General features: G+C 44.1%; 57 protein-coding genes and 5 tRNA genes (1 of these 62 running past the window's edge). 41 read left to right on the top strand and 21 right to left on the bottom strand.

Annotated elements, in window-relative coordinates; translation table 11 throughout:
• A protein-coding gene (locus NX845_RS09565) for a chemotaxis protein CheV (RefSeq protein ID WP_004736173.1) crosses the window boundary here: on the bottom strand, positions 1-857 show its 5' portion. 70 nt of this gene lie to the left of the window's left edge; 857 of the gene's 927 nt are visible here — the first part of the coding sequence; it begins with the start codon at positions 855-857; the stop codon falls past the left edge of the window.
• 77 nt (positions 858-934) lie between these two features.
• On the opposite strand from NX845_RS09565, the gene flgA reads away from it, so the two are divergent.
• The 3 genes from flgA to NX845_RS09550 all read left to right on the top strand — a co-directional run bounded on the left by flgA (position 935) and on the right by NX845_RS09550 (position 2,670).
• The gene (gene flgA / locus NX845_RS09560) at positions 935-1,681 is read left to right on the top strand and encodes a flagellar basal body P-ring formation chaperone FlgA (protein ID WP_017085300.1); all 747 of its coding nucleotides are present in this window, start codon (positions 935-937) and stop codon (positions 1,679-1,681) included.
• Between the two features lie 179 nt (positions 1,682-1,860).
• Positions 1,861-2,178, top strand: coding sequence for a flagellar biosynthesis anti-sigma factor FlgM (gene flgM / locus NX845_RS09555; protein ID WP_004736171.1), 318 nt, complete (start codon positions 1,861-1,863; stop codon positions 2,176-2,178).
• Positions 2,179-2,244: 66 nt separating this feature from the next.
• The gene (locus tag NX845_RS09550) at positions 2,245-2,670 is read left to right on the top strand and encodes a flagella synthesis protein FlgN (RefSeq protein WP_004736170.1); all 426 of its coding nucleotides are present in this window, start codon (positions 2,245-2,247) and stop codon (positions 2,668-2,670) included.
• Between the two features lie 281 nt (positions 2,671-2,951).
• Here the strand turns inward: NX845_RS09550 and flgP are convergent, their stop codons facing one another.
• Both flgP and NX845_RS09540 read right to left on the bottom strand, forming a co-directional pair.
• Positions 2,952-3,383 (bottom strand): flagellar assembly lipoprotein FlgP, encoded by a 432-nt coding sequence (gene flgP / locus NX845_RS09545; protein WP_017095996.1) that lies wholly within the window; start codon positions 3,381-3,383, stop codon positions 2,952-2,954.
• A gap of 9 nt (positions 3,384-3,392) precedes the next feature.
• Positions 3,393-4,028, bottom strand: coding sequence for a FlgO family outer membrane protein (locus NX845_RS09540; RefSeq protein ID WP_004736167.1), 636 nt, complete (start codon positions 4,026-4,028; stop codon positions 3,393-3,395).
• Between the two features lie 192 nt (positions 4,029-4,220).
• Here NX845_RS09540 and NX845_RS09535 point away from each other — a divergent pair, with 192 nt between their 5' ends.
• Both NX845_RS09535 and NX845_RS09530 read left to right on the top strand, forming a co-directional pair.
• Positions 4,221-5,354 (top strand): flagellar assembly protein FlgT, encoded by a 1,134-nt coding sequence (locus NX845_RS09535; protein WP_065682140.1) that lies wholly within the window; start codon positions 4,221-4,223, stop codon positions 5,352-5,354.
• A 139-nt stretch (positions 5,355-5,493) separates the two neighbouring features.
• Entirely contained in the window at positions 5,494-6,000 is a 507-nt protein-coding gene (locus tag NX845_RS09530) for a hypothetical protein (RefSeq protein ID WP_017095994.1), read from the top strand.
• A 141-nt stretch (positions 6,001-6,141) separates the two neighbouring features.
• Here NX845_RS09530 and NX845_RS09525 read toward each other — a convergent pair whose 3' ends face one another.
• From NX845_RS09525 to NX845_RS09515, 3 genes are read right to left on the bottom strand one after another with little or no spacing between them, the layout of a single operon-like run.
• Positions 6,142-7,383 carry an NAD(P)/FAD-dependent oxidoreductase gene (locus tag NX845_RS09525; RefSeq protein ID WP_260256782.1) on the bottom strand — a complete coding sequence of 414 codons (1,242 nt, stop codon included), beginning with the start codon at positions 7,381-7,383 and terminating at the stop codon, positions 6,142-6,144.
• 23 nt (positions 7,384-7,406) lie between these two features.
• Complete coding sequence (locus tag NX845_RS09520; protein WP_017095992.1) at positions 7,407-8,480, bottom strand: methyltransferase; 1,074 nt, start codon at positions 8,478-8,480, stop codon at positions 7,407-7,409.
• A gap of 28 nt (positions 8,481-8,508) precedes the next feature.
• A complete protein-coding gene (locus NX845_RS09515) occupies positions 8,509-8,898 on the bottom strand; it encodes a hypothetical protein (protein WP_017084503.1) in 390 nt (129 codons plus the stop codon).
• A gap of 72 nt (positions 8,899-8,970) precedes the next feature.
• On the opposite strand from NX845_RS09515, the gene NX845_RS09510 reads away from it, so the two are divergent.
• The 17 genes from NX845_RS09510 to NX845_RS09430 all read left to right on the top strand — a co-directional run bounded on the left by NX845_RS09510 (position 8,971) and on the right by NX845_RS09430 (position 24,723).
• The gene (locus tag NX845_RS09510; RefSeq protein ID WP_017095991.1) at positions 8,971-9,720 is read left to right on the top strand and encodes a beta-ketoacyl synthase chain length factor; all 750 of its coding nucleotides are present in this window, start codon (positions 8,971-8,973) and stop codon (positions 9,718-9,720) included.
• Positions 9,717-10,487 carry a 1-acyl-sn-glycerol-3-phosphate acyltransferase gene (locus NX845_RS09505; RefSeq protein ID WP_017095990.1) on the top strand — a complete coding sequence of 257 codons (771 nt, stop codon included), beginning with the start codon at positions 9,717-9,719 and terminating at the stop codon, positions 10,485-10,487. The genes NX845_RS09510 and NX845_RS09505 overlap by 4 nt, the downstream gene beginning before the upstream one ends.
• Positions 10,488-10,592: 105 nt before the next feature.
• Positions 10,593-10,853, top strand: coding sequence for a phosphopantetheine-binding protein (locus NX845_RS09500; RefSeq protein WP_004736154.1), 261 nt, complete (start codon positions 10,593-10,595; stop codon positions 10,851-10,853).
• Positions 10,854-10,863: 10 nt separating this feature from the next.
• Positions 10,864-11,121 carry an acyl carrier protein gene (locus NX845_RS09495; RefSeq protein ID WP_004736153.1) on the top strand — a complete coding sequence of 86 codons (258 nt, stop codon included), beginning with the start codon at positions 10,864-10,866 and terminating at the stop codon, positions 11,119-11,121.
• Positions 11,121-11,678 (top strand): septation protein IspZ, encoded by a 558-nt coding sequence (locus tag NX845_RS09490; RefSeq protein WP_017076838.1) that lies wholly within the window; start codon positions 11,121-11,123, stop codon positions 11,676-11,678. Before NX845_RS09495 ends, NX845_RS09490 begins: the two co-directional genes overlap by 1 nt.
• A 6-nt stretch (positions 11,679-11,684) precedes the next feature.
• On the top strand, positions 11,685-13,073 hold the full coding sequence (locus NX845_RS09485; RefSeq protein ID WP_260256781.1) for an AMP-binding protein: 1,389 nt from the start codon (positions 11,685-11,687) through the stop codon (positions 13,071-13,073).
• An 89-nt stretch (positions 13,074-13,162) separates the two neighbouring features.
• Complete coding sequence (locus NX845_RS09480) at positions 13,163-13,525, top strand: hypothetical protein (protein WP_004736149.1); 363 nt, start codon at positions 13,163-13,165, stop codon at positions 13,523-13,525.
• On the top strand, positions 13,518-15,341 hold the full coding sequence (locus NX845_RS09475; RefSeq protein WP_108162441.1) for a glycosyltransferase: 1,824 nt from the start codon (positions 13,518-13,520) through the stop codon (positions 15,339-15,341). The genes NX845_RS09480 and NX845_RS09475 overlap by 8 nt, the downstream gene beginning before the upstream one ends.
• Positions 15,319-16,866 carry a histidine ammonia-lyase gene (gene hutH / locus NX845_RS09470; protein WP_017088088.1) on the top strand — a complete coding sequence of 516 codons (1,548 nt, stop codon included), beginning with the start codon at positions 15,319-15,321 and terminating at the stop codon, positions 16,864-16,866. The genes NX845_RS09475 and hutH overlap by 23 nt, the downstream gene beginning before the upstream one ends.
• A 73-nt stretch (positions 16,867-16,939) precedes the next feature.
• Entirely contained in the window at positions 16,940-17,470 is a 531-nt protein-coding gene (locus tag NX845_RS09465) for a thioesterase family protein (RefSeq protein WP_017093402.1), read from the top strand.
• Positions 17,457-18,155 carry an outer membrane lipoprotein carrier protein LolA gene (locus NX845_RS09460; RefSeq protein WP_260256780.1) on the top strand — a complete coding sequence of 233 codons (699 nt, stop codon included), beginning with the start codon at positions 17,457-17,459 and terminating at the stop codon, positions 18,153-18,155. Before NX845_RS09465 ends, NX845_RS09460 begins: the two co-directional genes overlap by 14 nt.
• Positions 18,127-20,499: an MMPL family transporter gene (locus NX845_RS09455; RefSeq protein WP_260256779.1), complete on the top strand. Its 2,373-nt coding sequence runs from the start codon at positions 18,127-18,129 to the stop codon at positions 20,497-20,499. Before NX845_RS09460 ends, NX845_RS09455 begins: the two co-directional genes overlap by 29 nt.
• Positions 20,496-21,119, top strand: coding sequence for a DUF3261 domain-containing protein (locus NX845_RS09450; RefSeq protein WP_065682150.1), 624 nt, complete (start codon positions 20,496-20,498; stop codon positions 21,117-21,119). Before NX845_RS09455 ends, NX845_RS09450 begins: the two co-directional genes overlap by 4 nt.
• 5 nt (positions 21,120-21,124) lie before the next feature.
• Positions 21,125-22,324, top strand: coding sequence for a beta-ketoacyl-[acyl-carrier-protein] synthase family protein (locus NX845_RS09445; protein WP_065682151.1), 1,200 nt, complete (start codon positions 21,125-21,127; stop codon positions 22,322-22,324).
• Entirely contained in the window at positions 22,317-22,781 is a 465-nt protein-coding gene (locus NX845_RS09440) for a hotdog family protein (RefSeq protein WP_102557472.1), read from the top strand. Before NX845_RS09445 ends, NX845_RS09440 begins: the two co-directional genes overlap by 8 nt.
• Entirely contained in the window at positions 22,778-23,503 is a 726-nt protein-coding gene (locus NX845_RS09435) for a 3-ketoacyl-ACP reductase FabG2 (RefSeq protein ID WP_004736137.1), read from the top strand. The genes NX845_RS09440 and NX845_RS09435 overlap by 4 nt, the downstream gene beginning before the upstream one ends.
• Complete coding sequence (locus NX845_RS09430) at positions 23,500-24,723, top strand: beta-ketoacyl-ACP synthase (RefSeq protein ID WP_019350481.1); 1,224 nt, start codon at positions 23,500-23,502, stop codon at positions 24,721-24,723. The genes NX845_RS09435 and NX845_RS09430 overlap by 4 nt, the downstream gene beginning before the upstream one ends.
• Positions 24,724-24,810: 87 nt before the next feature.
• Here the strand turns inward: NX845_RS09430 and gltX are convergent, their stop codons facing one another.
• Positions 24,811-26,238 carry a glutamate--tRNA ligase gene (gene gltX, locus NX845_RS09425; RefSeq protein WP_065682154.1) on the bottom strand — a complete coding sequence of 476 codons (1,428 nt, stop codon included), beginning with the start codon at positions 26,236-26,238 and terminating at the stop codon, positions 24,811-24,813.
• Positions 26,239-26,539: 301 nt separating this feature from the next.
• On the opposite strand from gltX, the gene NX845_RS09420 reads away from it, so the two are divergent.
• Complete coding sequence (locus tag NX845_RS09420; RefSeq protein ID WP_260256778.1) at positions 26,540-29,377, top strand: heavy metal translocating P-type ATPase; 2,838 nt, start codon at positions 26,540-26,542, stop codon at positions 29,375-29,377.
• The gene (locus NX845_RS09415; RefSeq protein WP_004736129.1) at positions 29,367-29,807 is read left to right on the top strand and encodes a DUF411 domain-containing protein; all 441 of its coding nucleotides are present in this window, start codon (positions 29,367-29,369) and stop codon (positions 29,805-29,807) included. Before NX845_RS09420 ends, NX845_RS09415 begins: the two co-directional genes overlap by 11 nt.
• A 273-nt stretch (positions 29,808-30,080) precedes the next feature.
• On the opposite strand, the gene NX845_RS09410 is transcribed toward NX845_RS09415, so the two are convergent.
• Both NX845_RS09410 and NX845_RS09405 read right to left on the bottom strand, forming a co-directional pair.
• Entirely contained in the window at positions 30,081-30,773 is a 693-nt protein-coding gene (locus NX845_RS09410) for an oligogalacturonate-specific porin KdgM family protein (protein WP_004736127.1), read from the bottom strand.
• Positions 30,774-31,309: 536 nt separating this feature from the next.
• Positions 31,310-33,961, bottom strand: a complete 2,652-nt coding sequence (locus tag NX845_RS09405; RefSeq protein ID WP_260256777.1) for a beta-N-acetylhexosaminidase — start codon at positions 33,959-33,961, stop codon at positions 31,310-31,312.
• A gap of 405 nt (positions 33,962-34,366) precedes the next feature.
• Between NX845_RS09405 and NX845_RS09400 the strand changes: the two genes are divergently transcribed.
• The gene (locus NX845_RS09400; RefSeq protein ID WP_260256776.1) at positions 34,367-35,254 is read left to right on the top strand and encodes a TraB/GumN family protein; all 888 of its coding nucleotides are present in this window, start codon (positions 34,367-34,369) and stop codon (positions 35,252-35,254) included.
• A gap of 122 nt (positions 35,255-35,376) precedes the next feature.
• Entirely contained in the window at positions 35,377-35,799 is a 423-nt protein-coding gene (locus tag NX845_RS09395) for a hypothetical protein (protein ID WP_076645986.1), read from the top strand.
• Positions 35,800-35,884: 85 nt separating this feature from the next.
• Here NX845_RS09395 and NX845_RS09390 read toward each other — a convergent pair whose 3' ends face one another.
• From NX845_RS09390 to NX845_RS09380, 3 genes are read right to left on the bottom strand one after another with little or no spacing between them, the layout of a single operon-like run.
• Complete coding sequence (locus NX845_RS09390) at positions 35,885-36,721, bottom strand: CsgG/HfaB family protein (RefSeq protein WP_065682160.1); 837 nt, start codon at positions 36,719-36,721, stop codon at positions 35,885-35,887.
• 16 nt (positions 36,722-36,737) lie between these two features.
• On the bottom strand, positions 36,738-37,148 hold the full coding sequence (locus tag NX845_RS09385) for a curli assembly protein CsgF (RefSeq protein ID WP_065682161.1): 411 nt from the start codon (positions 37,146-37,148) through the stop codon (positions 36,738-36,740).
• A 10-nt stretch (positions 37,149-37,158) separates the two neighbouring features.
• Complete coding sequence (locus tag NX845_RS09380; RefSeq protein ID WP_260256775.1) at positions 37,159-37,635, bottom strand: curli production assembly/transport protein CsgE; 477 nt, start codon at positions 37,633-37,635, stop codon at positions 37,159-37,161.
• Positions 37,636-37,949: 314 nt separating this feature from the next.
• Between NX845_RS09380 and NX845_RS09375 the strand changes: the two genes are divergently transcribed.
• The 3 genes from NX845_RS09375 (at position 37,950) to NX845_RS09365 (ending at position 40,654) form a co-directional block, all read left to right on the top strand.
• Positions 37,950-38,561 (top strand): curlin subunit CsgB, encoded by a 612-nt coding sequence (locus tag NX845_RS09375; protein WP_102494493.1) that lies wholly within the window; start codon positions 37,950-37,952, stop codon positions 38,559-38,561.
• Between the two features lie 82 nt (positions 38,562-38,643).
• Positions 38,644-39,495 (top strand): curlin, encoded by an 852-nt coding sequence (locus tag NX845_RS09370; RefSeq protein ID WP_102512250.1) that lies wholly within the window; start codon positions 38,644-38,646, stop codon positions 39,493-39,495.
• A 493-nt stretch (positions 39,496-39,988) separates the two neighbouring features.
• Positions 39,989-40,654: a LuxR C-terminal-related transcriptional regulator gene (locus NX845_RS09365; protein ID WP_102512252.1), complete on the top strand. Its 666-nt coding sequence runs from the start codon at positions 39,989-39,991 to the stop codon at positions 40,652-40,654.
• Between the two features lie 469 nt (positions 40,655-41,123).
• On the opposite strand, the gene NX845_RS09360 is transcribed toward NX845_RS09365, so the two are convergent.
• Positions 41,124-41,200, bottom strand: a tRNA-Pro gene (locus NX845_RS09360).
• A gap of 255 nt (positions 41,201-41,455) precedes the next feature.
• Here NX845_RS09360 and NX845_RS09355 point away from each other — a divergent pair.
• The 3 genes from NX845_RS09355 (at position 41,456) to rluF (ending at position 43,616) form a co-directional block, all read left to right on the top strand.
• Positions 41,456-41,596 carry a DUF3149 domain-containing protein gene (locus NX845_RS09355; RefSeq protein WP_004736246.1) on the top strand — a complete coding sequence of 47 codons (141 nt, stop codon included), beginning with the start codon at positions 41,456-41,458 and terminating at the stop codon, positions 41,594-41,596.
• A gap of 167 nt (positions 41,597-41,763) precedes the next feature.
• Positions 41,764-42,345 (top strand): DNA endonuclease SmrA, encoded by a 582-nt coding sequence (smrA, locus tag NX845_RS09350; protein ID WP_017076135.1) that lies wholly within the window; start codon positions 41,764-41,766, stop codon positions 42,343-42,345.
• Positions 42,346-42,521: 176 nt separating this feature from the next.
• Positions 42,522-43,616 carry a 23S rRNA pseudouridine(2604) synthase RluF gene (gene rluF, locus NX845_RS09345; protein WP_004736244.1) on the top strand — a complete coding sequence of 365 codons (1,095 nt, stop codon included), beginning with the start codon at positions 42,522-42,524 and terminating at the stop codon, positions 43,614-43,616.
• 127 nt (positions 43,617-43,743) lie between these two features.
• Here rluF and ybaK read toward each other — a convergent pair whose 3' ends face one another.
• The 8 genes from ybaK to hemA all read right to left on the bottom strand — a co-directional run bounded on the left by ybaK (position 43,744) and on the right by hemA (position 52,155).
• On the bottom strand, positions 43,744-44,217 hold the full coding sequence (gene ybaK / locus NX845_RS09340) for a Cys-tRNA(Pro) deacylase (RefSeq protein WP_017089051.1): 474 nt from the start codon (positions 44,215-44,217) through the stop codon (positions 43,744-43,746).
• Positions 44,218-44,335: 118 nt separating this feature from the next.
• The gene (gene ushA / locus NX845_RS09335) at positions 44,336-45,997 is read right to left on the bottom strand and encodes a bifunctional UDP-sugar hydrolase/5'-nucleotidase UshA (protein ID WP_260256774.1); all 1,662 of its coding nucleotides are present in this window, start codon (positions 45,995-45,997) and stop codon (positions 44,336-44,338) included.
• 614 nt (positions 45,998-46,611) lie between these two features.
• Positions 46,612-47,466, bottom strand: a complete 855-nt coding sequence (gene kdsA, locus NX845_RS09330) for a 3-deoxy-8-phosphooctulonate synthase (RefSeq protein WP_175400146.1) — start codon at positions 47,464-47,466, stop codon at positions 46,612-46,614.
• Between the two features lie 22 nt (positions 47,467-47,488).
• Complete coding sequence (locus NX845_RS09325) at positions 47,489-48,298, bottom strand: SirB1 family protein (RefSeq protein ID WP_260256773.1); 810 nt, start codon at positions 48,296-48,298, stop codon at positions 47,489-47,491.
• A gap of 27 nt (positions 48,299-48,325) precedes the next feature.
• Positions 48,326-48,709, bottom strand: coding sequence for a SirB2 family protein (locus tag NX845_RS09320; protein ID WP_004736238.1), 384 nt, complete (start codon positions 48,707-48,709; stop codon positions 48,326-48,328).
• Positions 48,710-48,900: 191 nt separating this feature from the next.
• Entirely contained in the window at positions 48,901-49,773 is an 873-nt protein-coding gene (gene prmC / locus NX845_RS09315; RefSeq protein WP_065682165.1) for a peptide chain release factor N(5)-glutamine methyltransferase, read from the bottom strand.
• Positions 49,774-49,778: 5 nt separating this feature from the next.
• Positions 49,779-50,867: a peptide chain release factor 1 gene (prfA, locus tag NX845_RS09310; protein WP_004736236.1), complete on the bottom strand. Its 1,089-nt coding sequence runs from the start codon at positions 50,865-50,867 to the stop codon at positions 49,779-49,781.
• 28 nt (positions 50,868-50,895) lie between these two features.
• Positions 50,896-52,155 (bottom strand): glutamyl-tRNA reductase, encoded by a 1,260-nt coding sequence (gene hemA, locus NX845_RS09305; RefSeq protein ID WP_004736235.1) that lies wholly within the window; start codon positions 52,153-52,155, stop codon positions 50,896-50,898.
• A gap of 160 nt (positions 52,156-52,315) precedes the next feature.
• On the opposite strand from hemA, the gene lolB reads away from it, so the two are divergent.
• From lolB to NX845_RS09260, 9 genes are all read left to right on the top strand, one after another.
• Positions 52,316-52,984 (top strand): lipoprotein insertase outer membrane protein LolB, encoded by a 669-nt coding sequence (lolB, locus tag NX845_RS09300; protein ID WP_065682166.1) that lies wholly within the window; start codon positions 52,316-52,318, stop codon positions 52,982-52,984.
• Entirely contained in the window at positions 52,981-53,856 is an 876-nt protein-coding gene (gene ispE / locus NX845_RS09295; protein ID WP_017071199.1) for a 4-(cytidine 5'-diphospho)-2-C-methyl-D-erythritol kinase, read from the top strand. The genes lolB and ispE overlap by 4 nt, the downstream gene beginning before the upstream one ends.
• Positions 53,857-53,883: 27 nt before the next feature.
• Positions 53,884-54,828 (top strand): ribose-phosphate pyrophosphokinase, encoded by a 945-nt coding sequence (locus NX845_RS09290; protein ID WP_012603389.1) that lies wholly within the window; start codon positions 53,884-53,886, stop codon positions 54,826-54,828.
• 224 nt (positions 54,829-55,052) lie between these two features.
• Complete coding sequence (pth, locus tag NX845_RS09285; RefSeq protein WP_010439162.1) at positions 55,053-55,643, top strand: aminoacyl-tRNA hydrolase; 591 nt, start codon at positions 55,053-55,055, stop codon at positions 55,641-55,643.
• A gap of 10 nt (positions 55,644-55,653) precedes the next feature.
• Positions 55,654-56,745, top strand: coding sequence for a redox-regulated ATPase YchF (gene ychF, locus NX845_RS09280; protein WP_054542532.1), 1,092 nt, complete (start codon positions 55,654-55,656; stop codon positions 56,743-56,745).
• A gap of 280 nt (positions 56,746-57,025) precedes the next feature.
• Positions 57,026-57,102, top strand: a tRNA-Met gene (locus NX845_RS09275).
• Positions 57,103-57,179: 77 nt separating this feature from the next.
• Positions 57,180-57,264, top strand: a tRNA-Leu gene (locus NX845_RS09270).
• Positions 57,265-57,293: 29 nt separating this feature from the next.
• A tRNA-Gln gene (locus NX845_RS09265) sits at positions 57,294-57,368 on the top strand.
• Positions 57,369-57,445: 77 nt separating this feature from the next.
• Positions 57,446-57,522, top strand: a tRNA-Met gene (locus NX845_RS09260).
• Positions 57,523-57,671 lie beyond the last annotated feature (149 nt).

The raw sequence follows: 57,671 nt of genomic DNA, 5'->3' as shown, positions 1-57,671 counted from the left end.
GCTCCTACACGCTCAACCATGGCTTGGTTAAATACACCACTCAATGATGAGTGTAAAATTACGTATAGATCTTTAAGTTCCGCGTGACGACGAATCTCAGCAGTCAGCGTATAGCCATCCATTTCTGGCATTTCGATGTCTGAAATCACCAATGAAATCTGATCGTAAATACTGCCTTCTGATGACATCTCCACCAGCTTCTCATAGGCTTCTTTACCATCTTTCACTGAAATAACTTCAAAACCAATCGACTCAATCGCACGCTGAACCTGCTTACGAGCAACAGTTGAATCATCAGCAATCAAGATACGACGAACCAATTCTTTACCTTGTTCTACTTCTGCGATTTCTTCAGCAATTTTGCTGTCCATTGTTTCATCAACAGGTGAAATCTCCGCTAGAATTTTTTCTACATCAAGAATTTCTACCAGCTCATTATCAATGTTGGTGACTGCAGTCAGGTAATGGGCTTTGCCTGCACCATCTGGCGGCGGAAGAATCGACTCCCAGTGCATGTTAATAATGCGTTCTACTGAACTGACCAAGAAACCTTGAATGGTTCGGTTAAACTCAGAAATAACCACAAAACACTTTTCAACATCCGTTGTAGGACGGCCACCAATCGCTAAGCTCAAATCGATTACAGAGATCGTTTGGCCACGAATGTGTGCTACACCTTTAACCAGTGGGTTCAAGTTTGGCATTTTTGTCAGTTTAGGGCACTGAAGTACTTCTTTTACTTTAAAAACATTAATGCCGTAACGCTGACGCCCCATTAGGCGAAAGGTTAGTAATTCTAATCGGTTTTGACCGACGAGTTGCGTACGCTGATTCACCGAATCAAGAATACCCGTCATGAGCTCATCTCCATATCAAACTTTTTTGTATAAAAAGTGTTAGTCTACTGCAGGCTACGAACCACTAGAGAAACGGAATGATATATCATAAAACAAATCTGCCGCTTTTTTCCATAGCAATGTGTAGAGCTACTTTTAAAACTGTCGCTAAGTTTATCGGCATTTTATCAATATTGTTTAGTTTTTTTGTACAAGCTGCGACTCCAGAGCAAATTGAAATGATTCAGTCTGCGGCTGAGCAACACATCCTAGAGACAGTTGAGCAGCCACAAGGCGGCGAACTCTTTGTTAACTCAGCAAATGTGGACTCTAGAATCAAAGCAACAGATTGCCCTATTCCTCTAGATACCAGCGCCTCAACCACCAGCAATACCCGTAGTAGCATTACGGTTTTAGTGCAATGTGTTCCTGATGAGTGGCGAGTTTACGTGCCGGTACGCCTTTCAATGTCAGTACCACTAGTTACAACAACACGCTCACTAGCAAGAGGCGAAATCGTTGGTCAATACGATGTCACCACCGCTATGATTTCGCTTAACAAGTTTCGTCGCCAAGGTTTCACCGCTCCCCAACAAGTGATCGGCGCTAAGGTAAAAAAGAACCTGAGGCCAGGTGATGTTGTCGAAAGAGGCGATATCTGTGTCGTATGCCGAAACGAGAAGGTTATCATACAGGCAGTAAAAGGTGGCATGACCATTACCACCAAAGGGACTGCGCTTACGGATGGCTCAATGGGTGATCAAGTAAGAGTGAAAAATGATAAATCACAGCGTATAATTGAAGGTATTGTTACCAGCATGTCTGAAGTCACGGTTTACTTTTAACTCTTTACTTCTAAATTGACGGTATCGTTAGTTATTTTGCTCTCAACTTTAACGCCAAAATATAACGGCTGCGGTGTTTTGTCCCTTTTCGACTATTGAGCTAAAAATTGTTAAAGTATTCGAACCCTTGGTCGATATTGATTGTACAGGTTCCCATTTTTGAAGAAAAAGGCTTAACTATGGCAGGCATTGATAATATTCGTTCAGGGCAAACCCTAACGACCACTAACCGACCAACTGTACGCTCTGATTCTAGCTCTGAGGCATCACGTTCTGATGTGTCAACTAAATCACCAGCAAGCAAAGACGCGGTTTCACTAAGCCAACAAGGCAAAGCGATTGGTCAGCTCCATCAAGACATGGCTGCACAACCAAGCTTTGACTCTGTAAAAGTTGCTGCAATCAAAGAAGCGATTGCGAACGGTTCATACACTGTCGATCCAGAGAAACTGGCTGACAACATGATCAAGTTCGAAGATGAATTAAAAGGCCTTTAAGAAAACACTAACTTTTTATTGAAGTTATTGTCTTAAAGTACACGAGGTTATGAATAGGTTTACGTTATGGCGGCACTAGCAGATTTAGTTAATTTTCAACTTCAAAATGCCAAAGCCTTATCTGAATTATTGAGTTCAGAGAAAACCGCTATTACGAGCCGACAATCAAACGATATTGAGCGAATCGCCAAAGAAAAAGTGGTCCTTGTTGAACAGCTAAGATCAACCGATCAACGAATTGCTACCCATACCAATATCTCAGAATTGACCGAGAACCCTGAACTTGCTCAGTTAGTCGCGACCATCAAGTCCATAGTGCACGACTGCCACCAAGCGAACCTAGTCAATGGCGAAGCCTTGAATCGAGCGCACCTCAGTTTCAAAAAACTCAGTAATATGATGCAGCAAAGCCATGGTAAAATTGGTATGACTTACAATGCCGGTGGCCAAACGCATACGATTTCTACGCTGGGAACCAATGTAAAAGCCTAATTGGGCTAATCTTCTTCGCACAACACCCTTCTTGCTTGTATCTGTATCTGTATCTGTATCTGTATCTGTATCTGTATCTCAGCCTACCCTTCTCGCTACACCGTCAAAGTATCTCTAAATCTGTAAATGCCCCTAATAAACGATAAACACAAAAAAGCGGCAAGTATTTTCATACTTGCCGCTTTTACATTCACTGTCGTTATTTATTGCCGCCCTGCCATCTGGAAAGCGAGAGCAACTTATACAACTCGTCGGTCATATGACTTAAATGGTCATAAAGACTAGAACAGCGTTTGTTGCCTCTTCTCTGGTACAGCTTGAACTTCGCCGTAATCGCGCAACTGTTCCATCTTACGAATATCGAGCTGAAGTTCGGTCACGTAACTATCGCCAACAGGATAACTGCGCACCACTTCAGCACCACGAATCACGCCATCGACAGCACCTGTCGTTCGCTCAGTACCTAATCGCTGATCTGACAGTTCAGCTCGGCCACTCACTCGCATACCATACACTTGCTCGGCAAGCTCACGATAGGCATCAATTTTAGATGCTCTCATGGCACGGATACGTTTCTCTTCGTCATTGCGGCCTGATTGCTCACTGATACTTGCGTAACCAACGGCAACTAAGAAGTCGTCTGGCCTCATACTTTGCAATGGCTGGCAGCCAACAAGCAGTAAGGCAGCAATAACAAATATTAACTTCTTCATCTCGAACTCCTAAGGGCGAAGAATAACGGTGTAAGGCTGAGTCATCGTTGGATCAGAACGAATAATGACACCATCTTGAGTTCGAATACTGTTCAGAGTATCTAGATCTCGACCAATACGATCCGCTGGCAAAAAGCCTTGCGCGGAAGCAACCACTATGCGAGTTTGCATGCCTACCACACGAGCATTAACTAGAACACCGCCCTCTTGGCGAAGCATAGTGCCTGTTAGTACGTACTGTACATCTTGCTCTTGAGCTAAGTCTTTCCAATCGCGGCTTAACGCGAAGTCACCTTGGTGAGTCACTTGAATAGAACCGGTTGTTTTAAAATCAACCACCTTAAATCCACGACGCTGAAACTGATGAATGAAACCTTCTGATACCGAGTTTCCTAACCAGTTTGTTGTGTCCATGTGTTGCAGGTCAACAAACGAAGTAATCGCTATCGGGGTTCTTGCTGAGATACTCGTATTCGAAATGATCAGATCTTCGGTCATACTTTCCACGAAAAAATCCATGGTATGACGAGGGCTATCCATCAACATAAACTGACTGCCTGAATACTCAGACTTGCCGTTATAGATTGGCGAATAAGCACATGAGGTCAATAACATGACACTCATTACTACGAGCCATTTTTTCATTCTCTTATCTCCAGATAGTTTTAGTGCTCCCTGTTCCAATATGTTCTCACCATTATTCTTTTCAATGGATTACAATGTTGGAACAGTCTTTGCTTTTCATTAATGGTTCAGATTAAGAAAAACGCACTTAAGTCAGCTTCAAGCTTATAGTTATTTGTTAAGCAATATTTATACCCAACTGGTAACGAATAGATGAAAAAAATAATTTCTTACTTATTTTCAATAAGTTCACTGATAACCATAAGCTTCAGTGCTCATGCCTCTTGGTATGAAGTTACCGGTACCGCAGCCATCGTATCGTCAGAGGAAACGGCAAGGGTCCATGCGCTGGAAGACGCGGTATATAAAGCAATCCAGTTCTCAGGTGCTGATATTGGTAGTATCTCCAACCTCACGCCCTATCTAGACGCAAACAAGAAAGAGTTTCAATTTACCAATCATGAAGTGCGCTACATCTTGGTAGAAAAAGAGAAAAAACGCAGTGGCAATATAATGGTCACTGCAAGGATCGACATCTATCCTTCGGCAAATGCTTGCCATGAGAGCCAATACAAGAAGACATTTTTGGTCGGCAACATTGATGTGACTTCCCCACAACAAGCTGTAATGGGTAGAATCTATAATATTGGTGATGATTTTAGCCATGTCGTTGACCGACAACTGGCCCAAGAATCTCGTAGCTTTGTTTCTGTTGGTACAACCAATTACGATATCGACAAACGTCGACCGGAAGTGATCAAAATGATCGCACAAGACACGGGAGCACAGTACATTATCGGCGGTGATATCACCGATTTAACTGCGACCATTGAGTCCAAGCTTCTAAAAGACGACATTATAAACCGTCAGTTTGCCTTAGAAATGCAAGTCTTCGATGGCAAAACAGGTCATCAGGTTTATAACCGTAGCTATCGTGAAGTGGCAAAATGGCCTTTTGCTAAGACCAGTGAGGTTGATACGCGCAGTGCTCGTTTCTGGGCATCAACCTACGGCAGTATGATGCTTCGCGTCAGCCGCAATATTATGTTGGACTTAGAATCAGAAGTATCATGTAAAATCACGCTTCCAGAGGTGGCTGCAGTATTTGGTAACACTGTGACCATTGATTTAGGTCGAATGCATGGCGTTCAACAAGGTGACAAACTGCAACTGTGGCACACCGGTTCGTTTATCGACCAACGAGGCTTGCCACGTAATAAGGTCTCTCAAAGCGATATCACGCTGACGGTTTCTCGCGTGTATGAAAATGAAGCCGAGCTCACGATTGATCAACCTAGCCTTGCTGGAAGCATTCAAATTAGTGATGTAATGCAGAAAATCATGTAGTTAGCGACAAGCTCACTTCATAGTTTCTAATAAAGCCTTAGCACTTTTGTTAAGGCTTTATTTTTTTCATGATGATTAGTTTCGGTTTTAACGTATTTGTCGTAACCTTATTAATAACATAATCATCATTTAGCAAACTATGAGCCAGAATAATCTAATTGGTGCGACCGGTTATCGATTTATATCGAAAGGCCAAACCGCTTTTAAAATCCACATCCATACTCCCGAAGATACGGTGTTACATCGTTCTGTCGGTTTTGTTCGTATGGGTGAAGACAAAGCACTAAAGAAAACCATCAAGTTAAGAGATGAGCTTGGCAGACAGCTCTGGGGAAAGTTTTGGCCAAAAGTTCTTAGAGAGCCCTATCTGATGACGCGTTTACCGCACAGTTTAGAACCTAAAATAGTATTCAAACCAAACCCGACTCAGACAGATCCCAAACATCGAGATGAGTGCTACATCGCTAAGTGGCGCGTATTCTCTGAAAGTGGTGAATACAAATACAGGACCAAAGTATGTTCTATACGCAAACACGGTCGACTTGCGGCCTACAGCCAAACCAAACGAGCACTCCTTGAGGCCCACAAAGACGTGATTGAGCTGCTTATCTTTATGGGACGACTGAACAGCATCGACCTGAAGTAGTACCAACTTCAGTAAAGCGAGTAAGCTAAGAATCAGCTTCCCATATTTAGCAGATACAGAAACAGCCGCATTGCGGCTGTTTTGATTTATAGGCTTTATCATTATGGTGCTTTAGCATGTTGCTACACCTTAATCGACCACCTAGCTTCGGCATATCTCCGACAGTGTCGTCAGTCGGCGTTTTGATTCTTTCACATAGGGGTTACTTTGATCCCATGCGTAACCAGCCAAAATAGAACACACCATTTGCTTAATCTTCGGGTTGGGATCTTGATAGAAAATCACATCCTGCAAGGTACCTGAGTACCACCCTTCAACATACGTTCTAAAGGTGTTTACGCCAACCATCAGCGGATCCGCATAATCACGGTCCCAATCAACCTTCTCACCATTGAGCTGCTTTTCCACGCACTCAACCGCAAACTGAGCCGACTTCATGGCAATTGTCACGCCTGATGAAAACACAGGGTCAAGAAACTCACCGGCATTACCCAGCAGCGCATACTTATCTGTTGCAAGGTGCTTTACGTTGGCAGAATAGCCACCGATTTCACCCGCAGGGTTCGGATACTCTGCATTTGCCAATATTTCAGCCAAACCCGGCTCTTCTGTTGCCAGTTGCTTAATCGCGGCAATCTTATCTTGTGGGTATGATTCAAAGAACTTAGGCTCCCCGACAATACCAAACGAAGAAACACCGTTGCTAAATGGAATCAACCAGTACCAAACATCAGGGTTGGTTGGATGCACCGAGATCAGGATTTTGTTACGGTCATATTCTAGATTGGTATCAATTTCTGCAATATGATCGTTAATGTGCGTAAAAATAGCTTTGCGTGGAGGAAGCGATGATGGCTCTTCTAAATCGAGCATCTTCGGTAACACGCGACCAAAACCACTGCCATCCAGCACGTATTGAGCTTCTAGCTGATAGCGTTCTCCATCAAGCACTTGTACGTCTAAAATGGTGCTGTCTTCAGTGAAGTTAATACCCATCAACTCATGTTGATAATCGATGGTCACACCTTGCGCTTCAGCCGTGTCTGCTAACACCTTATCAAAGGCACCTCGCTGAACCTGAAACGTGGTTCCCGGCCCAGCAGAGAACTTATCTTCAAAATTAAACGCGGTGTACACGCCATTTTTACGAAAAGCGGCACCATCTTTGAATTGGAAGTTAGCGTCAGCCACCGCTTCGCTCATGCCAGCTTGTTCAATCACTTCCATGCAAGCCGGTAACAAGCTTTCACCAATGGAAAAGCGCGGGAAAAGGCTCTTTTCAATCACTCGAACATCGATGCCTTTTTTATGAAGCAAAGACGCGGCAATAGACCCTGATGGCCCAGCTCCGATGATCACTACTTGAGTTGACAGTTTTTTCATTATTTAAGCCATGTTTGTTATTTTTATTGCGCGCCAGCTTTCAATTCAAGAAGCGTGTGACCAAGACCAATATCGTCGGTACGAGTTACCACTTCAAAACCCGCTTCTTCAACAATCTCTAAGAAATCTTCACTGCGGTAAAAACGGCTGTTGCCATTTGCCAAGCAAGTGAAGTAAAGAGAGGTCGCGTTTAAGCTATAAGAAGCTGCATCGTATTTCTGTGCATCCCAAAACAGTTCAAGGATATAGACAGTCGCGTCTTCTGACATATGAGAGCGAACACGCTTTAATATGCTCAGAATTTCCATTGGCGAGAAGCAATCAAGGAACTGGCTCATCCACCACACATCCGCGCCTGTCGGCAACGCTTGTTGTTTGTCGAGCATGTTGGCTGGGAATGGCGTCACTCGGTCTCGATGGCCATGTTGTGTCGCATTTGCCATTGCCATTTCTAGTTGCTGTGGCAAATCAACAATCGTAACCTCAACGTCGGAGTCATGGTTGCAGCACTGCATTGCCCACTTACCGGTGTTACCACCGATATCCACCAGCGATTTAGGTTTCTTGCTGAAGACTTTCTCAAGCAAAACAGGGAACGAACGGTCCGAATAGAAGTGATCGAACTTAAACCAACTCTCTTTGGCTTTTTCTGGCAATTGAGACAAGCCTTGGTAAATGGTTTCCCAATCACCCAGCTCCTTCAGGCCGGCAGGTGTGCCTTCTTCAATCGCTTCGGTTAGATGCATCATCGCTGCGTAACAAACATCGGCTGTGAAATCCATGTTTGCGTTAGTCATACCATCGTGCAGAAGGTAAAAACCAAGGTTGGCCATTTTATAGTTAGGTTTGTCCCAAGTAACAATATGAGCACTTAACGCCATATCAAGCAGAACTTTTACGCCGTACTCAGATACGCCCGTTATTTCCGAAAGAGTCTCTGCAGGTAAACCATCATTACCCGCGTCATCTAACGCTTTCAAGATACCTAAATCACGAAGTGTACGGGCAGTATGAAAAACAATGGGAGCGAAAGACAATTTCTGCGCTTCTGTTTTTGCTTCTAATGCGTTGAATGGATCTAATTTATATTCCGACACGAAAAACCTAACTTTAAATAATAGAGGATTACTCAGCTGCCATTTGTGCAAGCTTACGTTTAATATCAACGTTTAAGTTATTAACCCAACGGTTGTAATTACGGTGTATTTCACCATCGTCGTACTTCAAATTCTCTGATTCAACGTAAAGAATAGAGTAAAACTTGTCACTATAAGGAATTTCAATCACAGCATGGTGTGAACGAACATACAGTTCTGCACGGATCAAGCCAGGCTTTATTTCTGAAACCAACCAGCCTCGGTTTTCAGCAGACTCATAAATAGCTGATTTCACCTGTTTACTTTGAAGATTAAGTGCAACTGGAGTATCCTCAACATTCATTACAGGTTGGACACGTCCACACCCTGCAAGAACGAATATGAATAACATTGAAACGGCTATTTTTAGTAATTTCATTTAAATTCCTTACCTGTGTTTATTTATAAGCACGCATAGTATTTAGTTAGACCCAAAGCAAATCAATACTCTATGTCAAATCAATCCCAATTAATGTCGTTTAATATTGAGAAATGGTCTGCAAATTCTGCGGGGCTCAATTCCGTTGCCGAATGGCAAACATGGAGCACAAATTTAGATTGGCCACAAGATGGCTCAACTGAATTTAAAGCCATCCCGCCGATGATGCGTCGCCGAATGAGCCTGCAAAGTAAGCTTGCCGTCCAAACCGCATTGACTCTATTAAAAGACACCTCGGTTGATTTTCTGGTTTTTGCCAGCCGACATGGTGAGCTGCACCGAACTGCCACATTGATTCAAGCAATCTTAGAAGGTGATGACGCCTCACCAATGGCGTTCTCGCAGTCGGTGCACAATACCGCTGCTGGTCTCACAACGATTGCCGCAAAAGCGCCGATTCCACTGACCTCTATCGCTGCTGGGCAAGATACCTTTCATAACGCCCTGATTGAAGCTTACCTTTATCTTCACCAATACCCATCGCATAGTGTCTTAGTCATCGACTTTGACCAACCGCTGCCTGAGCTTTATCAAGAATACGAAACTCAGCACTATGCCGATTATGCTCTGGGTTTAGTGCTCACGACTGGCAGTGAATACTCTATTACTAGAACAGTAGAAGCCAACCAAGTATCTTCCGGGTTACCACAAGGGCTACAAACGCTCCAACATATCTTATTGGGTACAAATAAGTGGACTGTTGCTGGCAAGCACCAAACTTGGTCGTGGATAAATAACGCCAAGACAGGAACACAGCAATGAGCAAGTTAGACCAATATTGGCGAGTGTTTGCGACAGGATTCTGCTTTACCACCTTTGGGCTGGGAGGCTTAGTTCTCAGCTTTTTGATCTTGCCTTCGATCGCACTCACCACATCAAACACCATTCAAAGAGAGCTCAAAGTTCAGCGACTGATTCGCTTCTCATTCAATGCTTTTTGCCAAATCATGAAGTTCACAGGAGCAATTGATTACAGAATTGATGGCGCCGAACTGCTACGTAAAGATCGCAACTGCATCATCGTTGCCAACCATCCGAGCTTAATCGACTATGTGCTGATCGCCTCTCAACTTCCTCAATGTGATTGCCTCGTCAAAGCGGCAATATGGGAAAACCCGTTTATGAAGAGAATTGTTAAAGCAGCGGGTTACATACCCAATCAAGCACCTGATGATCTTTTAGAACGTTGTGAAGAACGCTTTTCACGTGGCAATGTACTGCTGGTTTTTCCCGAAGGGACTCGCACAACACCAGGAATTGAACCATCATTACAACGTGGTGCGGCGCAAATTGCCACTCGAACACAAACCGATTTACGCGTGATTCATATTACGGTTTCTCCGACATTCTTAACGAAAGAGAAAAAATGGTATCAAGTTCCTGCTACGAAACCCTTTTTTCATATCGCGGTGAAAGGTAAAATAGAAGTCGCACCATTTATTGAGAATGCAAATAACTTAACTTCGGCAGCAAGACGCCTTAATCATCATCTTGCACATACTATATTCCCTTCCGAAGAAAACATTTAGCTCATCAATAAAACAACCGGCGATATCGGCATTTCGAAAATACCTCGCATAATGTAGAATCGCCCCCTTAAAGCAGCATTCAGATAAAGCATTAAGTAGGCCAAAGTGGAAACATTACACAACGAACTGAAACAACTGATCATCGACGCATTGAACCTTGAAGACATGAGCATTGATGAGATTGAAACAGAAGCTCCACTATTTGGTGATGGACTTGGACTAGATTCTATCGATGCACTTGAGCTTGGTCTTGCTATCAAGAAAAAGTACAACATTGTTATCGATGCCGACGATTCAAACACTCGACAGCACTTTGCGTCAGTTGAAAATCTAGCGAACTACATCTCTTCTCAAACAAACAACTAGACAGATCTTTATGACACAAGCGAACCAACAAGAAGTATACAATCAGGTTAAAGATGCGCTTATTGAGCTGTTTGAGCTTGATGCCGAAGATATCACGCCTGAAGCACACCTTTATCTCGACCTAGACCTAGACAGCATTGATGCGGTTGATTTGGTCGTTCATTTACAGAACGTAACGGGTAAGAAGATCAAACCTGAAGAGTTCAAAGCAGTGCGCACCGTTAATGACGTTGTGGAGTCTGTGGCTGAACTATTGAAGGACGCCTAATGCGTCCTCTGCTGACTTTATTGTCGGCAATCATACTTTTCACTTATCCAATAGCGGTTTACTTTGGACTCAACAAGTTTGGCCTACAAACCGTTGGCATCGTCTTAGCCGCTATCTTTGCTGTCCGCATTTTCACCGGCGGTCAGGCTAAGATCAAAGAGCTAAAACACCTAGCTTGGATCAGTGGAAGTGCCGGAATTGTTCTACTGGCATTAGGGTTAGCCTTCAAACAGCATGGCTGGTTAACCTATTATCCCGTCATCGTTAATGTTTGTATGTTGGCTGTATTCGCTTCAAGCCTATGGCAACCGCAAACCATTATCGAACGTCTTGCTCGACTCCAAGAGCCTGAACTTCCGCAAAGTGGCGTTGATTACACACGAAAAGTCACCAAAGTTTGGTGTTTGTTCTTTGTTATCAATGGCTCTATCGCCCTTTACACCTGCTTCCAACCTCTTGAAATCTGGACCCTATACAATGGCTTACTCAGCTATTTGTTCGCCGGGTTACTCTTTGCAGGAGAGTGGGTGGTAAGACAGCGCATTCGTCAGAGTTAAATTGTTATGACCCAAACCGTATCTTACATCTCATTGTCTGAACTCCTCAGTCAAAACCGAGCCCCTGAATCTATTGTCTGCTTTGACGACAATAGTGAGATTACTTGGCAAACATTTAACGACGACTTATCTCAACTCGTGAACCTTTTATCTTCATCCCATTTTCAACGAGTTGCGATTTGTACCCAAGACAGCTGCCTATTTTCGGTGGCCTTTTTGGCATGTGCTGTCAGCAAAAAACACATCATCTTACCGGGTAACTATCAACCTTGTGCACTTGCCGAATTGAGTGAACATTTTGACTGCCTGTTAGTTGATGACTCGATTGGTGAAGTTGATGTTAGTAACGTTCGCAATATCCAAAACTTATTGGACTCAAACCCCAAAGCACAACAACCTCTAATCGATAATCTTACGCCCATTGATTTGGCAGCCATCCAATTGACCCTGTTTACTTCAGGTTCAAGTGGTACGCCCAAAGCTATAGACAAAACCTTAGAGCACCTAGATATTGAAATCGCTCAGCTAGATAAAAACTGGGGCGATTTACTTAAGGGCAACCGAGTCCACAGTACGGTCTCACACCAACATATCTATGGTCTGTTGTTCCGAATTTTATGGCCACTTTGTTCTGGTGTTCCATTTGCTCGACACAATCTTGAGTACCCTGAACAAATCCTATCTCACGCTAACAAACAGAGCGTGCTGATCAGTAGCCCTGCGCTACTCAAGCGATTAAAACACGAGACAAAACCTGCACAGCTAGCTGGTGTGTTCTCTTCTGGTGGCCCTTTACCAACCGAATCGGCTCACCAAGCACTTAACTTGTTAGGACATTTGCCCATCGAGGTTTTTGGTAGCACTGAAACCGGCGGTATCGCATTTCGTCAGCAAGAGAGCGCTCAAACACCTTGGCAGCTTTTCGACTGTATTGAGGCTAGTCTCAACAGTGAGAATTGCATTAAGTTATTGTCGCCGTACATCGACAAAAACAACTGGTATCAAACCGCCGATGAGTGCGAAATGGTCTCGAGCAATCAATTCATATTGAAAGGCCGAACCGATCGAGTGATCAAGATAGAAGAAAAACGAGTATCACTGGTTGAAGTCGAAAAGCGACTAGAGCAACTTCCTTGGATCAGTGAGTGCGTGGTGATTCCATTTGAAGAACCTGAGCGCTTAATCTTAGCGTCGGTTTTGGTATTATCAGAGGAAGGCCAAGCGAAACTCGCCACCATGAGTAAAGGTAAATTCTGGTTGATGCTGCGTTCAGAGTTGAGAAAGTGGTTAGAACCGATCGCTATCCCAAGAAAATATCGTGTTGTTGACGAGATTCCCCTCAACAGCCAAGGTAAGCGGTTAACCTCTCACATAGAGCAGCTCGTAAAATCATAGAAATCGCTTATCGTGTTTTACACTGAGACTGTCTTTTTATATTTTTGTCACAACACCCATTTTCAGCCCAAGGATTCTAAGCACGCGCTATGGATAAGAGAAAACCAAACGTCATTGCTGTTGACTCTGTAGAGAAAGAATCGACTTTGACACTCCATGTTACTGGAGACATCACCGATTTTAAGGGGCACTTCAAGGGCTTCCCTATTCTTCCGGGTGTAACACAGATTGATTGGGCACTTCACTATGCAGTTCAAGAGCTGAGTGTCCCTGGTTACTTTAAAGGCATGGAAGTCATCAAATTCCAAGAGCCGATCCTGCCTGATTCGACCATTCAGCTGTCACTCAAGTGGGATGCTGACAAAGATAAGTTGAGCTTTAGTTACACGTCGAACAATGGCGAACAAACTCATTCTTCAGGCAAAATGAAGCTGGGAGAGAAAAGTGAATAGCGCTGAGGCGGTTTCTCAACACGCACTTGAAGAAAGCAACTACAAGGCTTGCTTCCTAATTCCGTGCTTTAACCACGGCGCAACCATGCCCTCGGTGGTCTCATCACTTCTTAATTTCGAAATTCCGATCATTATTGTTGATGATGGCAGTGAACTCGAGACCAAACAGTTTCTGACTCCACTTGCCGATAGCCCAAGCGTGACTTTGGTAACACTTCATCAGAACCAAGGCAAAGGCGGCGCAGTAAAGGCGGGCATTAAGCGAGCGCAAGAGCTCGGCTTTAGTCATGCCATTCAGATTGATGCTGATGGGCAACATGACCTAGACGCCCTACCCGCATTAATCCAAGCTTCACAAACTAAGCCCCAGCACCTTATCTCGGGTCAGCCGGTCTATGACGAAAGCGTGCCTAAGGCAAGGCTCTACGGACGCTACGCGACACATATCTGGGTATGGATAGAAACCCTTTCTTTATCAATTAAAGACAGCATGTGTGGCTTTAGAGCGTATCCAATCGATAAGACGCAAACCGTACTGAATAAATACGATGTCGGTTCGAGAATGGACTTTGATATCGAGATTCTGGTTCGCCTGTATTGGGAAGGCTGCGATATCGACTTCGTTGAAACGCGTGTTATCTACCCAGAGAATGGTATCTCTCATTTCGATGCACTGTGGGACAACGTAAAAATCAGTTGGATGCACACGCGACTGTTCTTCGGCATGCTGCCAAGAGCACCAAAACTGATCGCGCGTCATTTCAAGTCGGATTCAGCGAAGAAGTTATCGGCTGAAAATAGCCAAGATTCCTCGGCAGATTCAAGACAGGTAAATTCCGAACAGATAGGTTCAGAACAACCCCATTGGTCACGTACTCAAGAACGCGGCACTGTGCTGGGAATCAAACTGTTATTGGCCGTTTATACCTTGTTAGGCCGAGGCGTATTTAATCTGATTTTACGCGGTGTGATGCGTTACTACCATCTAACGGGCAAACGTGCACGAAACGCCTCAGAACAGTACCTATTTCAGCTTAAGGCATACGCTGAACAACAGAATATAGAGTTACCCGCTGAATTAACCAGTTATAACCATCTACTCTCGTTTGGCCATACCATGCTAGACAAGTTGGCGGCATGGAAAGGGGATTTTTCGGTCGATAACCTGAGCATTCATGGTCAAGAACAATTTGAGAGCATGGTGGCAAACCAACAAGGTGTGCTGATTCTGGGTTCTCATCTTGGCAATATCGAATTGTGCCGCGCTTTAGGTCGCAGACACTCAAACATCAAAATCAATGCACTGGTTTTCACCGAGCACGCCGAGCGTTTCAATTCGGTGATGAAAGCGGTTAACCCGCAGTCTGATTTAAACCTGATTCAGGTAACGTCAATGGGACCTGATACCGCTATCTTGTTGCAACAGAAACTAGAGCAAGGCGAGTGGATTGTGATTGTTGGCGATAGAACCTCCACCAGCAAAGAGAGCCGTTCAGTATGGGCAGAGTTCTTGGGTAAGGAAGCGCCCTTCCCTCAAGGACCATTTATGTTAGCCTCTGTTCTCAAAGCGCCAGTATTTCTATTATTTGGGCTACGTGATGACTCACAATCTAAGCCACATTTTAATGTCTATTTCGAGCATTTTAGCGACAAGATAGAACTACCCAGAAAGACTCGCGAACAATCTTTACAGCAAGTCGTGCAAAAATACGCAGACCGACTTGAGCACTACACACTGAAAGCACCGCTTCAGTGGTACAACTTTTTTAATTTTTGGACATTGAGCAAGCACCATGACGAAAAAGAATCCAAATAGCATCACCTTTGGTGCCGAACGCCTCACGATTGAGGATGTTGTCGCTATCTCACAAGGCGCAAAAGCCTCGATGAACTCAAGTGAAGCATTCACATCAAAAATCGACCGTGGTGTCGCTTTTTTAGAACGCCTATTGAAAGAAGAAGGCGTGATTTATGGCGTGACAACTGGTTACGGAGATTCATGTACCGTAGCAATTCCACCAAACCTTGTTGATGAATTGCCATTGCATCTAACACGTTTTCACGGCTGTGGTTTAGGAGAAATATTGTCTCACGAACAATCTCGTGCAGTATTAGCAACGCGCCTTTGTTCATTGTCACAAGGTGTATCTGGTGTGACTCATGATTTGCTCAACCAGATCGTTACTCTGATCAACCAAGATATCTCACCACGTATTCCTCAAGAAGGATCGGTGGGTGCCAGTGGCGATTTAACGCCGCTGTCTTACTTAGCGGCCGCACTGATTGGTGAGCGCGATGTTATCTACAAAGGCGAAGTTCGCCCTACTAGTGACGTCTACAAAGAGCTAGGAATTAACCCTATCAAGCTTAAGCCAAAAGAAGGCTTGGCATTGATGAATGGCACGTCAGTAATGACGGCTCTGGCTTGTATCGCCTACAAACGTGCAGAATATCTAGCTCAGCTGTCGACTAAGATAACGGCAATGGTATCTGTGGGTATGCAAGGCAACGACTTCCACTTCGATGAAGCCTTGTTCGCAGTGAAACCTCATCCGGGTCAACAACAAGTTGCTGCATGGCTGCGTGATGACTTACAAGCGGATCGCCCGCCACGTAACAGTGACCGCCTACAAGATCGTTACTCTCTACGTTGTGCTCCACATGTTATTGGTGTGGTTCAAGACTCTCTACCTTGGCTACGCCAAATGATTGAGAACGAGCTAAACAGCGCTAACGATAACCCAATTATCGATGGCGACAATGAGCGCGTACTGCACGGTGGACACTTCTACGGTGGCCATATCGCAATGGCAATGGATACCCTAAAAACAGCGGTAGCCAACCTTGCAGACCTACTTGATCGCCAAATGGCGCAGCTAATGGACTATAAGTTCAATAACGGTCTGCCATTTAACCTAACAGGCGCAGAAGGCGAACGTAAACCAATCAACCACGGTTTCAAAGCGGTACAGATTGGCGTTTCAGCTTGGACAGCAGAAGCATTGAAACACACCATGCCGGCAAGCGTGTTCTCTCGTTCAACCGAGTGCCACAACCAAGACAAAGTCAGTATGGGCACCATCGCAGCTCGTGATTGTTTACGTGTTCTGGAGCTAACAGAGCAAGTAGCAGCGGCATCACTTCTGGCGGGTACACAAGCACTCGAGCTTCGTAAACGTCACAATGAGCTTGATGAGCACCACATGAGTGAAAACCTAAAGTACATTCGCGACGAAGTGCTTAAAGAGTTTGAATTTATCGTAGAAGATCGACCACTTGAAGGCGATCTACGCCACTTCATTGCTCGTATTCAAAGTCAGCACTGGTCACTTTACTCATAGAGTAGCTAACCTCATAAAGTAGCTAACTTCATAAAGTAGCCAACCCTTTACGCAATATTGTTGAGAGTGATTTATGTCTGAAATCCTTCATCCATTACAATCTGAGGTGACTCTGATTACCTCATTCCAAGATGCCGACCCGATGGGCGTGATCTATCACGGTAATTACTTCCGATTTTTTGAAGAAGTAAGGCGCATCATGATGGATAAGATTGAGTACAACTACCATGAGATGAAGGACTCAGGCTACATGTGGCCGATCATCGACACGCGTGTAAAGTACATTAAGGCGATACCGTTCAATCATCAGATCAAGGTATCGGCTAAGTTGACTGAATGGGAAAACCGCCTGCGTGTTGACTACGAAATTCACGATGCCAACACAGGTGCTCGCATGACACGCGCCCACACCATGCAGGTTGCGGTGACCATTGAAGAACAAGAGATGTGCTTCGCTTCACCGAAAGTGTTTACAGATAAAGTCGAGCACTGGCACCAGTTTGGCTGCTTACCCCAATCAACTGAGCAGCAACCAAGCGACCAACAATCAGACCAACCTCAAGTATCTAACACACAGCAGCAGGTAAAACATGAGTCTGTTTAAACGCAGTCGCAAACACATCAGCATCGCACTACTATGGCTTGCCTCAATGATGGCGAGTAGTTTTGTTATTGCTAATGAAAGTACAGCTACGGTTGGTTCTATTTCAGATCTGCAAACAGTATTAAGCGCAAACAACATAGTGCGTGGTGAGTTCACCCAAACGCGCAACATGGAAATGTTCGCCCAGCCTCTAACATCACAAGGTACTTTCCTGTTAGACAAGTCGAATGGTTTGCTTTGGACACAAACTACCCCCTTTCCTGTTAGCTTGGTGCTAACCGATAACAAACTGAGCCAAAGGTTTGCCGATCAACCCGCTAAAATCATCACCGATAAAGAAAACCCAATGGCGTTTTATTTCAGCCATATATTCTTATCGGTGTTCCACGGGGATACGCAAAAACTCCAAGAACAATTCTCACTCGACTTTGAGCCTGCAACCAATACAAACACTGATGAAAGTGCAAACGCAAGTTCACAAGACACACGATGGACACTCACTCTAAAGCCGAAAAGTGCGCCGATGAACGCGGTATTTGAAGCCATTACTCTGCAAGGTCAAAATGATATTGAACGCATTGAACTGAGAGAGATTCGTGGAGACAGCACGGTGATCGAATTTAGTCAGTTAAGCCATCTACCGGAAGTATTATCAGATGCTGAAGCGCAACAATTCCAACTCTAGTCTGGCCCTTGTTTGGCTTGTTATCGTAGTACTATTTAGCGGATTGTTAATAAAACAATTCGCTTTTTCTTCGTCGGTACCGATTGAAAGCAACATTCTAAAGTTACTACCAGAAAACCAGCAAGACCCAATGGTAGAGCAAGCCTTTCAGCAGATATCCAGCTCGATGAGCGAGCAAGTAGTGTTTATCATCAGCGCCCCCGACATCGACCAAGCCATGATTGCGACCGACGCTTTTGAAAAAGCTCTCAACCAAAGAGCTTTTTCAAGTCAGCCAACTCTGTTTAAGCAAGTTCAAGGCAAAATCAACGCCAGCACCCAAAGCCAGTGGAGCGATTTCTACTTTCGTCACCGAGCTCAACTGCTGACCCAACAACAAAAAGAGACACTGACACACTCGCCGGATTCGCGAGCTCAATATGTCATCCAATCTCTGTACAATCCTTTCTCAGGCGTCACTGCAGCCGAACTGTCGATGGATCCATTTCTGCTATTTCGCGACTACATCAGTGCTGTTGGCGTTCAATCAAGTAACTTTGTTCTGAAAGAAGGGTACCTCACCGCTCAATCTAATGACCAAACTCATATTTTGGTCACGGCAACTCTGGCGGGCTCACCTTATAGCTTGGCGATTCAAGAACAACTTCCTGATCTTGATTCAATTGAGCGCGAGGTCGAAAAACAGTTTAGCGTCAAAGTGCAGCATACTGGTGTGGTGTTCTACGCCAATTACGGCACCGAAAGCGCGAAATCAGAAATCAGTACCATTGGTTTGGGCTCATTAGCCGGTGTTGTTTTATTGGTGTGGCTGACGTTTCGTAGTGCCCTTCCACTTGGCTTATCCTTGCTTTCCATCAGTACTGGGTTGTTGGTAGCGCTGGCAAGCACCGTCGCTATCTTCGGCAAGGTTCACTTGTTTAGTTTGGTGTTCGGTGCCAGCTTAATTGGCGTGTCCATCGATTACTCCTTTCATTACCTGACTGACCGTTTGGCGGCTGGTAACCAATGGCAAAGCGACAAAGGGTTGAAACATATTATCGTTGCGATCACCTTGGGTCTGATCACCAGCTTGATTGGCTACCTAGGTCTGTTGGTGGCACCTTTCCCGGGTTTACAGCAACTTGCTCTGTTTTCGTCGATTGGGCTTATTGCGGCTTACGCCAGCGTGGTGTGTTGGTACCCAGTTTTAGCTGCAAAACCAAGCCAAGAACGCCCGCTTCCCTTGTCGAAGCTTTGGCATACTTGGTTAAGCCTCTGGAGCAACCAAAAGTTTAGAATTGGCTTACCATTAATAGTGACTGTCGTTAGCTTGATATCACTCAGTCAAATTCGCTACGACGACGATATTCGCCAACTTCAAGCGATGCCAGATCAACTCAAACAGCAGGAGCAAGCCATTACTGAGGTATCAGGATTAGGCAGTGGCCAAAATATGCTGCTGGTGACCGCTAAGAGCGATCAAAAGCTACTCAAAAAACTGGCAGAAATCACCGCGAGCTTAGACTCTTTAATCGATAGCCAAGGTATCTCAGGATATCGCAGCATCAATCAGCAGTTGTTAAGTAAACAAGACCAGCATGATAACTATCAATTGGTTGAACAACTCTATCGCCAGCAAAGCCATATCTTACAGAACACTCTTGGTTGGCCTAGCTTTCCAGAATTACCTAAGTTCGAAGCAATCACGGTATCTGGTTTTTTGGAATCACCGGTGTCAGAACCTGTTCGACCACTTTGGTTAAAACCTATCGATGGACAAGCGGCGTCAGTCATTTTGATCAAAGACGTTACAAACTCAGCTCTGTTCTCTCAATGGCTCGATTCAAGCTTTGCTCAGCAACAAGGTGTTAAATACCTTAATAAAGCCGATGAAATCTCCGCTCTCTTTGCGGAATACAGAGTCAAGATCACCGAGCTATTATTGATAGCTTTGGCCGCTATTGGGATGGTTTTAGGTTGGCGCTACGGTGTGAAGCAAAGCCTATTAATGCTGTTGCCTTCATTGATTGCCGGAGTCGCAGGTCTAGCGGTCACGGGCATTTTAGGCTCGACACTGAATCTGTTTAACCTGCTTGGGCTGATTCTAATTTTAGGGATTGGTATCGACTATACCCTGTTCTTTGCTGAGCAGAAAAAATCGCTAAGCACCTTATTAGCGATTACCCTATCGGGTCTCACAACGTTGCTTTCATTTGGCTTATTGTCACTAAGTCAGACTCATGCCATTCATAGCTTCGGTGTTACTGTTCTGACAGGGATCTTTGTCGCGTGGCTACTTTCGCCACTCGCGATCAACAATAGCAAAAACGTAGAAAGACCAACTTCTCGAGAGGTTTTTAGATGATCAGGACATTAAAAATCACCTTCGTCACGCTAGTGGGTTTAATGCTCAGTGCCTGCTCGATGGTTTCTCAGCAGCCAACTGGTGCAAGTGTGTCTATCAACAAAGACACCGAGCTAGCACTACCATTGCCAGCTGAACTGGGATACTCCCTCACGGCCAGTCAGCTCATCAGCGCCACGTGGGAAACCGATACGCAGCAACTTCCTGTTCAAGTCGAAGTGACAGCGGATAAAGTGGTTTTGGCGGGGTTTTCTTCTTGGGGTACTCGCATCCTATCGCTGCAATATCAAAATCAAGTGATTGATACGCAGGTTTTGTCTGGGCTTGGCGCAACTTTGCCACAACCTGAACAGGTGCTATTTAATTTGATGCTGACCTTATGGCCGACTGAAGCCTGGACTCAGCCTTTGCAAAACATAAGTTGGCATCTAGTCGACACTGACAATACAAGAACCGTGTTTGACGACAACCAACAAGCCATTATTCGTATCGAGTATCAAGCAAAAGCTAATGAACCGAAGCTCTCTGGAGACATTATTTTCAAGCATTTGATTCAAGGCTACACCATCACCATACAAACGTTGAACTCAACGATTGTCGATAACCCAAGTAAGAGCTGAATACTATGCCTATTTATATCCAAGACTGTGGTTTCCACTCCGCGTTAGGCTCAAGCGTTGCTGACATTCATAGCAGCCTAAAAGGCGCGCGCGAATCAAACATGGTTGAAGTAAGCGATATGTTGAATGACGGTAAGCATACTATCGTGGGTAAGGTCGCGGGTGAACTGCCAAAGGTTCCATCCAATCTCGCACAATACGCCACTCGTAACAATCAACTGGCGTTATCAGCTCTAAATCAAATCCAAAACTCTATCGAACAAGCAAAGTCACAATTTGGCGCAGATAGAATTGCTGTGGTTATCGGCACAAGCACCTCGGGGATTTCTGATGGTGAAGCCGCTTTCAAACATAAATTGGCAAACGGTGAGTTTCCTGAGCAGTATCACTACTCCAAACAAGAGCTAGGGAATACCTCAGAGTTTGTTAGTCAATATTGCTCGTTGACAGGGCCAAGCTATGCAATCTCGACCGCCTGCTCATCAAGCGGCCGTGTTTTTCTTACCGCTCAACGCTTGTTAGATTCTGGAATGGCTGATGCAGTGTTGGTTGGAGGTGTCGACACCTTATGTAAGCTGACGCTCAATGGTTTTCATGGTCTTGAAGCACTTTCAACCACACATTGTCAGCCGTTTAGTGCCTCTCGAAATGGTATCAACATCGGTGAAGCGGCGGCGTTTATGTTGCTCAGTAAAACAAAACTGAATGTTGCTAATACAAACCAGAATATACCTAGCATTGCCTTGTTAGGCTGTGGTGATAGCTCTGACGCACACCATATTTCAGCGCCCCACCCTGAAGGGAACGGCGCTGAGCAAGCGATGATAAAAGCGTTAGATTCTGCTCAGTTACAAGCTGAAGACATCGGTTATATCAATGCTCATGGCACCGCAACTCCACTCAATGATTCAATGGAAAGCAAAGCCATTCATCGTATTTTTGCAAACAAGGTTCCCGTCAGTTCCACCAAGCCTCTCACCGGGCATACTCTTGGAGCCGCAAGTGCAATAGAGGCTGCAATAGCATGGCATATTTTAAAATATGACTTACCGCTTCCCATACAAAAATGTCAGGATAAAGCTGAAGATATTGAGATTGATTTGGTAAACTGTTCCCAGAAACTTAAAGTAAAGAACATCTTAAGCAACTCGTTCGCTTTTGGTGGCAACAACATTAGCCTGATCTTTGGTGTAGTAAATGACTGATATCCCTTCTGTAGACCAACTTCTTCCACACGATGATCCGATGATATTAATCGATCGTGCTATCAGCGTAGAGGCGTTGTCGATTCACTGTCAGGTCGATATTGGTGCTCATAACCTGTTCTTTAATGCCGAATCTCAAACCGTACCCGCTTATGTGGGTATCGAGTTTATGGCGCAGTCTGTAGCGGCATGGTCTGGATACCATGCGCTGAAAAACGGCACGACTCCTCCAATCGGCTTCTTACTAGGCTCTCGTCGTTACAAGTCACTGTGTGATGAGTTCACTCAAGGTCAGACCCTTGATATCTACGCCGAGCAACTGATGGAAGACAGTGGCATGGCCGTATTTACCGCCCGAGTCGAAGACCAAGGTGAGTTAGTGGCTCAATGCCAACTCAACGTCTACGTGCCGACCGAACAAAAATTACAAGAAATGAAAACTAGGAGCCCATCATGACCCGTCAGGTTTTAGTCACAGGTGCCAGCAAAGGCATTGGTAAAGCGATCGCTATTCAACTTGCGAAAGACGGATTTGAAATTGCCGTTCATTACATGGGTGACAAGCAAGGTGCTGAAGATACGTTAAAGTCGATCACCGAACTGGGTGGCGCGGGGCGTCTTATCCAATTTGATATCAGCAATCGCAGCGAGTGTCGCGAAAAACTTGAGTCAGATATTGCCGAGCATGGCGCTTACTATGGTGTGGTGAACAATGCGGGTATTACTCGTGACACAGCATTCCCAGCCATGACGGAAGAAGAGTGGGATGGCGTGATCCATACCAACCTCGACAGCTTCTACAACGTACTTCACCCGTGCGTGATGCCAATGGTTCAAAAACGCAAAGGCGGTCGAATCGTTACTTTGGCTTCTGTATCCGGCATCATGGGTAACCGCGGTCAAACCAACTATGCCGCAGCAAAAGCGGGCGTGATTGGCGCGACTAAGTCTCTAGCTTTAGAGCTAGCGAAACGCAAGATCACGGTAAACTGTGTCGCTCCAGGTTTAATTGATACCGGCATGGTTGATGAGCACGTAAAAGATCATGCACTCCCTCAAGTTCCACTGCGCCGCATGGGCGAGCCAGAAGAAGTCGCAGGCCTAGTCAGCTACCTAATGTCTGATATTGCAGGCTACGTCACTCGCCAAGTGATTTCAGTTAATGGAGGCTTAGTATGACCCGCCGCGTTGTTGTAACTGGCATGTCTGGTGTTACTGCCTTTGGTAATGACTGGCAGCAGATCGAGCCGAAACTGAAAGCGTGTGAAAACGCCACTCAATATATGCCAAGCTTTGAGCAGTATGATGGCCTCAACACTAAGCTAGCTGCGCCTATTGATGAATTCCAGTTGCCAAAACACTACAAACGCAAACAGGTTCGAGGCATGGGTCGGGTTTCTCGCTTAGCCACTGTCGCGACTGAAGATGCTTTAACACAAGCCGGGTTGATTGGACATGATGTTCTGACTAACGGCGAAACTGGCATTGCCTACGGGTCTTCAACCGGCAGTACCGATGCAGTTGGCGCATTCGGCGTAATGCTTAACGAGAAATCGACACGAGCAATTACAGCAACCACCTATGTTCAAATGATGCCACACACCGCTGCGGTCAACGTTGGACTGTTCTTTGGCCTGCGCGGTCGTGTGATTCCCACCAGCAGTGCTTGCACTTCAGGAAGCCAAGCGATTGGTTACGCCTATGAAGCGATCAAACACGGCTACCAAACCGTGATGGTTGCCGGTGGTGGTGAAGAACTATGCCCAACTGAGTCTGCCGTTTTCGATACCCTTTTTGCTACCAGTTTAAAAAACGACACGCCAGAAAAATCCCCTAGTCCTTACGACAGCGAGCGCGATGGCTTAGTTATTGGTGAAGGTGCCGGCACGCTTGTTCTTGAAGAGTATGAACATGCCGTTGCTCGTGGTGCAAAGATCTACGCTGAGATCATCGGCTTTGCCAGCAACTGCGATGCTGCTCATGTGACCCAACCTCAGATGGAAACCATGCAAATCTGTATGGAAAAAGCTCTGAAAGATGCGCAACTTCCGGCAGAAAAAATCGGTTATGTTTCTGCGCACGGTACCGCCACTGAAAAAGGCGATATTGCAGAGAGTAATGCGACCGCGAACATTTTTGGCGAAGTGCCAATCAGTTCATTGAAAAGCTACTTTGGCCATACGCTGGGTGCGTGTGGTGCGATTGAAGCTTGGTTGAGCCTAGAGATGATGCATTCAGGCTGGTTCAGCCCAACATTGAACCTTGAGAACATCGACGAACGCTGCGGCAAGCTTGATTACATCACAGGCTCAGGTCGCGAATTGGATGTTGAATATCTGATGAGCAATAACTTCGCCTTTGGCGGAATTAACACCTCAATCATCTTCAAAAAGATTTAAGCTTATTTATTAGCTAAAACTCGAGACAAATAAAAAGGGTCAGTAACCAAGTTACTGACCCTTTTTTTGATTCTAGCAATCGCTCAATTAAGCGTTAGCTTCACGCTCAGCGATGAACTCAAGAGCCATCTTGATGCGAGCGATTACGCGCTCTTTACCAACAAGCTCCATCACTGCATCAACAGAAGGAGACTGGCCGCCGCCTGTTACTGCTACGCGAAGTGGCATACCGATTTTACCCATGCCGATCTCTAGCTCTTCACATACTGCTGCAATTACACCATCTTTGATGTTTGCAGTAGTGAAATCTTCAAGTGCTTCAACCTTAGCAAGAGCAAGCTCTAGTGGGCCTTTAGCAACACCACGTAGGTGCTTCTTAGCTGCGCCGGCTTCAAACTCAGAGAAATCTTCGTAGAAGTAGCGAGATTGCTCAGCAAGTTCGATAAGCGTATTACAACGCTCGCCAACTAGCTTGATCACTTCAGTGATAGCAGGGCCGTTTGTTGTATCGATCTTTTGTGCATCTAGGTGCCATTGCAGGTATTTTGCAACGTACTCAGGCTCAGAAGTCTTGATGTAGTGGTTGTTCAACCAAAGTAGTTTTTCAGTGTTGAATGCAGATGCAGACTTGCTGATTGCGTTCAGGCTGAAGAATTCAATCATCTCTTCTTGAGAGAAGATCTCTTGGTCACCGTGAGACCAACCTAAACGAACTAGGTAGTTGTTTAGTGCATTTGGTAGGTAACCTTCATCGCGGTATTGCATTACTGATACAGCACCGTGACGCTTAGAAAGTTTCGCACCGTCATCACCAAGAATCATTGCACAGTGAGCGAAAGTTGGAACTGGCGCGCCTAGTGCTTCGTAGATGTTGATTTGACGAGGTGTGTTGTTGATGTGGTCTTCACCACGAACAACGTGTGTAATACCCATATCCCAGTCATCCACTACAACTACGAAGTTGTAAGTTGGAGCACCGTCTGTACGACGAATGATTAGGTCATCAAGTTGGCTGTTCGCGATTTCAATGCGACCACGAATTTGGTCATCAAAGACTACGCTGCCTTCTTTAGGGTTACGGAAACGGATAACGCATGCATCACCTTCTTTTGCTGCTTCGTTTGCTGCAACAATTTTAGGGTGGTTCGCATCGTAACGAGCCATTTCTTTGTTTTCTTCTTGTACTGCACGAATCTCATCAAGCAGTTCTTTAGACGCGTAGCATTTGAATGCTTTGTCTTCAGCAAGTAGCTTATCAACCATTTCGTTGTAACGGTCAAAACGCTTAGATTGGTAGTAAGGACCTTCATCCCATTCCATACCCATCCATTGCATGCCTTCTAGAATTGCATCAACCGCTTCTTGAGAGTTACGCTCAAGGTCCGTGTCTTCGATACGCAGAACGAATTCACCACCTTGATTCTTAGCGAATAGCCAAGAGTAAAGTGCAGTACGTGCACCACCAACGTGAAGATAGCCAGTTGGGCTAGGAGCAAAACGAGTTTTAACCGTCATTTAAATACCTTGATTATGTAGGTGATTCTTTTAGTGATTGCCATTACAAAGCCTGCAACAGAAAAATATCACTAAATTTTGGGCGCTATTTTATCACCACCGCTTAAATCTACAATCAGTAGTGAATGATTAATGCGCGGATCTTGTGCGAAAGCGACTGTAGAAAGGCCAAATCCAGCTTCGATGTAGCAAATCTATAGCCTGAGCCAGTAAATTATAGCCATGCTTTTCTTTAACTCTCGCCTATCCCACAAACTTAACCCACCCATTCATATGCCACTAAGATCAAATTCTTGAATTTATGTTTGACCTTACCCTTACGGTAAGGTTTATGTTGGGCGTAGATGAGAATTGGAGTATCGATATGAACCATTACACAACTGCACTCAACGGCCTAAATTGCATGGGATGTGCGAAGAAAGTCCGCACACTGTTTGATGGTCTAGATAATACGAAGATCAACGATATATCGCCGACATACATCGATATTTCCACTCCTTTTAGTTACGTTCAACTCAACGAACAACTAGCGACGCTTGGTTATAGCATGGGTAATAAACTGCACCTTTCGCTATCTGGTCTTAGCTGCGGTAAGTGTGTGAGCAAGCTGACTCTGGCGATTCAACAAACTGAGCAAGCCTCAAATCTAAACGTCACCAAACATGAATTGTCGTTGGTTACTCTGCTTGAAGAATCCGAGATTATTGAGCTAGTCGAAAGTGTGGGTTATCACGCAGCTCCCTACTCTGAAGCCAATAACCTTTTATCTAATTCAGGTTCAGGTTCAGGTTCAGATTCAGACTCAGAAGAAAATAAAAAACCAACGCCGGCTGAACCGACACAAGCTAAACCTGCAGCTAGCCAATATACTTACCACCTTGTTCTTGAGGGAATGACGTGTGCAAGTTGTGTTTCTTCGGTAGAGAAAGCGCTGAAAAAGAATGAGTTCGTCGACCAAGCTCAGATCAACCTCGCTGAACAGACAGCCTTGGTCTTCACCTCTAAAACACGTGACGTCATCGAAAACGCTCTAATAGAGTCGGTGAAAACCGCAGGTTACGGCGCCGAGTTCGTTGATGACGCGGCAACTCAACAACAAAAACAGCGAGAGCAACAACTTCGTACCCAAAAAGCTTTCCTAAAGAATTCAGTAAGCGCGCTGTTTATCGGTGCTCCGCTGATGGCGTGGGGTCTGTTCGGTGGCAGCATGACCATTGCTACATTTAACGACCAATTAGCTTGGGGATTAGTTGGTGTGGTCTGTTTGATACTGCTTGCGACTTCAGGACGCAGCTTCTTCACTAACGCTTGGCAGTCTCTCATGCATAAGCGTGCAACCATGGATACGTTAGTTGCTTTAGGTACGGGCGCTGCATGGTTCTATTCAATGCTGGTTGTACTGATTCCATCATGGTTCCCAGAACCATCGCGTCATGTCTATTTTGAAGCAAGTGCAATGATTGTCGGCCTTATCTCTTTAGGGCACTACATTGAAGCCAAAGCCAAAGCTCGCACCACAAAGTCTCTACAGGCACTGATTAATTTACAGCCTCAAAAAGCGGTGGTTATTGTTGATAGCAAAGAACAAACCATCGCCGTAGAGGCGATTCAAGTCGGTATGCAGGTACGAGTAAAACCCGGAGAAAAAGTACCTGTCGATGGTGTAGTGGTATCTGGCGAATCTTATATCGATGAATCGATGCTGACTGGCGAACCGCTTCCCAACGTTAAATCGCTCAATGATAGGGTTTCAGCAGGAACTATTAATGGTGATGGCAGCTTAGTTATTGAAGCGACTGGGATTGGCTCAAGCACCATGTTGGCTCGAATCATTCAGATGGTTCGCCAAGCACAAAGCAGCAAACCTGCGATTGCCAAACTTGCCGACTCTATCTCTGCCGTTTTTGTTCCGGTCGTCGTCGCAATCGCAGCCGTTGCCGCCTTAGTTTGGTTTTTCTTTGGCCCACAGCCAAGCGCGAGCTACATGCTAGTCGTATCAACCACAGTACTGATTATCGCTTGTCCATGTGCGTTAGGCCTAGCAACGCCACTGTCGATTACTGTTGGCGTGGGTAAAGCGGCTGAGTTTGGCGTTCTAATTAAAGATGCGGATGTATTGCAGTCTGCCAGCAAGATCGATGCTGTTGTGTTTGATAAAACAGGTACGTTGACCCAAGGAAAACCAACCGTTCAACAGGCCTTTTACTCTAATCTAACGGAGCAAGAGTTACTGGCTTATGCTTATTCAGTAGAAGTGGGATCTGAGCACCCACTCGCCAAAGCCGTTTGCCAATATGCAGACAGCCTACAAGTTTCAGCACTACCTCATAGCGAGTTCGAAAACCAACGAGGGCTTGGCGTACAGGCAACTATTAACGGCAAGAACGTGCAAGTTGGCTCGCTTAAATACCTAACCCAGTTAGGCATCAATACTGAGATTGGCGCGGATTTTATCGAACTTTGCCGCTCGCAAGCGTGGACGCCTATTTTCATTGTGATTGACCAAAAACTCGAAGGCATATTGGGCATTTCAGACGCATTAAAAATAGATAGCAAACAAGCCATTGCTCAACTAAAATCCGCCGGAATTCACACCGTGCTATTAACAGGCGACAACGATTCTGTTGCTCAAGCGATTGGTAAAAGTGTCGGTATCGACGAGGTTATCTCGGAGGTGCTTCCAGAGCAGAAAGCTCAGCATATTGTTCAGCTTCAACAGCAATATAAGAGTGTTGCTATGGTCGGAGACGGTATTAACGATGCACCAGCTCTTGCTCAAGCAGATATAGGAATCGCAATGGGCAGTGGCAGTGATGTCGCGATTGAAAGTGCGCAAATGACGCTACTCAACTCATCGCCATTATCAGTAAGCAATGCGATCGAGTTGTCCCAAGCGACCGTAAGAAATATGAAGCAAAACCTGTTTGGTGCCTTCATCTATAACTCGCTTGGTATTCCTATCGCAGCCGGTGTGCTCTACCCATTTTTCGGATTTCTGCTTAGTCCTGTCGTTGCAGGCGCTGCGATGGCGATGTCGTCAATTACGGTAGTAAGCAATGCCAACAGATTAAGACTTTTCAAACCCACACATTCTAATGTCAACAAAAACCATATTCATGAGGTTAACCATGATTCGTAAAATTATGACTCTTACAGCACTCGCTGCAATTTCAGGACAAGCTCTCGCGACTGATGTTCTAAACCATAAGTCTCCATACTGTGGCTGCTGCACAGAATGGACAGAACATATGCGAGATGCTGGGTTCGATGTTACAGAGAAGCTCCACGATGATATGAATCCAATCAAGCAGAAGTTAGGGGTAACGCAAAAACTAGCCTCTTGCCACACTGCAGAGATCGACGGTTACGTATTTGAAGGGCACATTCCAGCAGAGGACGTGAAAGCCTTTTTAGAAAATCCACCACGTAATGCGATTGGCTTGGCAGTTCCAGGCATGCCAATGGGCTCTCCGGGCATGGAATATGGCGATAAGAAAGACGAGTATTCTGTGTATGCGTTTAATGAAGAAGGTCAGGTGTTTGAGTACCGTCATTACAACGGAAAATAAAGCTTAACTAGACCAACGCCAAGCAATTAAAAGAAGTCATAAAAATTGAGCCTAGCATGAGTAAACCCAAGACTGTGGTTTACTTGCTAGGCTCTTTGCTTTTGGACAGTAAAGCAAATCTTGTCGCGGCACCAACCGGGCTGTTAGTGCCGCTATATTTCTCGCTAATTGGCTAAGAAGCTATTTAACAAAAAGCTATTTAACAAAAAACTAATTAGCGAAGAAGCTCACTCGGCTAATAATCTAATAGACTAAGCAGCCAAGTGAATCGGCTTAGAAGCCGTAAGAAGCACCGAATACGAATGCGTTGTTCTGCTTAGAATCGCCGTTTGCGAAATCTACACCGTTAGCTTGGCTACGGAACTCAAAGTAAGGTTGAACACCTTGACGAGTCCATGTAGCACGTAACTCATGATCCATCGCTTCAGCATCAATCATGTATACGTTGTTGTAGCTAAGTGCTAGGTCAGCATTCACTGTGTAACCAATGCGGTTATCCATGCGGTAATCTGTATCAGCATTAGCAGAAGTATCATCGATGTGTGCACGAGTACGGTTGCTAATAGAAATACCGTTATCGAAGTTGTAGCCGATCTTAACTAATGGACGGAACTGAATACTCTCACCCGCAGAGAATAGGTGTTGGTAACCCGCAGCAACCCATAACTTGTCAGTGATGTTGAAAGATTGCTCACCACCGACAGTGATGCCTGGAGTAGTATTACCTGCACCGCCATTTTCAGATTCAAGTTTGCCAAGTTGGATGCCATCAAACTCAGAATAAACCGTGAAGCCGCCTAGAGAGTTGTCAAACGTGTGACCAGCTTCTAGCGTAGAAGTCATATCAGAACCGTGGATACGGCCATCGTCATGAATTTGGATGTTACCTGTAACGTAAGAAGAACCAGCAAAAGCACTAGAAGCAAAAGCAAGAGAAAGTGCACTTAGAGCGATAATTTTTTTCATAGTAAACTGCCTTAGTTTGATTTTTTCAGCGGCACATCTTCGGTACATCATTCACCTTCACCGCTTGAGTAGTTAGTTGCCTCCCTTGCATGAAATCTATGTTGCTCGAATTAATTTGCGTTTCAAAATAAAAGAATGAGCAGAGTGATCTCTCTCACTATCAAAAAAGAACAAGTTATTTAACACATTAAAATCAGTCACTTAAAAACATAAAAATTGATAAAAAACTCAAGATTAAAAAACGCACAGATCAGGATCACATTATTTTACGATGCAAAATTAGATTTAGTTGGTTGAATCACACCTGATTTAGAGTTTTTGATGAGAGACTTATTTTTTGAAGAGAATAATGAGAAGCGCGTCACTTTTGCGATGGAACTCACCTTATGTACATTGTTGACGATATACATAAAGGCTATTTCTATATGTTTCAGTTTAAGAGAAGTGGCTAACTTGATTTGGACGAAAAAAAAGCTCCCACTCTTATCTGAATCAGATAAAAGCTAGGGAGCTCATCTATTAATTTTGCTTGTCGATTATTTTACCAAAGTTACTCGACTTACTTTCTCGCCACTTTCAGAGATAGAGCGGATATACGTTTCACCAGAAACCGAAGGACGTTGCTGCTCATCATAAGTCAGCCAGTTTTCACCATCAGCTGAGTATTGAAGCTCTACGCCTGGGAATTGAACGTTCATCGCTAGCTTACCATCAACAACCTGAGCACCTGGAACTGGTAGTCGGTAATCAATACCCGCTTTCTCGAGCTTAGCCAGCTCACGTTGACCAACAATATTCGCGAAGCGATTAAAGTCGCTGTTTAGAGCCTGCTTATTCACTAAGTCAGTAGCTTGAGAGTACTCAACGCCCACTTTGTAGTCGTTTTCCCAATCTGCTCGGTGCCATGCACGCTCTGCCGCAGCAAGAACACGAGGGAACACCATGTATTCATACTGCTCGTCAGTACGTACAGTTTCAGACCAAAGCTGCGCTGACAAACCGTAGAAAGGTTTCGCTTCAATCTCACCTTTACCACTGAAGCCATTGCCGTCACGGTCTAGTGACGTTTCTGCATTTTGTGGCATGTTCTCTGGAGCAAAGCCAAACATCTTACGAGTATCGGTTGCACGCGTAGCCCAGTAGTAACCACGTTCTGCTGCATCTACTTCGTATGGCATATCCATATATACGTAATCTGGGTTAGAAACAATTACGTCATAACCTTTCGCAGACCAGTCGTAAACTGATGAAGTGCCACCCCAGTAAAGAACATCCCAGAAGTTAACGCGCGTACTTTCTGTTGCAAATGCTTCTTCACCTTCGCTGTATTTCAGGCCATCTTGCCACGCTTGGAAGTGTGGAATACCCTTCTCAGCAACAATCTTAGACACCTCTTCTGCAAAATGGCTTGGCAGGTGACCGAAATCGCTTACTGTACCGTCAGCAATTAATTTCTGACATTGTGGAGACTGTTGGAACGGCTTATCTTGCTTAGATAAGTCAATGTTACCTTTCCATGCCACTTTGTCTTCTGCATTAATATCTTGTAAGCCAGCGCCTAACTTAATGTTTTTCGCTTCATCGCCACCAAAGTGCCAAGTCGTTAGCGGAACACCCGCTTCTTGGTGCATTGCTGCCACTTCAGAGATCACTTTATCAACAAAGTGAGTCGACGATTCCATACATGGGTTAATGAAGCTTTGCTTATCGTAGAACTGAACAGTAGTCACGTTCGATGTATCTTGTGGATCCATCAAGCGATATTCACTTGCTTCAGCTTCTTTGCCTTCCGCCATTAGGCGAGTGTAACGAGCTTCCATTGATACCACAGCAGAACGAGCGTGTGCTGGCATATCAATTTCTGGAATTACTTCGATGCTGCGCGCTTTTGCGTAGCTTAAGATCTCGACGTAATCCGCTTTACTAAAGAAACCGGAGCCAAAGTTGTATGTTGTTGGACCCGAACCTAGCTGAGGCAGTAAACAGCTTTGCTCTTCCAAATCAAAACAACGATTAGACCCTACATCCGTTAGCTCTGGTAAACCCGGAATTTCTAAACGCCAGCCTTCATCATCCGTTAAGTGAAGGTGCAGTTTGTTCATCTTGTAGGCTGCCATTTGATCTAGCGTGGCTAGGATGGCATCTTTTGAGTGGAAGTTTCGAGCAACATCTACCATCACACCGCGGTAGTCAAAGCGTGGCGCATCTTGGATCGACAGTTGTGGTAATGATTCAGCGTTCTGACTGTCTATTAGGCCAAAAATAGACTGAACTGCGTAGAAAGCACCTGTTTTATCAAACGCTTTAATCACAATCCCCTCTTCCGAGATGCTTAGTTCATAAGCGCCAGATTTCGCTAAATCACCCGTAAACTGAGTAGGAACAACAGCAACACTAACAGGTAGGTCGCCACTCACATCTACGTTTACCACATCTGCACGTTCTTCAATTGCAGCGAACTGCTCAGCATCGAATGCGTCTTTAGGTAGGGCAATACCACCAGCAATGCTCACTGAACCTTCGCCCGCTTCTACCGACATTGGCGTTGGTAGTAAAGTGGTTGATACATCTTGCGTTGCCAGATCAGCATTTTTTTCAAAGCGAGTAACCGCTGTTGCCATAACATTGTTGTCATCAGGTGTACGCTTTAGGTTATTTCCTTCTAAACCAGTTACAAACGACGCGACATCTTCCGTATTCAATGAAGCAATCATCTTAGGTTCTGCGTTTGGCGCCGTTACAAATGCACCCGGCATAAAGTCGGTTTCAAACAGTTGCCAGTATTCACTGGTTAATGGAAGAATCACTTCTTCACCCGCGGCAAAACCATCGAACTTATCTGTAGGTTCTAGTTTGTGTAGGTCGCCCGTTACACGAGTGATTTTAAACTGCTCATTATCAACATCTAAGATAAGGCGAATACTGTGGAAGTAGATAGTCCAATCTTTCGAATCGATCGCTTCACCGTCATTGGTCAGAGTCATGTTCACTTTGTTACATGATGCCCACTCTGCGCCTAAATCCTGACAAGCCATGCCTTCGTTTGCGCCGTGGTTCGTCAAAATTTCGTATTGCACATCAAGGTTATCAGCCAGTGCATTAACCACCTTTTGTTCTGGTGCTTGTGTTACCGCACAACCCGTTAAACCAGCAAGTACCGCTACAGATAGTAAGTTTCTCTTCAACATCGTATTCACCCATAAATTTAAAAAATTGAGTAGAAGCAAAATAGAACGCTTCAAAAGTTAGATAAACTATATGGCCTTATTTTTCGCCGTGAATTAAATCAAGTTAATAAAGTGATCGACTTCAAATCTAAAAAATATTGATAAAATTAACCTGATTAAAATCATAAAGTTACCGACATCGACAGTTCCGTCAGTTTTATTTTGACGTAATATTTGAGAATTGAATCACAATCTTTTGAAAGGATTTCATAAAATCGTGTCGTTGTTACTGAGAAAGGTTTAAGAGTTTGTTGGTGTTGTTATACTTTTCGTACAAACAACGTGACATCGTTCTCAAAAAAAACCGTTAAAAAACACCGTCAAAATCGATTTTAACGAGTTTAAGACTTCCTAAAGGAGCTCCCTTTGCGCCCATTCTTCTACATGACTTTATTCGTTCTCGCTTTTTCAGCTAGGCAAGCGGTCGCTGAGCCCCTTTATTGGCAAGCAAAAAAGGATGAACTGACACTCACTATCTTAGGTTCCGTGCACGTTGGGGACGAGAGTATGTACCCACTTCCTTCAGCGATCATCAACGCGCTAAAAAACAGTGATGGGTTAGTTATCGAAACGGATATCAGAAAGTCTGATGGCGTTGTATATCCCCACAACAAACTCACCACAGCCGATGTGCTCAATGAAGAACAACTGCAATTATTAACCGACATATCAAAATCGTTGGAGATGCCGACGCAACAACTACTCAGCTCACCGCCTTGGGCGACTTCTCTCTCCATACAGATGCAGCAGCTAAAAAACCTTGGTTATGGCTCCGCCGGCGGCGTTGATGCGACGCTAGCTTACAAAGCGACTATCCAAGATGTTCCGGTTATCAGTTTAGAGCCACTACAATTCCAAATAGACCTGATGACAAAACAAAAGGATGACGGTAAGGAATGGTTAGTCAGTAGCCTCGAGGAATTTGACCAAACTGATCATGTGGTTCATTGCCTAATTGAAAGCTGGAAAGCGGGTGATTTAGCGAAGCTGGAAGCCTTCGCCGAGCTGTCTGAGATGTCGCCTGAACTCGAGAAAGCATTCTTAACTGACCGCAATATCGACTGGGCAAACAAGCTATCCGCCAATAATTGGAAACTCGATTCAAACGGGAATTATTTGATCGTGGTTGGCGCCTTGCACCTAGTTGGCGAAGGTAACCTTTTGCAGTTGTTAAAAGAGAAAGGTTTTAATGTCACTCAACAATCACAAAGCCAACAGGCTCAGTGTCAATTTGAGGCTAGCCAAAAAAGCTAACGATGCTCAACCTTATTGTATTCTCGTTATAAAAGCATTTCCTTAATAACAGAATTTTTACATTTAATAGCACCATTGCGGTGCTATTATCTTCCGCTCTTTTTACCTATGGCGTTGTTCTAATGAAACCAGTACTTTTTACTCTCCCTTTAGCTCTCTTGACCCTGATGCCCACGGCAGCGTCTGCCAAAGAAACTTGTACCATCGAACAGTTTCAAGCCATCGACATTCAGCCAGATACCAAAGGCGGCGTGCTAGATAAAGAAAGCGGACAGTTTTTGATTACTGAAAAGCCACCCATGCGATGCGCAAATATTACGTTCACGACGTCTACGACACGCAACCGTATCGCAAGCCAAATGAATGGTAATTTTGAAGCAAGCTTTTACGATGGCAAGACAGGTAACTCTCACTCGGTGACTTTTAACGAAGATGAAGTACAGGCAGGCTACATTCGAATTGGTCCAAATAACCCTGTTGAAGCTTATGTTTGCTTTGTTACCTCAGAGACGCCAATCAAGAACATCACTTGTGATGTGAAATAGAACATTGTTGATAGTCGAAGAAAAAACAGGGCTAAGGGAAAAATCCGTTTTCCGCATAGCCCTATTTTGCTGCTTACTCAGTTGACTAAAGGATGTCAGTGTCCGCGGCTAAGTAGCGGGCGATAATTGGATGTCTAATTGCATCAGGGTCACCTGGTGACCACATCCCACGTTTCATTCCCTTAACGATTAAGTGAATCACTGCCGCATCTATGGCTGACATTACCGCGATATTTACCGGCTCATTTTGGCTATAACCCATCTCAACTTCGAGTAACTCTTTGTAATCAACAAATCGAAAAGCACCGAAGCCAATTTCATGTGAGGAAATGGTTTTGGATGTCGTAACGCTCAACAAAACTTGCCCTGTTCTTACATCAACGGCTCTTAAGTTAACCGTCACTTGATCGGTTCTATACTGCCCTGAACCACCAATTCCCAAATACTTCGCACCCGCTCCACCTGTAACAATATTAGAGTCATAAGCAACAATACCGCCTTCAATAACGATATTCGCAGAGCTCAACGATGTTAAGTCGGCTCCGTGATTGTTCACTACCTTGTCTTTTTTCTGAGCAGCACGAATGATCTTACGTTCCGTCAATAGATTTTGGAGGCCTTCACGCTCTAGAGGAACAAACCACTGGGAATCTATCAGTGCAGTGGTCAGTAAAGACGTCCCACCCTGTGGCACCGCTGTCGAAAAGTTACTGTTTGGCTGAGGTTTATACTGTCCCGTTTGATCTCTAAAATCATAAACTGAGACCAGTATTTTACCGCGAGGTTGAGGCAATGAGATCAAGTCCGTATAAGTCGATCCTCTCGGCATCAGCTTTGGCGTTTCAGAAGTCTCTGGAATTTGCATAGAGTAAGTGCACCCTCCCAACACAAAGGTCAAGAAGACGATAATGATCGATTTCATAACACAATCCTTGTGATTAGAGGTCGGGGTTTAATCCAGATACACTGATTTCTGTCGATTCTCCTGTCTCTTTATCGACAATTTGAACCAACAAAGTCCCTGAGTCATCCACAATATTCAGGAAAAAATCGTCAGTTTCCAACTGCCCCGTGTTTCCATTACCCACGTCAGCAAGCAATTGGCTAATTAAGCGGGACTCTAAACTCGAAGCTAGACGATCTAACGCAGACTCTTGTTCATCAAAGATATCCCTAGCATTAGGGTCTTCAAAATCATTGATGGCATTAGCGTGATTAAAAAGGTGGGAGCTGTTTAGAGCATTTCCGCCAAAACTTGGGTTTACGGGCGTATAAACCAACTCGCTCGAGTAAACCGAAGGCGAAGCGAGCAACGCAATAAGCACAGCCTTTCTGAAAAATATCGACATCCTTGGCTCCTTAAAATTCATCATGGTCTAGATCGTAAGTGTCCTGAAAGATCCGTTCCGCTTGCCATCGGATGATGTAATTCCCAACCACTCGTGTTGCATCGGCAGCGCGTTCTTTCGCTTGTCTACGACCAGGGGACAACGCCGTACGGAAGATCGATTTTCTAGAGTGTTGAACCTCTATGATGCTTCCTGATAACGCCGTTGGCCTTTCTTTTACCGTCAAATTTTCCTTAAGGTCGGGATAACTATCATTGAGCGATTGCGAGAAGAAAAAATAGAAATCCTCTCCCAACCGCGTAATGGTTCTGTCCACAATGATTCCATCGACTTCACTGAAGTCATTGAATTTTTCCTTAAGATTATTTGTCGAATCCTCAAGTTTTTGTCCATTTTCTAAAGGAGCAGTATTTTCAAGACCATGACTCTTTTCTTCTGCATGAAGAGCAAAGGAAAGCAGAGTTATTGTAAGCAGCTTGATTTTCATTTGTGCTCCCATTCAAAGTCCATTTAAAAAATGAGAATGTGATTCGTTGAAACTGAATAAAGCGTAATTCATGCTTACAGTGGCATATATAAACTTTCGAATTAATTACTTAAGGGAATTGATTAACTAAGGTTGGTAGGAATCGGTCAAATACTAATTAAATTTCATATGAACAACTAAATATTTTCAACTTTAAGTTTATAGCTGTTAGTAAATTCAAGACCTAGGATTTCGATAAGACAAAGGTTCACTCATTCCCTTACGCAGTTTATTTTCGTAGGGATCATAATCACGAACACTTTAAGGTAAAGATGATGATAATTGGGAAAGCATCACTTATCAGCTTAACTTGTTTATATTTTTTATCAGGAGGTTTTAATAATGCTATCGCGTCAGATATCGAAGGGGATTTTTTACATAATGTTAATCAAGATATAGTCAATGATTATAATTATTTAGAAAGCTTTTCTTCTGGAGATTTAGATAATTATTCAGAATTAAATATATCCAATGCTACTGATTCAATAGCAATAATAAAGCAACGCAGTCCTGGTATTACCGCGAACAACAGAGCGAAGATAACACAAAGCGGAAGTTCTAACTCCGCATACATTGGTCAAACAGGGCGCAACAATATCGCCTTAATAGACCAGAATGGTTCAAATAACGATGCCGCAATTGGGCAACTCGGAGTAAATTCTGAAGCGCTTATTTCCCAAGACGGGAATAACAATTTAGCAGTTATCGGACAAGATAACTTCTCAAGGCAGAGTAGTCAGCTAAGCATTGACCAAAAAGGCAATGGCAATACTGCTTATTTGGTTGGTTCTGGAAGAAGTAATTTAGGAATTTCTCAAGACGGCAATGACTTTGCTTTAGTGAAAGCGTCTAGCTCAATGAGAATCTACATCAATCAAGCAAATTAGCGCGCAGTATGGAAGCTTGATTCAAGTTACTTTGTACTAAGTAACAACAACGTCGACATGGAAATGTATAAGGATACAACTTATGAAACTTACGCAAATTGGAATTATAGTCGGTGCCATTATTGGTTTTAACGCAGCTAACGCAGATCCACTTCCAACTTCAGCCCCAGAGCCAGGCCCTGGTGTTAAAGAAGGTACGACAGATCTTGGTATTGCAGGCAAAGTAGCAGCTATTGAGCCCTTAGCGATGGACAATACTGCTGTTTGGCAAATGGGTAATGGCGATCATGCGAATGTGCTTATCAATCAAAATACATCAGGAGTAACAGATGGCCATGTTGCACTCGTGAACACACATGCTAGTTACAAGTCTGATGTAGTAATTGAACAAAGTGGTAACCTCAATGAAGCACATGCCAAAATACGTGGTGTAAGAAATAATGCTCTGATTGATCAAGACGGTTTACACAACCAAGCTAGAGTCAAAGTGCAGCGTGGAGGTCGACTAAATGATCTACGCGTCACTCAAATGGGCGATGAAAACATTTCAGTCGTAAAAGCTAAGGGCGGTGCCGACCGAAACGAAGCTGACGTTTATATCAATGGTAACTCCAACACTACTTACACTGAGTTCAGTAATAGCAGTGTAGATAGAAATGACGTTGCTATCGACATTTGGGGTGACGGAAACTATGTCGAGACTATAGTTAATACAGATGTAGGTGGTGGTGACAGAAATGATGTCGATATCGATCTAATGAACAGTAACGATAACCGTATATTTACGTTACAAACGGGCTCTTATTCAAATGCAACTGTTGATTTAACCAACAGTAACATGAACCAACTTATGGTTGAGCAAACCTCTTATGATAATGCCGTTGTTTTAGGTAACGGTGCTAACGGGAACGTTGGTCTAATTTACCAAAATTAATATGAGACTTAATACTTTTATTAAAACGGCGCTGGTCGCCGTTTTATTTATTTCTTATCATTTAAATGGGGTTTCTTCCGATTTAAATCCAGTACAGTGCCAGATAAAAAATAACGACCTTATGCTCACCGTTAATAACACTATGGTATCTTCATTTACGGTAAGTACCAGCACTGGCTCTAGTTTCACGCAAAATACAAGCAGCGGTACAACGAAATTGATTCTTAATATAAACCAGTTCCCTGCAGTTATAAAATTCCATCCAAATAAGGCAGTATGGAAAATTAATAAAGGTTGTAAAATCAATCAGATAAAAAATAAAAAAACCTAATCACCCCCCTTCACTTAAGTATTAATTCACCTTCTACAATACTATTAAGTCAGTTTCATAACTTTGGTGAATATTTAACCTTAAAAGTTAGCAAAATAACAATGCGTGCTATAAACTATTAAACCTATAGTTCAAGTTATGAATTGAGAAAAGGAGTTCCATATGGCTAAGTTGGAGGCTCACAACGCCATTTTACTTGCGGAAAACAATTTACAATCAATACTACTTAAAGAGTCTATCGAGCAGAAAGTTAACTTAAACATAAAACTCATCCCCCCCGAAAGGATCAATATTAAGTCCTTAAAAAACGAAGACTTAGTACTGATTATTATTGATTTCCCAACGATGAGTAAGCAGTACATTGAAAAATACCAAGAGCTAAGGAATGAGGCAGAAAGTGACGTACATGAAGTGTTACTCAATACACCAAACGACTTTTCACATTCTCAAATGCTTAAATGGCAATACCTCGTCGGAATTTTTTATACTTCAGACACACTTGAAAAGCTTGTGGCTGGTTTTAACTGCATTCTACAGGGTGAAATGTGGGTGAGCAGAAAGTTGATCTATAAATACATCCGGTTTTATAGAGATCGACAATGTGCAAAAACCAGTCCCCACTACCTCAAACTGACAAAACGTGAACAGCAGATAATTAAATTGCTTGGAGATGGAGCTTCTAACACCCAGATAGCTGACACGCTTTACGTCAGTGAGAATACGGTCAAAGCACACCTTCACAATACATTCAAAAAAATCAAAGTGAAGAACCGCTTACAAGCTCTAATTTGGGTGAAGAATAATATTGCAACGAGTGAATTCGTTTAATAGAAGCGGGTTAAAACTTAGATATTACCAGTATTCAATCGAAGCCGCTGTAAACCAGAATGAGCAAGCCATTGCTCCTTCATATTATAAGGCGCACTACGATTTTCTTTAATATGCTCAGCGGAGAGCCTATTTTTGACGTCATGCTCCCTTAAGCCCTTCTCGCTCACCAAGCGACTACTATCCCGAAATGCAAAAAAGTCGTAGCCCTTCTCTATAATGAATGGTCTACGGCTTCTTTAATGTGGCGTTGAAGAGCTTATTTTGAACATCAGGCGACCCCCACTTAGGTTCAAACCCCATTTCCCATACCCTGAAACGACGAAAGCCTACTCAATGAGCAGGCTTTCTTTAATACGGTCAGTGAAGAGATTGTTTTGAACATCAGGCGAACCCGTTGACCAAGTGATTATCTTTATCCTGAAATGCAAAAAAGGCTTCTCATTTCTGAGAAGCCTTTTTCTTAATGTGGTCGGTGAAGAGGGATTCGAACCCCCGACCCTCTGGTCCCAAACCAGATGCGCTACCAAGCTGCGCTATTCACCGAGATATCTAACTGGCTGATTGCCTGTCGATGAAGCGTATAATACGGATTCTGAATTTATGCGCAAGAGCTTTTTTCACTCTTTTTTACAATATCGAATCGTTCGAACAAAAGACGTACAACCTAACGGCTAATGTGACGAAAAACACACACTCACCAACAAGTATTTAACTTATGAAACAGGATTGATCCAGATCAGTGAATTGATAACGCTACTTAATACACTGAGCCATGTCATATAACTTTGAGGTATACACATGGACTTTTGGCTAGAACTCCTATTTGGTAATGCAGTGGGGCTATCTTCAATGATAGTAATATTCGGGGCTCTGGGTCTCATGATGTTCTATGGAGGCTTCTTCATCTACAAAGTTATGACTGAAAAATCTCCTCACTAGAATCGCTCAGCCTAAGTCATCTACTTTTAAGTATCATTTTCTTTGGGTGGATGTAAAAACGCTTTGCACCGGAGCAGACTTATTGTCTTCTCCGGTTTTTTCATTTTTAAACCCGGCCTCAACTTAGGTATACTTACCCTATCCTTCTCCAACTTGAGATACACACTATGTCTCATGATGACGACTTAGATCTATTCCAAGAAATGATGGGCGATGTTAAACGTATCGACCATGACACCGCCGAACACCAGAAAGTACACCGAGTCACAGAATCTCACCTTGCTAAGCGTGAAGCTGCTATGTGGCTGTCTGACGACGAGAAAGACTACTTATCATTAGACTACTCACCAATGATCAAGCCAGACGACGTCATTGCTTACAAGAAAGATGGTGTACAAGAAGGCGTATATAAAAAGCTGCGCTTAGGCAAATACCCTATTCAGGCCAAACTCGACCTTCATAGGAAAACACTGAAAGACGCTCGTAACGAAGTACTCTCATTTTTACGCCAGTGTTTAAGAATGGATGTGCGCACCGTTATCATTGTTCACGGTAAAGGTGAGCGCTCGAACCCACCAGCAATGATGAAAAGCTACGTGGCGAATTGGCTCACGCAAATTAACGACGTTCAATGTGTTCACTCTGCTCAGCAATTTCATGGTGGTACTGGCGCAGTCTACGTTATGCTCAGAAAGAGTAATGAGAAAAAGCTAGAGAACAGAGAGCGCCATCAAAAACGCACCAGTTAACTGGTTGAAACAGATAAGTGCACTGATAGCGAATTGCATCAAGATCGATATTTCGTGCCTAGACTCACACCAAGTGCTAAAATTGTCCTCAGTTAACGAATCCCAACTTAAAGCAACTATCCAAAGGTTGCTTTTTGTTTATCTATATTTCCGTTGTGAAACGCTAAGAGAATATCATGTCACAAGAATCCCAAGCTAAACGCCTTAATAAATACATCAGTGAAACTGGTTTTTGCTCACGCCGCGAAGCCGACAAACTCATTGATGCAGGCCGAGTTACTATTAACGGTAAGATCCCTGAAATGGGTACTAAAGTCTTGCCCGGTGATGATGTTGAGATCGACAATAAACCTGTTCGCTCAAAAGAGAAGCCGATCTACATTGCTCTTAATAAACCAACAGGCATCACCTGTACTACTGAACGTGATATTCCTGGCAACATCGTCGACTTTATCGGCCACCACAAACGTATTTTCCCTATTGGTCGTCTAGATAAGCCTTCTGATGGTCTTATCTTCTTGACCAACGATGGCGACATCGTAAACAAAATCCTACGTGCCGGTAACAACCACGAGAAAGAATACGTGGTGCGTGTAGATAAGCCGATTACGACTGAGTTCTTGAAGCAGATGGGCGCTGGCGTTCATATTCTCGATACTGTTACCTTGCCATGTAAGGTCGAGAAAGAAACCAAATTTTCGTTCCGAATCACACTAACGCAAGGCCTTAACCGCCAAATTCGCCGTATGTGTGAAGCATTAGGTTACGAGGTATTTAAGCTGCGCCGTGTTCGTATTATGAACATCTCATTAGACGGCATTCCTAACGGGAAATGGCGCTACCTGAGCGACGAAGAGATCACTGAAATTTTAGCGATGTGTGAAGGCTCTGTAAGTACTGAAGATGCATCAAAAATGAACGCGAAAGGTCAACGCATTCGCAAAGCGACAGACGCAAAACTTTTTGATAGCCGTGAAGAAAACCAAACTTCCACAGCGCGCCGTAATCAAAACGAGAACCGTACTCGCACCTATCGCGGTAATAATGCGGATGAATTCCGTCATGCGCCTAACTCGAAACGTGGCCGTAACTCATCGAATGGTGAAAGCGGTGGCAATACCGAGAACTGGAAATCGAACTCTCGTTCAGAGCGTTCTAATTCAGATAGAAACAGTTCGGATCGCACCCGCACAGATCGCAACAATAACGATCGTCGAAGCGGTAAGCCTGCACCGAAGCGTGTTGGTGGTACTTTAGGTCTGAAGAAGTAGTCATAATTCGTCCTCAATGTACAAGCACATTTCAGGATAGACACTCAATATAAAAGCGCCCGCTAGGTTAATCTAGCGGGCGTTTTTGTTTGTCATTCGGTAGTTGTATCATCATGACGACGACAATCTATAAACATAGATCAGCAAACTGACCGCGAGTCAGTAGCGCTAAGTCTTTTGGGTCGAGTTCAATTTCTAGCCCGCGCTTCCCTGCACTCACGCATATCGTTTCAAAACCTGTCGCGCTGGAATGAACAAAGGTAGGCAAGGCTTTTTTCTGACCAAGAGGGCTGATCCCACCCACCACATAACCCGTGGTTTTCTGAGCAATATCAGGGTTCGCCATCTCTGCTTTTTTGCCTTTTGCCGCTTTTGCCGCAAGCTTCAGGTTTAGCTTCTGATCAACGGGAATAACGGCAACAGCTAAATCTTTAGCGACGCCATTCAAACAGAACAAAAGCGTTTTAAATACACGTTTGGGATCTTGACCAAGCGCTTCGACAGCCTCTAATCCATAATTCGTGTTATTCGCATCGTGGTGATATTGATGCACGCTATGAGCGATTTTCTTTTTCTTGGCGAGATTGATTGCAGGGGTCATAACAAATCCAAACGATAGATAAACAAAAAGCGACGCCGAGGCGTCGCTTTAGTTAAATTTATCATGGTGCTAGAGTCAATCTAATTTAGCACCTATTGATTCAATTAACTGGGTTCAGTTACTTGTAAACCATTTGACCTGAAGGTGCGTACTTGTTCACGTCAACTGGGCTGTTCGCTTCTAGGTACTCTTTCAGTACTTCAGCATCAACAAAACCTGTGTTCACGTAACCAGGGTGATCTGACAGTTTAGGGTAACCGTCGCCACCAGCCGCGTTGAAGCTTGGCACTGTGAAACGGTATGTTTCGTCTAAACGAAGCTGTTTGCCACCGATGAAGACATTCGATACTTCACCGTTTGCTACTGTCATTGAAATGCCAGCGAACTGCGCGTAAGCACCAGAATCGATTGGTTTCGTCGCCACAACGTTTAGGTAATCTAGAACTTCTTTACCTGTCATGTCTGTATAAGTCAGGATGTTTGCAAAAGGTTGTACCTTCAATACATCTTTGTAAGTGACATTGCCCGCTTCAATTGAGTCACGAACGCCACCAGAGTTCATCACAGCGAAGTCTGCTTGTGCACGCTCCATGTGAGAAGTCGCAATCAAACGACCTAGGTTAGTTTGTTGGAAACGCACCACGTTACGATCGCCTTCAAGCTTGCCATTTGTCTCAGCAATTTGAACTTCTAGCTGTGCTTGACCTTGCTCTTGGAAAGGACGTAGGAATTCAAGCAACTCTGGATCTTGTGCGATCTCATCTTGAATAAGAACACGTTGCTTCTTACCGTCAATCTTAACTTTCTTCTTAAGGTTAACTGGAACCAGATCGTAGCTCACCATCTCTAGCTCGCCGTTACGGAATTCGTAATCAGCACGACCTACGTACTTGCCCCACTCGTGAGCTTGAACAATGTAGGTACCGTTCTGTACGTCTGGTTTACACTCATCACCCGGCTTGAAGTTTTTCTTCGCAACGTTAGGGCCTTCCATACATACAGGCTCTTGAGAGTGACCACCAACGATCATATCTAGGTCGCCTTCGTTTAGGTAACGAGCAAGTGCTACATCACCCGGTGCGTTAACACCACGTTGGCCGTTTTCGTAGTGCCCCATGTGAGTCACAGCGAAGATTAAATCTGGCTTCTCTGTTTCTTTAAGTTCAGCGATCAGCGTCTTCGCTTCTTCTTTAGGGTCACGGAAGTCAATGCTCGCGATGAACTCAGGGTTACCGATTTTTGCCGTATCTTCAGTGGTTAGACCGATAACAGCAATCTTGATACCTTGCTTTTCAAACATCTCGTAAGCTTGGAACTTGCGTTCACCTGTTGCTTTGTCATAGATGTTTGCAGATAGCATTGGGAAGTTAGCCCAGTCGATCTGTTTTTGTAGTACGTCTAAAGAGTTATCAAACTCGTGGTTACCCAATGCCATTGCATCGTAACCAATTTTATTCATACCTTTGAAATCAGGTTCTGCATCCTGAAGATCTGACTCTGGCACACCCGTGTTGATGTCACCACCAGATAGAAGCAACACGCTACCGCCTTCTGCTTCAACTTCAGCACGAAGTTGGTCAACAAGCGTTTTACGCGCAGACATGCCGTATTCACCGTATTTGTTCTGCCAAAAGCGACCATGGTTGTCGTTAGTGTGTAGAACCGTTAGCTTGTAAGTTTCGTCTTGGTTCCAATCTTGAGTTGATTGAGACGCACATCCAGCTAGAGTAGCTAGGATTGCAGCACTTAGTGCTGTCTTTAGAATAAGGCGTTGCTTCATTGTCATACCTTTGAACTTTTTAGGGGAATCCACTGCTTTTTATAATCTATTGCGACCCCTTTCCTGGAGTTCGAACAATAAGACTTCAACATGACTAATCTTAAATTAACATTCTAGATGTAACACGACGATTTCATATTTATGTCGAATTGGTCACGCATAGATCGGCAGTTAAGTGTAACAAAATTATGAGATTACACTCAAACTTCCCCTGCATCACAGGCAATCGTTTACTTATAAAGTGTGATGAACATCAGTAATTTACTATAAACAGGACAGACCTCACACACCCATACCACTTTCTTAGGGAATCAAAGGTTCTGTTAACAAAGATTTAATCATCTGCCGTTGATTAGTACCTTGAAAAACAGGTTAGCTAACGACTACACAGCTTAGTCATCGAAAAATAGCTTAGTCATAGTCAAAACAACTTAGTCATCGAAAAACAACTTGGTCATCGTCAAAATAGGCCGAGGCTTCAGTGAACTGAACGGATGTCCCGTTAAAAAAAACGCCCAACTCTAAGAGTTGGGCGTTTTTCTTATGCTGTTAAATAACCACTTAAACTCACTAACATTAGCGATTTAATGCTCGTTATTTAGCATCAGCCAAAGCTATTTGATATCGATGTGGTCGAAGCCTTTGATAAGGTCATCAAGTGCTTTCATCTGCTTCAAGAACGGCTCTAGTTTATCTAGAGGTAGCGCCGATGGGCCATCACAGCGTGCTTGATCTGGGTTAGGGTGAGCCTCAAGAAACAGACCCGCAATACCCGTCGCAATGCCAGCTTTAGCTAGTTCAACCGTTTGCTCACGACGACCGCCAGAGGCAGCACCTGATGGATCACGCATTTGAAGCGCGTGAGTCACATCAAAGATAATTGGGCTGCCGTTTGATGATTTTTTCATTACACCGAAACCAAGCATATCAACAACTAAGTTGTCATATCCCATGCAAGAACCACGTTCACAAAGAATGATGTTGTCGTTGCCACACTCAGCAAACTTATCAACGATATTACCCACTTGATCTGGGCTCATGAACTGAGGCTTCTTCACGTTGATTACAGCACCGGTCTTAGCCATCGCTTCAACAAGGTCAGTTTGACGAGCAAGAAACGCTGGAAGCTGGATTACATCAACCACATCTGCAACAGGCTGAGCTTGTGCTTCTGTGTGGATATCCGTGATAATTTTCACGCCAAAGGTATCTTTCAGTTCTTGGAAGATTTTAAGACCTTCTTCCATACCTGGACCACGGTATGAGTGAACTGAGCTGCGGTTTGCTTTATCGAAAGACGCCTTAAATACGTAAGGGATGCCCAACTTCTCTGTGACTTTCACGTAATGCTCACAGATCTGCATTGCTAGATCGCGAGATTCAAGAACGTTCATGCCTGCAAATAGCGTAAATGGCTTGTCGTTAGCAATTGGCATATCACCAATGTGAACTGTTTTCTGTTCCATCATATTCTCTCTAAATAATTATTAATTAGTGAACAACCACTGTCTTTTCGTTCATGACGTTCACTTGAGATTTTAGCAACTCAGATGCAGGGTCATCTGGGCATTGGTCGATAAAGTATTGATAATCCGTTGCTGCAACTTGATGACAGTCTAGCTGCTGATAAATAAAGCCGCGGTCACGGATTTCATACGGATCATCCGGCACAAAGGTTAACGCAAGATCAGTACACTTCAATGCAAGCGTATAACGCTCTTCTCGCAATAATGCACTCTTAAGCAACGCTAGCCACTTACCAATAATCGTTGGGTGATCGGCAACCTCTAAGTGTTCCGCTTTCACCTTAGCGAGTGGGCCATCATGTCCGATTAACCAAGCTCGTAAAGTTTGTACGCCAACATACTCACCGTTGTAAGGGTTAATATAGACGGCTGCTTGCCCGTACCAACTCACTTTTAGCAAGAATTGAGTTGGGAAAGAGACGCCCTCTACAGGGAAGCCTAGCTTGCGACTTAGAAAAAGAAAAATCGCACCAAGACTCACTGGGATGCCTTTCTTTCTCTCGAGCACTTTATCGATGAATGCGTTTTCCGAAGAGAAGTACGCATCTTTATCGCCAGCAAAACCCCACTCGTAAAAGAATAGTCGAATAAAAGATTCAAACTTCTGCTGCTCATCGGTTTCATTAACCAAAGCAAACTCAGCGTCTTTTAACAATCTCGCCAGTTCTTGCTCAGCCCAGCTGTCTTGAGTTTCTGGGTTAATCGCTTTATTTAAGATCAATGCACCTTCAGCTAACTCTAGCTGGTCAAAGTCTTCATCAAAAAATTCGTACATACGTAACTAACCGAAATAAGGAGATAATTAACCGAAAAATGTTGGAGTCTTTGTCATTGCGATTTTGCCCGCCATTGCTAGCCAGCCTAGAGCGCCAAAGAATGAGAAAACTCTTAATAGCTTGTTCTTACCTAACTTAAGCGCAAAGAAGCCCAATGCGATGTAAGCCATTACACAGGTCAGTTTTTCAGTTAACCATGGTGCCGCTGGTGTAAATGGAATAAAGCCAGTAATAAAAATCAAACCAATACCCGATAGCAACAGTAGCGAGTCATTGATATGAGGGAAACGCTGCAAGAAAGGATGCTTAAGTTTTGGTGAGTTAACCATCATCAGAGCGAAACGAATCGAAAGAAGTAGCGCGCTTATAGCAATCGTTAGTAGGTGAAAATGTTTTAAACCTTCGTACATGGTATTCCTTTATATTTTTATATGTGCTTTCGTTAACACGAGCCAAACAATACCCGTTAATGCCCTGTATTTCTGCGTTAATTCTCTGTATTTCCGCGTTAAATGCATTATCGAGTTCAGTGTATTGTCGAGTCAAAGGTATCAATTTAGCAAGTTCATCATCTATTGCTCACAAGATGATTAACAGCAGCCTATGAACAGTAACGACCCAATGTCACTCGGTCATTACCACCGTAATCTTTTTCTGTAACGACATCTAAATAACCCAGTTGTTGCATTATCTCACGTACCGCCAAGCCTTGGTCATATCCGTGTTCAAATGCTAGCCAGCCTTCGTTTTCTAAAAAATCGCGTGCGTTTTCAGAAATGTATCGAATATCAGCTAAACCTTTCTCTTCAGCAACTAACGCGGTGATCGGTTCAAAACGCACGTCACCTTGAGATAAGTGAGGATCGTTCTTCTCAATGTAAGGTGGGTTAGAAACAATCAACGAGAACTTCACAGCTTCTTCTTCAGAGCTCGCAGAGTTCAAAGGCTCAAACCAACTGCCATGTAAAAAAGTGGCGTTAGTGATATTTAATCGCTGAGCGTTTTCTGTAGCAAGTTGCTGCGCTTCAGGGCGAAGATCAATACCCGTCACTGGTCGATTCGGCATCTCAGACGCCAATGCTAACGCGATAGCACCTGTGCCCGTGCCTAAATCTAGAATCGCACCTTGTTTGCCGTAGGTTTTATCCAAAGCGACTTCAACCAAACGCTCGGTATCCGGGCGCGGGATTAAAGTAGAAGACGAAACCTTTAACGGCAGCGACCAAAACTCACGTTCACCAACAATATAAGCCACAGGCTCACCGGTTAAGCGACGTTTTAGAAGGGTATGGAATTCGGATTCTTGTTCTGAAGTGAGATGCTTCTCAGGCCAAGTCAGTAGGTAAGATCTAGGTTTATCTAAAGCGTGACAAAGCAGTACCGCAGCATCAATCGAGGGCGATGTGTTATCGCCCTCTTGAAGCTGTACGATTGCTGACTTTAAAGCACTTTCAACCGTATATGCTGACTGCATAGTAATTAGTTGTGCTCAGCAAGTGCTGCTAGTTGATCGGCTTGGTGCTCTTGTAGAACAGGATCAAGTAGGCTTTGCATATCACCTTCCAGAACTTCGTTCAGACGGTAGATAGTTAAGTTGATGCGGTGATCAGAGACACGACCTTGAGGGTAGTTGTACGTACGAATACGGTCACTACGGTCACCAGAACCTAATAGGTTACGACGTGTATCTGAAATCGCAGCAGCACGACGCTCTTCTTCAGCTTGAACGATACGAGCCGCAAGAACAGCCATCGCTTTCGCTTTGTTTTTATGCTGAGAACGCTCGTCTTGACACTCTACTACGGTACCGGTTGGCAAGTGAGTAATACGGATTGCTGAATCCGTGGTGTTAACGTGCTGACCACCCGCGCCAGATGCACGGAAAGTATCAATCTTAAGATCGCCAGCTTTAATTTCTGGTAGATCAGCTTCTGGGATCTCAGGCATAACCGCAACAGTACATGCTGATGTATGAACACGACCTTGAGACTCAGTCTCAGGTACACGTTGTACACGGTGACCGCCAGACTCGAACTTCATTGTGCCGTAAACAGCGTCGCCACTGATTTTAGCGATCATCTCTTTAAAGCCGCCCTGCTCTGAAACATTGCTGCTCATCACCTCAACGCGCCAACCTTTTTTCTCGGCAAATCTAGAGTACATGCGGAAAAGGTTACCCGCAAAAATACCCGCTTCATCACCACCAGCACCGGCACGAATCTCTAAGAAACAGTTACGCTCATCGTTTGGATCTTTTGGAATCAGAAGAATTTGCAGCTCATCAGTCAGACGTTCAATGTTCGCTTTCGCATCTTTGATCTCTTCTTGAGCCATTTCGCGCATTTCTGCGTCGTCTTCATTTGCCATCTCTTCAGCAGCTTCTAAATCTTCTTGAGCTTGCTGGTATGATTTGAAGCACCCCGTCACCTCTTCTAATTGAGAATACTCTTTTGACAAGGCACGGAATTTGTCTTGATTCCCAAGTACACCGGGATCACCAAGTAGATGTTGAACTTCTTCATAGCGTTCAACAAGTGTTTCAAGCTTTATTAGAATCGAGGCTTTCATAATGTCTTATTCTGTTGGAGGTCGAATATTATTGAGGGTTTTCTAAGCCCAAACTCTGTCTAATGACCATTAATTTTGCAGGTTCTCCTTGCTCAGCTGCACTTTGAAGTGCACGCGTTGGAGCATGGATCAATTTGTTTGTGAGCTTATTACTTAGCTCAAGTAAGACTTTCTCAGGGTCACCGCCAGCGGCAAGTGATTGTAAACTCTTACTTAATAAATCTTCTCGGATTTCATTGGCCGATTTACGGTAATCACGAATACTGTCTACCGCTTGCAGTGAACGCATCCAACTCATAAACGCGGCGCTTTCTTCACTAACTATTGCTTCAGCTTGAATCGCTTCTACTTTTCGTTGTTCAATATTGCCATCAACGATCGACTGCAAATCGTCAACGGAATATAGGTAAGCATCATTCAGATCGCCGACCTGAGATTCCACATCACGAGGAACTGCAATATCAACCAACAACATAGGTTGATGTTTTCTTGTCTTAAGTGCGGTCTCTACCATGCCCTTACCAATAATAGGCAGCGGGCTTGCAGTTGAGCTGATCACGATATCCGCTCTATGCAAATGGTCAGGAATCTCATTCAGACTGATCACTTCAGCACCAAACTCTTCAGCTAGCCCTAAAGCACGCTCACGAGTTCGGTTAGCCACTATCATCTTAGTGCAGCCATTCGCAGAAAGGTGTTTAGCCACCAATTCAATCGTCTCACCCGCACCAACCAATAACACGGTTGAATCGGCAATCGACTCAAAGATGTGTTTAGCTAACGTACAGGCTGCGTAAGCAACAGATACCGCGCTTCCGCCAATTTCAGTTTCAGTTCGAACACGCTTGGCGACAGAAAATGATTTCTGGAACAGTTTTTCCATTGAAGCATCAACAGATTTGTTCTCTCGCGAGTCCGTATAAGCTTGCTTCACCTGACCTAAGATCTGCGGCTCACCCAATACCAAGGAGTCCAAACCACAAGCTACGCGCATTAAATGTTTAATCGCAGCCTGCTCTTCATGGATATAAATGCTGGGTTTTAGCTCTTCAGGGCTAACTTGATGGAAAACTGACAACCAATCGATGAGCTTGTTTTTTGCCACGCCTTTGACGTCACAATACACTTCAGTTCGATTACAGGTAGAAAGTATGACACTTCCATTTACGTGTGCATTTGCGTTAAGTTGCTTGAGTGCCTCAGATAATTTATCTGGACCAAAAGCGACTTTTTCTCGCAATTCAACCGACGCTGTATTGTGATTGATACCTACGGCAAGCAAAGACATGTATCAGAAGTTCTCGATCAGGGAATGGAAACAAGGGGCGAATTTTACTTGATGCATGGCTCTATTTAAAGAGCAAGCGGGATTTGTTTTCCTGACTTCGTGAATTCAATGCTATAGTTGAGACGTTTTTTAGATAAATTTGAACAAGTTGTGAGCAAATATGAGCAAGCTTCGTAAAATCACGTCTCTTATTTTTATAACCATAATTATGGTGGGTTGCTCGTCTATCCCAGAACAACCGACCAGCGTCGAGTGGCAAAGTCACCAAGATCGGCTTTTACAGATAGAAAACTACCAAGCCTCAGGCAAGCTCGCTTACATTTCTCCAGAGCAACGCCAAAGCCTAAATTTCATTTGGAAGCATTCACCAAATCAGAGTCAATTAAGACTGACCACTTTCCTTGGTCAAACCGCCTTGAACCTCACCATTGATCCATCGGGTGCCAAGGTAGTCACTTATGATGATCAGGTGTTCACTCACGCAAGTGCATCTGTATTGGTAGAGCAACTTACTGGATTACAGATTCCCATTGACCATCTACCACAATGGTTCCTTGGCATTCCAGACCAAGCCGATAGCTACCAATTGAACACCACCAACACGCTTGAATCTCTCACCAAACAAGTTAGCAACCAACTATGGACACTGAATTTTGATAACTATCGAAATACAGAGATGCCGAGTAAACTATTATCTGGTGAAGACAACAAGAACTCTAGTGAAGACAACACTAAGGTAGAGACAATCCCACTCCCTACTCGATTGTCATTCAAGCAAGACGAGAACAAAATCAACATTGTAGTTTCGAAGTGGACACTGAAAAAATGATAACAACGCCAACCCACTGGCCTTCTCCGGCTAAACTGAATTTATTTCTTTATATCACTGGTCGACGTGACAATGGTTATCATGAACTTCAGACCTTATTTCAGTTTGTCGAGTTTGGCGATGAGCTAACAGTTAGTGCAAATCAAGAAACCAGTGCGATCACAATAACCCCTGAAATCCCAGGTGTTGCACTGGAAGATAATCTAATTTGGAAAGCCGCCACTGCCCTCCAACAATATACATCGACCTCTTTCGGTGCGGATATTGAACTCAAGAAAGTGTTGCCAATGGGAGGTGGCATTGGTGGGGGCTCTTCAAATGCAGCAACCGTGCTGGTCGCGCTTAATTATTTATGGCAACTCAACCTCTCTGATGATCAACTTGCCGAAATCGGTTTGCAGCTAGGTGCTGACGTTCCGGTCTTCGTTCGAGGCCACGCGGCCTTTGCCGAAGGGGTTGGAGAACAGCTACAGCCGGCTAATCCGGATGAAAAATGGTATCTCGTCGTTAAACCTCAAGTGAGCATAGCAACTGTAGACATATTCACACATTCAGAATTAACTCGAAATACGCCGAAGCGAGCACTAGCAACGCTTCTAGAGCAAGAATACGTAAACGATTGCGAAAAAATTGTGCGAATGCTGTACCCAGAGGTTGATAAGCAACTTTCATGGCTGCTACAATACGCGCCGTCGAGATTGACTGGTACGGGTTCATGCGTTTTTGCTGAATTTAGCAGCAAAAAAGAAGCCGAATCGGTGCTAGAGCAACTGCCTGACACAGTTTCCGCGTTTGTCGCGAGAGGACGAAACATTTCGCCTTTGAAAGAAACTTTGGCTGAATACCAATCAGCCCACCCACAATCTATTTAAAACTGGACGCAACCCGAGGTTTCCACCGTGCCTGATATGAAGCTATTTGCTGGTAACGCAACACCTGAACTAGCCCAACGTATTGCTGATCGTCTATACATCTCTCTTGGCGATGCTACTGTAGACCGTTTTTCTGATGGCGAAGTCGCTGTTCAAATCAATGAAAACGTTCGTGGTAGCGATGTATTCCTGATTCAATCAACTTGTGCACCAACCAATGACAACCTTATGGAATTGGTGGTAATGATTGACGCAATGCGCCGTGCTTCTGCTGGCCGTATTACTGCTGTAATCCCTTACTTCGGTTATGCCCGTCAAGATCGTCGTGTACGTTCTGCTCGTGTGCCTATTACTGCAAAAGTTGTTGCAGATTTCCTTTCTAACGTTGGTGTTGACCGCGTTCTTACTATCGACCTACACGCAGAGCAAATCCAAGGCTTCTTCGATGTACCTGTTGATAACATCTTCGGCACTCCAGTTCTTCTAGAAGACATGGCTAACCGTGGCCTAGAAAACCCAGTAGTAGTTTCTCCAGACCTTGGTGGTGTTGTACGTGCTCGTGCAACCGCTAAAGCGCTAGGTGATGTTGACATCGCTATCGTTGATAAGCGTCGTCCACGTGCTAACGTTTCTGAAGTAATGAACCTGATCGGTGATGTTGAAGGTCGTGACTGTGTTATCGTTGATGACATGATCGATACTGGTGGCACACTGTGCAAAGCAGCTGAAGCGCTTAAAGAGCGCGGTGCTAAGCGTGTATTCGCTTACGCTACTCACGCTGTATTCTCTGGTACTGCTGCAGAAAACATCCGTAACTCAGTTCTAGACCAAGTTATTGTTACAGATTCAATCAAGCTTTCTCCAGAGATGGCTGCGACAGGCAAAGTTACTGAGCTAAGCCTTTCTCGCATGCTTGCTGAAGCAATTCGCCGCATCAGCAACGAAGAATCAATCTCAGCGATGTTTAACTAATCAAAGCTCTATAGCTTTGTTGTAGAAAAGCTTTGTTTTAGAAACTCGTGAGAGAGACACATTAAGCACTTCATTGAATGAAGTGCTTTTTTTATGTCTAACCAATATTAAGCCGCAATTCACCACAGTCAGGAATCATCGTGTTGCTATCAGCTAGCTCGCACCTTTTTCATAAACTGTGATATCATACGGCGCTTTTTGAAATCCCAAGAGAGATCCATACCTTGAGCCAACAAATAAAACTTCTCGTTGGACTGGCTAATCCAGGTCCAGAATACGCCAAAACTCGCCACAATGCGGGTGCTTGGGTGGTTGAAGAATTAGCGCGTGTACATAACGTGACACTGAAGAACGAACCAAAGTTCTTTGGCCTAACGGGTCGTATCATGGTTCATGGTGAAGATCTTCGCTTGCTGATCCCAACGACTTTTATGAACTTGTCAGGCAAAGCTGTTGCTGCCTTAGCAAAGTTCTACCAAATTAAACCAGAAGAGATCATGGTCGCTCACGATGAGTTAGATCTTCCTCCTGGTATTGGAAAGTTTAAAAAAGGTGGTGGTCATGGTGGACATAATGGTCTGAAAGACATCATCAGCAAGCAGGGTAACAATAAAGAATTCTATCGTCTTAGATTAGGCATTGGCCATCCAGGACACAAAGATAAAGTTGCAGGTTATGTATTAGGCAAAGCTCCTGCGAAAGAGCAAGAGTGTATCGAGGCTGTCGTTGACGAATCGGTTCGTAGCCTAGACATCTTATTAAAAGATGGCCTACCAAAAGCACAAAATCGCTTACATACGTTCAAAGCAGAATAAGGTTTATATCATGGGTTTTAAATGTGGCATCGTTGGTCTACCAAACGTTGGTAAGTCAACTCTGTTTAACGCACTGACTAAAGCAGGCATCGAAGCAGCAAACTTTCCATTTTGTACAATCGAACCAAACACAGGTATCGTTCCGGTTCCAGATCTACGCTTAGATGCATTAGCAAAAATTGTTAATCCACAGAAGATCCTTCCAACGACAATGGAATTCGTAGATATCGCAGGCCTAGTTGCTGGCGCATCTAAAGGTGAAGGTCTAGGTAACAAATTCCTAGCTAACATCCGCGAAACTGATGCTATCGGTCACGTTGTACGCTGCTTTGAAAACGAAAACATCGTTCACGTTTCAGGCAAAGTATCTCCAATCGAAGATATCGAAGTGATCAACCTTGAGCTTGCTCTTGCCGATCTAGATAGCTGTGAACGTGCAATCTTCCGTAATGCTAAAAAAGCAAAAGGCGGAGATAAAGACGCTAAATTTGAAACTACAGTTCTTGAAAAGCTTCTACCTATCCTGACTGAAGGTGGTATGGCTCGTACTGTTGAACTTGGCAAAGAAGAAGTAGCAGCAATCGACTACCTTAACTTCCTAACGCTTAAGCCAACAATGTACATTGCAAACGTTGCTGAAGATGGTTTTGAAAACAACTCTTACCTAGACGCCGTTCGCGAATATGCAGAAAAAGAGAACAACGTTGTTGTTGCTGTGTGTGCTGCAATCGAATCTGAACTTTCTGAGCTTGACGATGAAGATCGTGAAGAGTTTCTAGCTGACATGGGTATTGAAGAACCAGGCCTTAACCGAGTGATCCGCTCTGGTTACGAGCTACTGACTCTTCAAACTTACTTTACTGCCGGTGTTAAAGAAGTTCGTGCTTGGACTATTCCTATCGGTGCAACAGCACCGCAAGCAGCTGGTAAGATCCACACCGACTTCGAGAAAGGTTTCATCCGTGCAGAAGTAGTTGGCTACGAACATTTCATCGAATTTGGCGGCGAAAGCGGAGCAAAAGATGCAGGTAAATGGCGTCTTGAAGGCAAAGAATACATCGTTAAAGATGGTGACGTAGTTCACTTCCGCTTCAACGTATAATTCTGATTAAACATCTAGAAAAAAGGCCAGTGAATTCACTGGCCTTTTTGTTTTGCCCCTTTAGAAATAGCCCCACATCCAAAACTTAACTTCCTATATATATCGCCTTTTAGACCTGTTTTTTGTCGACAAATACACCTCTTTGCCTAAAAAGAAACCGAACAGATGTTTATTCGCGATTTATTCAAAAAAAAAGTTGACGGGTTTCGCTCAACTCCGCATAATGCGCCCCGTTCACAACGAAGCGGCAACGTCTCGAAATGAGCAACAATTTGGAAATGGCTACTTAGCTCAGTTGGTTAGAGCACATCACTCATAATGATGGGGTCGCAGGTTCGAATCCCGCAGTAGCCACCATTCTTTCTTTATGAAAGAAAAAGTACAAACAACGTTATATTGAATTACCAATATCGATATAACTATAAAGATTTGCTGCGGTCGTGGCGGAATTGGTAGACGCACCAGATTTAGGTTCTGGCGCCGAGAGGTGTGAGAGTTCAAGTCTCTCCGACCGCACCATTATTGAGATGTCTTAATTGATATCATGTTGGGCTATCGCCAAGCGGTAAGGCACTGGCTTTTGATGCCAGCATTCCCTGGTTCGAATCCAGGTAGCCCAGCCACAATTTAAAGTGTAATTATCTTTAAAAAGATAATGGCATTGGAAGCGAGATTATATTATATTACTTCGCTCTCAGATGGCTACTTAGCTCAGTTGGTTAGAGCACATCACTCATAATGATGGGGTCGCAGGTTCGAATCCCGCAGTAGCCACCATTCTTTCTTTATGAAAGAAAAAGTACAAACAACGTTATATTGAATTACCAATGTCGATATAACTATAAAGATTTGCTGCGGTCGTGGCGGAATTGGTAGACGCACCAGATTTAGGTTCTGGCGCCGAGAGGTGTGAGAGTTCAAGTCTC

It is taken from the genome of Vibrio sp. NC2 (genome assembly GCF_025195005.1).
GTDB classification, from domain to species: Bacteria; Pseudomonadota; Gammaproteobacteria; order Enterobacterales; family Vibrionaceae; genus Vibrio; species Vibrio splendidus.
Note: the sequence above shows the minus strand (reverse complement) of the source record. Positions and strands in the feature narration are given on the sequence as shown.

Bases quoted from the DNA above. Each gene is read 5' to 3' on its own strand.
- flgA (WP_017085300.1), top strand. From the start codon at position 935: ATGATATATCATAAAACAAATCTGCCGCTTTTTTCCATAGCAATGTGT.
- flgM (WP_004736171.1), top strand. From the start codon at position 1,861: ATGGCAGGCATTGATAATATTCGTTCAGGGCAAACCCTAACGACCACT.
- NX845_RS09550 (WP_004736170.1), top strand. From the start codon at position 2,245: ATGGCGGCACTAGCAGATTTAGTTAATTTTCAACTTCAAAATGCCAAA.
- flgP (WP_017095996.1), bottom strand. From the start codon at position 3,383: ATGAAGAAGTTAATATTTGTTATTGCTGCCTTACTGCTTGTTGGCTGC.
- NX845_RS09540 (WP_004736167.1), bottom strand. From the start codon at position 4,028: ATGAAAAAATGGCTCGTAGTAATGAGTGTCATGTTATTGACCTCATGT.
- NX845_RS09535 (WP_065682140.1), top strand. From the start codon at position 4,221: ATGAAAAAAATAATTTCTTACTTATTTTCAATAAGTTCACTGATAACC.
- NX845_RS09530 (WP_017095994.1), top strand. From the start codon at position 5,494: ATGAGCCAGAATAATCTAATTGGTGCGACCGGTTATCGATTTATATCG.
- NX845_RS09525 (WP_260256782.1), bottom strand. From the start codon at position 7,383: ATGAAAAAACTGTCAACTCAAGTAGTGATCATCGGAGCTGGGCCATCA.
- NX845_RS09515 (WP_017084503.1), bottom strand. From the start codon at position 8,898: ATGAAATTACTAAAAATAGCCGTTTCAATGTTATTCATATTCGTTCTT.
- NX845_RS09510 (WP_017095991.1), top strand. From the start codon at position 8,971: ATGTCAAATCAATCCCAATTAATGTCGTTTAATATTGAGAAATGGTCT.
- NX845_RS09505 (WP_017095990.1), top strand. From the start codon at position 9,717: ATGAGCAAGTTAGACCAATATTGGCGAGTGTTTGCGACAGGATTCTGC.
- NX845_RS09495 (WP_004736153.1), top strand. From the start codon at position 10,864: ATGACACAAGCGAACCAACAAGAAGTATACAATCAGGTTAAAGATGCG.
- NX845_RS09490 (WP_017076838.1), top strand. From the start codon at position 11,121: ATGCGTCCTCTGCTGACTTTATTGTCGGCAATCATACTTTTCACTTAT.
- NX845_RS09485 (WP_260256781.1), top strand. From the start codon at position 11,685: ATGACCCAAACCGTATCTTACATCTCATTGTCTGAACTCCTCAGTCAA.
- NX845_RS09480 (WP_004736149.1), top strand. From the start codon at position 13,163: ATGGATAAGAGAAAACCAAACGTCATTGCTGTTGACTCTGTAGAGAAA.
- hutH (WP_017088088.1), top strand. From the start codon at position 15,319: ATGACGAAAAAGAATCCAAATAGCATCACCTTTGGTGCCGAACGCCTC.
- NX845_RS09465 (WP_017093402.1), top strand. From the start codon at position 16,940: ATGTCTGAAATCCTTCATCCATTACAATCTGAGGTGACTCTGATTACC.
- NX845_RS09460 (WP_260256780.1), top strand. From the start codon at position 17,457: ATGAGTCTGTTTAAACGCAGTCGCAAACACATCAGCATCGCACTACTA.
- NX845_RS09455 (WP_260256779.1), top strand. From the start codon at position 18,127: ATGCTGAAGCGCAACAATTCCAACTCTAGTCTGGCCCTTGTTTGGCTT.
- NX845_RS09450 (WP_065682150.1), top strand. From the start codon at position 20,496: ATGATCAGGACATTAAAAATCACCTTCGTCACGCTAGTGGGTTTAATG.
- NX845_RS09445 (WP_065682151.1), top strand. From the start codon at position 21,125: ATGCCTATTTATATCCAAGACTGTGGTTTCCACTCCGCGTTAGGCTCA.
- NX845_RS09440 (WP_102557472.1), top strand. From the start codon at position 22,317: ATGACTGATATCCCTTCTGTAGACCAACTTCTTCCACACGATGATCCG.
- NX845_RS09435 (WP_004736137.1), top strand. From the start codon at position 22,778: ATGACCCGTCAGGTTTTAGTCACAGGTGCCAGCAAAGGCATTGGTAAA.
- NX845_RS09430 (WP_019350481.1), top strand. From the start codon at position 23,500: ATGACCCGCCGCGTTGTTGTAACTGGCATGTCTGGTGTTACTGCCTTT.
- gltX (WP_065682154.1), bottom strand. From the start codon at position 26,238: ATGACGGTTAAAACTCGTTTTGCTCCTAGCCCAACTGGCTATCTTCAC.
- NX845_RS09420 (WP_260256778.1), top strand. From the start codon at position 26,540: ATGTTTGACCTTACCCTTACGGTAAGGTTTATGTTGGGCGTAGATGAG.
- NX845_RS09415 (WP_004736129.1), top strand. From the start codon at position 29,367: ATGATTCGTAAAATTATGACTCTTACAGCACTCGCTGCAATTTCAGGA.
- NX845_RS09410 (WP_004736127.1), bottom strand. From the start codon at position 30,773: ATGAAAAAAATTATCGCTCTAAGTGCACTTTCTCTTGCTTTTGCTTCT.
- NX845_RS09405 (WP_260256777.1), bottom strand. From the start codon at position 33,961: ATGTTGAAGAGAAACTTACTATCTGTAGCGGTACTTGCTGGTTTAACG.
- NX845_RS09395 (WP_076645986.1), top strand. From the start codon at position 35,377: ATGAAACCAGTACTTTTTACTCTCCCTTTAGCTCTCTTGACCCTGATG.
- NX845_RS09390 (WP_065682160.1), bottom strand. From the start codon at position 36,721: ATGAAATCGATCATTATCGTCTTCTTGACCTTTGTGTTGGGAGGGTGC.
- NX845_RS09385 (WP_065682161.1), bottom strand. From the start codon at position 37,148: ATGTCGATATTTTTCAGAAAGGCTGTGCTTATTGCGTTGCTCGCTTCG.
- NX845_RS09380 (WP_260256775.1), bottom strand. From the start codon at position 37,635: ATGAAAATCAAGCTGCTTACAATAACTCTGCTTTCCTTTGCTCTTCAT.
- NX845_RS09375 (WP_102494493.1), top strand. From the start codon at position 37,950: ATGATAATTGGGAAAGCATCACTTATCAGCTTAACTTGTTTATATTTT.
- NX845_RS09370 (WP_102512250.1), top strand. From the start codon at position 38,644: ATGAAACTTACGCAAATTGGAATTATAGTCGGTGCCATTATTGGTTTT.
- NX845_RS09365 (WP_102512252.1), top strand. From the start codon at position 39,989: ATGGCTAAGTTGGAGGCTCACAACGCCATTTTACTTGCGGAAAACAAT.
- NX845_RS09355 (WP_004736246.1), top strand. From the start codon at position 41,456: ATGGACTTTTGGCTAGAACTCCTATTTGGTAATGCAGTGGGGCTATCT.
- smrA (WP_017076135.1), top strand. From the start codon at position 41,764: ATGTCTCATGATGACGACTTAGATCTATTCCAAGAAATGATGGGCGAT.
- rluF (WP_004736244.1), top strand. From the start codon at position 42,522: ATGTCACAAGAATCCCAAGCTAAACGCCTTAATAAATACATCAGTGAA.
- ybaK (WP_017089051.1), bottom strand. From the start codon at position 44,217: ATGACCCCTGCAATCAATCTCGCCAAGAAAAAGAAAATCGCTCATAGC.
- ushA (WP_260256774.1), bottom strand. From the start codon at position 45,997: ATGAAGCAACGCCTTATTCTAAAGACAGCACTAAGTGCTGCAATCCTA.
- kdsA (WP_175400146.1), bottom strand. From the start codon at position 47,466: ATGATGGAACAGAAAACAGTTCACATTGGTGATATGCCAATTGCTAAC.
- NX845_RS09325 (WP_260256773.1), bottom strand. From the start codon at position 48,298: ATGTACGAATTTTTTGATGAAGACTTTGACCAGCTAGAGTTAGCTGAA.
- NX845_RS09320 (WP_004736238.1), bottom strand. From the start codon at position 48,709: ATGTACGAAGGTTTAAAACATTTTCACCTACTAACGATTGCTATAAGC.
- prmC (WP_065682165.1), bottom strand. From the start codon at position 49,773: ATGCAGTCAGCATATACGGTTGAAAGTGCTTTAAAGTCAGCAATCGTA.
- prfA (WP_004736236.1), bottom strand. From the start codon at position 50,867: ATGAAAGCCTCGATTCTAATAAAGCTTGAAACACTTGTTGAACGCTAT.
- hemA (WP_004736235.1), bottom strand. From the start codon at position 52,155: ATGTCTTTGCTTGCCGTAGGTATCAATCACAATACAGCGTCGGTTGAA.
- lolB (WP_065682166.1), top strand. From the start codon at position 52,316: ATGAGCAAGCTTCGTAAAATCACGTCTCTTATTTTTATAACCATAATT.
- ispE (WP_017071199.1), top strand. From the start codon at position 52,981: ATGATAACAACGCCAACCCACTGGCCTTCTCCGGCTAAACTGAATTTA.
- ychF (WP_054542532.1), top strand. From the start codon at position 55,654: ATGGGTTTTAAATGTGGCATCGTTGGTCTACCAAACGTTGGTAAGTCA.